The organism is Clostridium tertium (genome assembly GCF_017873245.1).
GTDB lineage: Bacteria > Bacillota > Clostridia > Clostridiales > Clostridiaceae > Clostridium > Clostridium tertium.
On record NZ_JAGGJY010000002.1, the window covers coordinates 346,029 to 403,699 of the forward strand.

The window sequence follows — 57,671 nt, forward strand, 5'->3', positions numbered from 1 at the left end:
GAAATACTTCATTTAATCTTTAAATAATGAAGTATTTCTGTTTATTATTCTATTTATTATTTTTTAATATCTTTACATGATATTTATAGATAGAAGTTTTATCTCTTCTTCTATTGATATATTTAGATCATAGTTATTATTTTTTTTATATTCTCTTAAAAGATTCATCTGAAGTTTTATATATGAAGTGATTATTTTAATCAAAATTATTGAAAAAGTAATTAACCAAATAGTAAATAAAATTTGTTTGAATTGAAAATTATTTTTACCACTTTCGGTTATGCTATTATTCAAATTTTTATTTACTGCATCTCCATCTTCATTCTTTTCGTAATCCGTTTTATCATTTATTTCTAAGGAATTTAAATTAGGCATAATTGAAATGTCGCTTATAGACTTGTTATCGGTTTGATTTTGAATGTTTTTTCCTTCTAATATTAGAGACTCTTCTATATTAATGTTCACAAAATTATATATACTAAATTTACTTTCAGGACTAAATGGAATTAATAACTTTAATATTAAAATAAACCATAAATAATATACTATTGACTTTTTCATATGATTCTTTATTAGTAGTCTTAATGCTAAAATTAAAACTACTAATAAGCTTCCAACTAAAGATGTCTCTAAAATATAATTAACTATTTTAAGATAATCCATTATTTTTCCCCCGATATAAATTTTTCATCTAATAGGCTTCTTAGATCATTTATATCTTCCTTAGTTAGGTTATCTGACTTTACAAAGTTTAATATCATTTCATTTAGTGATCCATTAAATACTTTCTTTATAAAGGAATTGCTTTCCTCTTTAATACACTCTTCTTCTGATACAAGAGGAAAATAGAAATATTCCTTTCCAAGTTTTTTAAAACTTATAGCATCTTTATTTAATAATCTACTTATAAGACTTTTTACAGTTGTGCTTTTCCAAGGCTGCTTTCCTTTAAGCTCTTCAATAATTTCACTTGATGTTGCTTCCCCTAAAGCCCATATTATTTTCATAACTTCCCATTCTGCATCAGATATTTTAGGTAACTTCCCCATAAATCTCTCTCCCATCTTTAATTACATATGTAATTCATAATCTAAGTTTACAAATGTAATCCTTAACTGTCAATATACACATGTAAATATTTTCTTAACATTATTTTATATTTGTTATTGTTATATAAATTTTAATATTATTTATCCTTTAAATATTATGCATACTTTAATCATTATGTAATTTTTTAAAACAATATAGTATTTAGACATTATATAACTTTTAAATATTTTGTTATTTTTAAATACTATAAAAAACATTTATATATTATTGGATTCTTAATCCGCAAAAAATTAATTAATATTATTTAAAGTTTTGTAAATATCTAAAAAATGAAGAAGCACCAACTAAGATTAATTTTTCTTAGTCAGCACTTCTTTAAACTCGAAATAATAATAAATCTAAATCATTCCAAAAGCTAGTACTAAAGCACCAAATACTATTGATACCATAGACATAAGCTTAATTAATATATTTATTGATGGCCCTGTAGTATCTTTAAACGGATCACCTACTGTATCTCCTACTACAGCAGCTTTATGACACTCTGACCCTTTACCACCTAACACTCCTGATTCTATATATTTTTTAGCATTATCCCATGCTCCACCTGAATTGGACATCATAATTGCAACTGCAAAACCAGTAACTGTAGAACCTGCTAATAATCCCGCAACACCATTTGGACCTAATAATAATCCAACTATAAGTGGTGTTAAAATTGCTATTATAGCTATTGTTACAAGTTCTTTCTGAGCAGATTTTGTGCAAATATCAACACAAGAAGCATAATCCGGTTCTGATTTTCCATCCATAAGCCCAGGTATTTCTTTAAATTGTCTTCTTACTTCTACAACTATTTTAGAAGCAGCTCGTCCAACCGCATCCATTGTCTTTGAAGAAAATAAAAATGTAACCATTCCTCCGATAAACAAGCCTATAAGCACTTGAGGATTTAATATAGACAAATTAAATTCAAATTTATAAGCTCCACTTTTCACCATATTTTCAATAGAATCCTTATATGCTGCTATAAATGCAAGAGCAGTAAGTGCTGCTGATCCTATAGCAAATCCTTTTCCTGTTGCTGCTGTCGTATTTCCTAGTGAATCTAATGCATCTGTCCTTCTTCTAACCTCTGGATCTTGATTTGACATTTCAGCTATTCCTCCTGCATTATCTGCAATTGGACCATAAGCATCAGTTGCTAGTGTTATTCCTAAGGTTGATAACATACCCACTGCTGAAATAGCTATCCCATATAATCCTAAGTTGAAATCATTTGATCCACCCGATAACTTGAAACTTATTAAAACTGATAAAGAAACTATTATAACTGGAATTGCAGTTGATACCATTCCTAATGACAAACCGCCTATTATAGTAGTTGCAGGTCCAGTTTTAGTCATATCAGCTAATTTTTTTGTTGGATTATAATTATCTGAAGTATAGTATTCTGTGAAAAATCCTATTAGTATTCCAGCTATAAGACCTGATAATATACTAAAATAAATTCCTATATTCTCAGTTCCTATTACAGTTTTAACTATGAAGAATGAACCTATAGCTACAATAATTGATGATATATATACCCCTCTCCTTAATGCTTTTAAAAGATTCTTTTGTGTTGCATCCTCTTTAGTCTTAACAAAGAATGTAGAAAAAATAGATGCCACTACTCCTAAAGTTGCAACTAATAAAGGAACAGCTACCCCCTTAGTAGATAAACCTGCTGCTACTGCTAAAGCGCAAGATGAAACTAATGAACCTACATAAGATTCATATAAATCTGCACCCATTCCAGCAACATCTCCAACATTATCACCTACATTATCTGCTATTACCGCTGGATTTCTTGGATCATCTTCTGGAATTCCTATTTCAACCTTTCCAACTAAGTCTGCTCCAACATCTGCTGCTTTAGTAAATATTCCTCCCCCAACTCTTGCAAACAACGCCATAGAAGATGCCCCAATACCAAATGTTAGTATATTTGTTGTAATTTTAACTACACGTTCTGCTTCAATCAAATCTCTATAATACCAATCTAAGAAGGAATACCCAAGTCCTATATAAAGTAATCCTAAAGAAACAACCACTATACCAATTACAGAGCCACTTTTAAAAGAAACCTTTAATGCTCCATTTAAGCTCTTTTTAGCTGCAGTAGTTGTCCTTGCATTTGCATTTGTTGCAACCTTCATTCCAATAAACCCACTAAGTCCTGATAAAAATCCTCCAACTACAAAAGAGAAGGGTACAAATATTGATACAAAATCAAAGAGGCTTAATACTAAAAAGATAATAAACATTAAAGCAAAAAATATTGCTACTCCTTTATATTGTCTTGTCAGATATGCATTTGCTCCCTTCCTAATCTTAATTGAAATACTTTTTACATTTTCATCGCCTTCATCTTCTTTTAATATTGAGTATGCTTGATAAGCTGCAAAGATTAAACCCAAGACAGAACCAAGTAAAACTAAGAAAATGAAATTCATTATAATTCCTCCTATTATATTAATATAAATATATTAGCTTCACTTTATTATACGTTTCAAACTTTAGGAAAATACTCTAATCTAATAGAAATTTAATATAAAGTATTGAACAATTAATTGATGTCTTTATTTAAGAATTTAAATTATGATGTTTTAGTATATAAAAATTACAAATCAAAATACAAACTAAATATAATATCTAAAATTATATTTGGAGTAATTTTAGTCACTATACCCTTTTTAGCTAATTACTAGATATATCAGTAATACTTTCTTATAGGTTAAAACAGATCTCAATAAAAAATAGGTATGATTTTCGCCTTAAAAATCATACCTATCTACTATCGTTCTATTTATTTAATGAATGCTCTATTATCATATCTATAAACTCAGAATAGCTTATTCCTTTTTCTCCTGCACTTTGAGGGAAAAGACTAGTTGCTGTCATACCTGGTAAAGTATTAACTTCTAATACATATGGAACACCCTCTTCTGTAATTATCATATCAATTCTAGCATATACAGAGCATTTTAATGCCTTGTATGTGTCAAGAGCCATCTTTTCTACTTCACTATGAATATCTTTTTCTAAGTTTATTGCATAATGTTCAGCTCCATTTGCAGAATATTTTTGCTCATAATCATAGAAATCAGTTTTAGCCTTTATAGCAAGTACTGGGAACATTTCATTTTCAAATACAGGGCAAGTTATTTCATCACCTTTTATAAATTCTTCGATCATAACTTCATTATCCCACTTTAAACCTTCTCTAACTGCATTTTCAACATCTTCTTTTTTTGTTATTTTAAATGTTGCAACACTTGATCCCCCATTAGTTGGCTTTATAAACACTGGATATCCTATTTCTTCTATTGCAGCATAATCAATTTCTTCTATTGATCTAACATTTAGCCATCTTGCAGTTCTTATTCCATTAGCTTTTAAAATCGTTTTTGTTAAATCCTTATCCATACATAATGAACTACTTAATGTATTACAACCCGAGTATGGTATTCCTAAAGTTTCTAATACAGCTTGAACTGTACCATCTTCTCCAAATTTTCCATGTAAAGCTAATAATGCAAAATCTATATCTCTTACTTTTTCTATTACATCTTCCTTCTTATCTATAATAACTGGAATAACTTCATACTTTTCCTTATTTATATGTTGCATCATAGAATTTCCACTATTTAATGATACTTCTCTTTCTGAAGATATTCCCCCCATTAAAACTCCAACTTTCATAACAAGTCCTCCATTTTACTATAAAATTTACTGATTTAAATCTTTAATTATTATATCACTATACAGTCTATGATTAAAGTAATAAAAGTAAACTTAAAATTAAAATTCCACTCTCATACTATGAAGGATTATTATCCTCATAAAATTATCCTTAAATTTAAAGTTAATATAATTTCTTTAAAAATAAAAAAGATATAGGATTTATTAATTATTACACTAACTATCCTATATCTATCTTACTAGATTTAAATTTAAATTTTACATCTTTTTTATGATTACATTTATAGATTTATTTATGTAGAAATTTTATACTTGTATTAATAAATTTATTTTTAAATATTGTTATAAAACTAACTTAAAAGCTTAAATAAGATCATCATCAGATACCTTTAGTCTTGAACCAAATGCTATTTCATAGCTACGTTCTTCTCCATCTCATCTTTAAAGTTATGTTAACTTTAAATCTATTTTTCTAATTCATTAGACTTAATTTCAAACTCAATTTATCTTCATAATCATTTTCTTACTTTTTTAATTTAAAACTCAATTTAGCTTTATGACTATTTTTACTTATTTCTTTTTAATTTCTTTTTTCTTAATTTCTTTATAATACTTACACTGCTTTGTTAAGTTACAAATTTCACATTTTGGATTTCTAGCAATACAACATCTTCTTCCATGAAAAATTAATAAATGATGCGCTAAGCTCCATTCCCTTTTAGGCAGTTCTTTTTGTAGTTGCTTTTCTACTTCTAATACATTATCAGAATCTGCAAGTCCTAATCTATTTGAAACTCTAAATACATGGGTATCTACAGCTATCGATGGCACTCCAAAAGCATTTGATAAAACTACATTAGCAGTTTTTCTACCTGCTCCAGCTAATGAAGTTATTTCTTCCATAGTGTTTGGCACTTCTCCATTAAACTTTTCTTTAAGTTGATTACACATCATTATTAGATTTTTTGCTTTACTTCTATATAATCCAATTTGTTTTATTCTTTTTTCTAGCTCTTCCACTGTAAGAGTTAAAAATGCATCTAAATCTGGATAATCCCTAAACAAAGTTTCAGTTACTTCATTTACTTTTTTATCAGTTGTTTGAGCTGATAGTATAGTAGCAACTAAAAGCTGAAATGCTGATTCATGATTTAATTCACACTTTGCATCTGGATAATCTTCCTTCAATGTTTCTAATATTGTTTTTGTTCTTTGCTTCATAAAATCACCTATTTATATATTCCTCTATATTTTTCAGGCAGCAAGTTTGCAATTGACTTCATTATATATTGCATAGATCTTTCATCAAATTCGTGCTTATCTTCATCCTTTTCTTTTCCTGGTAATGTGATAGGATCACCAATTTTAATATTTACATCTGCATAATTAAACTTTTCTCCACCCATATCACCATCTTTATTTATAGGTAAAAGGACTTCAGTTCCATACATACCAATTGGTATTATTTGAGCCTTTGTAAGCCTTGCAATTAACAGCACTCCTTTTTTTCCTTCAATCATTGATCCAGTTCTACTTCTTGTTCCCTCTGGGAAAATAACTAAGTTTTCTCCGCCTCTAACAAGCTTAACTATCTTTGTAATGGCCTCTTTATCAGCTGAGTTAGGCTTAATACCAACATTTTTAATCATAGCTGTTCCTAATCTAGTTACAGGATCATTTGAAAGTTTTACTCCTGCAACAAATGTTGGATCATACTTTTCTCTAAGTACTTTATCCAAGATTAACCCATCAGCATTACTTAAATGATTGCATATAAATATTTTAGGTCCACTTGCCTTTTCTATTTTTTCAAATCCTTCTATTTTAATATTTGCATATTTTTTAAAATATTTGTTTACAATAACTTTTGTTATCTTTACTACTAATGATTCTGGTAATACATTTATTACCTTTACTAATGTTGGTGATAACATTAATCTCCCTCACTTCCTATTGTTATATGTAATATTATATTTTATTACTATTTAAAAGTCTATCAACATAATCTTTTAAATAGGGAGAATCAGTTTTTATATCACTTATATCCCCATTATTATGCCTAATTTTAATTAAAGCATTCCTTTTCAAAACATTTTTTCCTCTCCATCCACAAGAAGTATTTAGAAATGTTTCTTTGAATTCTCTATTATTTATATTTGCTAATTCAAGTGCATTTTCCTTATTCATAAAATCAAAAGGATAAAAATCACTTATACTTGAAAAACTTATATCTTCATTATATGGACAACAGTTTTGACAACTATCACAGCCGAAAACTCTTCCCTTTAATAATTTTATATGCTTATCCTCTAAATCCTTCTTTTGAGTAAAATATGAAACGCATATATTACTATTTTTTCTATATGCATTTATAGATTTACTTGGACAACTTTTATAACACTTATCACATTCTCCACATTCTTTAAAAAGAGAAATTTCATTAAAACCTCTTTCATTATCACAGTTGATTTCTAAATCAGTTATTATTTCTCCTAAAAAAACATATGATCCATACTTTTCTGTAATAATCATATTATTTTTACCTATAAATCCAACCTTCGCTAAATAAGCTATATATCTTTCAGGTAAAAAGTTGCTATCAACAAATGAATTGGCCTTTCCACCAATACTTTCTATGTATTCACATATTTTACTTAAATATGATTTTACTACTTTATGATAATCTTTTCCTCTTGTATAAACTGAAAAACCATTATCAAAGTAATTTATATCATGAAGATAAGGGAAAGCTATTGATATAATAGTTTTCCCATCACTCATATAATTAAAAGGATTTATCCTCTTTTCAATATCTTTTTCTTCAAACTCATTTTCAAGTCCTTGTTTTCTTCTTTCATAAAAGAAATCTTTAAGTTCTGCAAACTCCCTGCATTTTATAAAGCCTAAAGTATCTAGTCCTAATGAGTTACAATAATTAATTATATCTTCTTTTATCATAACGAACCTCTATATAATTATATTATTTAACATATTCCTCAACATATTACCTTTATATAATCATATCCTCTTTTTAATATCCTACTTTTTTATATAACCATGTTATTATATATTGTTTTTTTATTTCCATCTTCATCTACTACCTCAATTATATCATTAAGATTTCTAATGATATTTCTTCCTGCACAGCCAACAACAGTAGCTTGTTCAGGTACTTCCTTTAAAACTACGGTATTTGCTCCAACTCTAGCCCCCTTTTTTAAAGTTATTGGACCTAATACCTTTGCTCCAGCCCCAATTATTACGTCATCTTCTACTGTTGGATGTCTCTTTCCTTTTTCTTTTCCAGTACCACCTAAAGTAACTCCATGATATATAGTGACATTGTCTCCTATTTCACTTGTTTCTCCAATTACTACTCCCATACCATGGTCTATAAATAGTCCTTTTCCAATTTTAGCACCTGGATGAATTTCTATTCCTGTAAAAAATCTAGCTAATTGTGATAATAATCTAGCACAAAAGAATCTTTTATGATTGTACAAAAAATGTGCTATTCTATATGCAATTAATGCATGGATGCAAGGATATAACAAAAGTACTTCTATTTTACTTCTTGCAGCTGGGTCTCTTTCTAATATATTATTTATATCATAACTTAAATTTTTAAACACAGCTATTTTCCTCCCTTTGTTAAAATTACTTATTACTAATTTTAATCGTAAATCCCCATTGATATATATTTCTCTCCACCATCAGGTGCTATTACTAAGACTTTTTTCCCCTTGCCAAGTCTTTTAGCTTCTTGAAGTGCTACAAATATAGCTGCTCCTGATGATATACCTAGTAATATTCCTTCTTTTTCCGCAAATTCTTTCGTCATCTTAAATGCATCTTCATCCGAAACTTTTATTATTTCATCAATACACTCTGGATTATATATTTCTGGTATAAATCCTGATCCAAGACCTTGTATATTATGAGCTCCTGCCCTTCCTCCACTTAATACTGGTGATTTAATGGGCTCTACTGCAATAACTTTAATCTCTTTCATCTTCTCTTTTAGCTTATTCCCAACTCCTGTTACAGTTCCACCAGTTCCTACACCTGCAATAAAAACATCTAAATTGATTAAGTCTGAACATATCTCTTCTGCTGTAGTTTCATAATGCTTTGTTGAATTTGCTAAATTTTCAAATTGTTGAGGCATAAAATAATTATCTTGCTTAGAAAGCTCTTTTGCCTTTTCTATAGCCCCATTCATTCCCTCTGCACCATCAGTTAATATTAGTTCTGCTCCATAAGCCTTTATTAAATCTCTTCTTTCCTTACTCATACTATCTGGCATTACAATTATAACTTTATATCCCTTTAATCTTCCAATCATAGCTAAAGCTATACCTGTATTTCCACTTGTTGGCTCTACAATTACTGAACCTTCTTTTAATAATCCTTCCTTTTCTGCTTTCTCAATCATTCCTAAAGCAGCCCTATCCTTAACACTTCCCCCTGGATTATATTTTTCTAATTTAACATAAACCTCTGCACTATCTTCATCATACAGGTTGTTTAATTTTAGTATAGGAGTATTCCCTACTAAATCTAATACACCATTATATATCATCATTTCCTCCTACTATTTGAGCTAAACTCAAAAAATAAACTTAGTTACTATATCAATATATAGTCTTTAATTCACGCTATTTTATTAACTATTATAAATTAAAAACTTCGTCTCTAAACAATATAGAGACGAAGTTAACTCCGTGGTTCCACTCTAATTAGATTAATAAATTAATCTCACTCATAAATGCAAATAATGCATCATCATTATAACGGATGATACCGGAAAGTTCTACTATATTTCAAACTTCAACTCCAAAGTGCACTTCATATAAATTGCAGGTAAAAAGTTCTCATCTTCCTTTTCTTTCTGTAACCTTCCTCTATACTACTCTTCTTTTTCTTAGTTTTTAATTCTGAGTATTTTAGTAAGTTTTATATTATCATTATATTCTTAAAGCTTTAATTGTCAACCCACTTTAATCTTTCTATTTTATCTTTTTCTTCCAAACTGGATATAAAATTTCATCTATTAAATCATGAGTGTTGACAGCTCCTATTAATTTATCTTCTTCATCGATTACTGGTATAGCTAATAAATCATATTTAGCTGCAATTTCTATTGCTTCATCTATATTAATATCATGTCTAATTACATTAATATTTTCATTCATTATATCTTTAACTTTAACATTAGGCTTATTTAATATTAAATCTAATTGACTTATATCTCCTAATATCCTATCACCTTCATCAGTAATATAAATCCTGTAAAGTTCATCTTCTTCAAGTTCTTCCATTTCCCTTAATATATCAATTATTTCACCAACAGTTATATCTAGATTAAATGAAATAAAGTCTGTACTCATTATACTACCAACAGCTTCATCTTCATAACTTAATAATTCCTTAACTTCATCTGCATCTTCTTTTTCTAAATTCACAAGAATCTTTTCTCTTTCATCATCATCTAGTTCGTCTAGAATATCTGCAATTTCATCATTAGGCATATTTTCTAAAAGCTCAGCTGCTTTAGTTTCACTTAAATCTTTTATAATACTACCTTTATATTCAGGTTCAATTTCTTCTAATGTATCTGCTGCTAAATCCTCATCTAATGATTCAAAGATTTGTTTTCTTGAACTTGCATCTAAGTTTTCTAAGATATCTGCTAAGTCTGCTGGATGAAGAGTTGATAGTTTTTTATATGGTACTGCTATTTGTAAGTTGTTGTCTACCATTTCAAGAGATTCAACATCATCCCACATTAAAACTCTATCTTCATAATCTTTTCTAAGCATCTTATAGATAAAGCTACCAAACTTTGCGCAATTCATTCTTCTAAATCTTGCCATAGGACCAGTTTCAACAGCTATTACCCTATATTCTCCTGCAATTTCAGCTATTCTTAAGTCATCAACTCTAACTACTTGTTTGCCATTAATATCTACTATTTTTTTATCTAGTAGATGCTCTGATAAAAGGTAAGAATATGTTCTTGGGAGTATTTCTTTGCTGCCTCTTGTAACTATTTTTATCCTATTGTCTTGTTGATAAAAATTAATACTCCTAAACTCATAGTGAAAAGTATATCCATCTCTTTTGACTTTGTAGCCAATTACCCTTGGATATCCATCTTCAGTAGTTACATAAATATCTTTAAGTTCTCCAATGCTTTCATCAAACTCGTCATATATCTTTCTCCCTAAGATATTTGTATATAGAAATACTGATAGTTTCTTCATATCTTTTCCTCCTCACTTTTAGAAGAGTAGACAATGAATCAACTATTAATAAGCTTAATTTATAATGAAGTCTATCTCCTCTAAAACTCTAATATTCAATTTTGATAAGTTACTACTCTGAGGGACACCCTCCATTTTAAATTCACCCCTTATTTATTTAGAATAAATATTATTTCATTTTATTATACATACAATCTCCAATACTATATTATATTAAAATACCCTAAAAAGGCAACCTTTTTAAGAATGTAAAATTTAAAATGAATAGTTAAAATTTACGGATATTTTGATTCTCAAAACTTAAAATTCAAATAAAAAGACTGATGCTACTTTGTCATCAGTCTAAAAAAGGAACTGCTACATAACTTTTGCAACAATTCCTTTTCTAAATTAAGTATTTATTTAAATGTAGATATAGATTTAAATAAGCAAAATAATATTAACACTTCACCAATTATTGGATAAGGATATATACTTATTCCACCTAATAGCAAAATATATTCTACTATATATAAAATTAAACTTACTAGAAGCAACCTCATACCAACTTTATTACAAAACGGCTTATCCAAATTAATTAATATAAACACCGCTAAAGAAGCTAATATAATTAAATATATTAAAATTGGTATCATTCCATTTTCTAAGGAAATAATAAACCCAAACTTATTAGTTATACTTATACTAAATTTATATGTATATACTAACACAACATATAGTAATCCTAAGATTATCATAAAAATATAATTTCTATTAAACTTTAACTTTTCATTTCTTAAAAAAATGTATAAAGCTGAAAGTATAATTAACGGAATACTAAAGTAATTAAGTAAGACATAGTATCTCAAAAAATATATTATCCTTTGTTTTTCTATTATTACTCCACCTAATAAAACTAAGCACCTTAATATTATTGGCATTAACGAAATACTTACAAATAGTCTAATTTTCTTTGGTGATAAATCTATATTCTTTTTTTCTAGATATAAAATAAATGTAATTATAAATAACAAAAGACATAAATAACTAAACTCTAACAATTATTACTCCTACCTTTTTATATTACTGCTACTTATAATTATTAAAAAAATTCTCATTTTATTCTAGTTTTATATTATTTTACGCCTAAAATTTTCAAGCCACCTTTTATACATTTTATATGGAGTGGAAATTCTGGTCCTTTTTCTCCATCAATATCTGTTCCAATATCTTCTTGAGATTCAATATATAAATTATTTGTTTTAAAATAAATAACATTATCTGAATCTAAATGTTCACCCTTCAATACTTTAACAAATAGAGGTATTAATTCTATTATAGGTATTGCTTTAAATATTATAACATCAAGCTGTCCATCTGTTGCATCTGCTCTTGTAGCTAATTTAAAATTACCAGCTGTTTGACCATTGAATACTAACATGAAGTACATCTTGCCCTCATATTCCATTTCATCAGACTTAATTTTTATATCAAGCTTTCTAAAGTTTGGTAGTTCTTCTATTCCTTTTAAATAGTATGCAAGTTTACCTATTGTATTTTTTAAATTTACATCTGTTTTTTGTGAAACGTCTGTAAATAGACCTGTACTTGCAACATTTACAAAATACTTATCGTTTATACTTCCTAAATCTACTGCTGTAACTTCAGAAGATAATATTTGTCTGCACGCTTTTGAAACATCTGAAGGCATACCTAAAAATTTTCCAAAATCATTAGCTGTTCCAACTGGTAATATTCCTATTGGAACTGAGATTCCACACTTAGTCATTGCATTAACTACATTGTCTATTGTCCCATCTCCACCAGCGATTAAAACATAATAATAGTTATTTTCCTTAAAATCATTAAAAGCATTTATAACATCCACTTCTTTATCTATTCTATATGGGACAATCGTGTATCCTGCTTCTTGGTGTATCTTTATAACCTTATCTAGCTGATCCAATATTAGGTTTTCTCCTGAGTATGGGTTATAAATAAATTTTACCTTTTTCACATTACCCCTCCTAGGTTAATTTTATATTATATTCCAATTATAAAAACTCTATAATTCCATACAATAAGTATATATAGTATATTACTATATTTTACATATAAATCAAATTAAATATTAGCCTCATTTCTTAATTTTATCTTAATAATTAAATTAATCTTTAAATATCTTATATTTAATAGAAATATATGATATAATATTGCATTGATAATAAGACATTAAAGGAACTAAAAATCTTTGTGTCTTAAAACCAGGAGTGATTTTATGAAAAAAAGTTGTATTCCAAATGTTTTTACATTTATTAATTTATCATGTGGCATAATATCTATTTTATACACTTTTGAAAAAAATTATTTATTTGCTTGCTTCTTTATAATAATAGCAGCACTTGTAGATAGATATGACGGAAGAGTAGCAAGATGGTTAAATGTTTCTAGTGAACTAGGAAAAGAATTAGACTCATTAGCTGATTTAGTTTCCTTTGGAGTTGCACCATCTATACTTACATTCTTAATGTATGATTTAGCAAAGGTAGGACCAGCTGGAATAATAGGTATTGCTGTATTATTAGCTTTCCCTATATGTGGAGCTTACAGATTAGCTAGGTATAATACTTCCACATTTGATGGAGTTTTTACTGGAATTCCTATAACTATTGCAGGAAGTTTCATGGCTGTTTTTGTATTTTTTACATTAAACCATAGATTAACTCCATGGATTCCAATTATACTTCTAATACTAGGATCTTATCTTATGGTAAGTTCATTTAAATTGAAGAAACTTTAGTCACAAAGATAGTAAAAACAAAAAAGCTATTTCAATTAATATTGGAATAGCTTTACTTTTTACTCTTCATCTTCTCTTTCTGAATTATCAAAATCTAATTCATAATCTATTTCTGTTAATATATTATCTTTATTTGTTTTTTCATCTATATACTGTTTTTTCATTTTACAATACCTTGTGTAAGAACTACTACATTCATCTAGTGTTTTTATTATTTCGTCTATTATGTCCCCTAAGTCATCTGCTCTTTCTACAGCATCCCTTACATGGCTTTTCTTAGCTTCTGATATATTATTTAATTCATTTGCTCCACCAATTAATAGCCTATAAGAGTTGACCATAGAACCAAGTAAATTAGTCAAATTATTAATTTCGTCATATTGATTTTTGATTAAATCTCTGTATGGCAATTAACCACCTCACATTATACTATCTAATTATAACTTCACTTACCTATTGTAAACTCTCAGTATCTTCTAAACTTTTATTTTCTACTTCAATATTATTTTTTTCAGAATTACCTTCTACTTCATCTTTGTTTTCTCTAGTTGTTGTATTTCTTTCTTCTATAGCTATATCTTTTTCCTCAGTTTTAATTTTAATATCATTTTCCTTTATAGCTTTATAATTTTCTATTTCATTTTCTTCTATAAGTTTATTATTTTCTTTTAAATTATCATTTTCCATAGATTTAACATTAATAGACTCGTTATCTATTAACCTATTCTTTTTTATTGCTCTTACAAATTTATCTTCTATAAATCTATTATTATTTTTTTGACTCTCTTGTACAAATTCATTATCCATCATATTAAATATATCTGAATCATACTTAGAACTCTCTTCTAATTCTTTATTACCTTTACAAACCTCTTCTTTATTTATTAGTTTACAATTTAAACTTTCTATTTGCTCTCTTAATATCTCCTTTGCATCATTAACTATTTCATTAATTGTTTTTTCAATAGAATCATAGTTTAGGTTTTCACATTTTAATGATGCTAAATGCTCATTGTAAATATCTTGGATTTTCCCAATATAATAATATATAATTCCATCTATATCTGCCCTTGACAAAGGTCTTCTTATATTGGAAATAACATTTTTATAATTATTGTATAATTCTCTAAATTTATTGACATATAGATTAAGTAATTTTAAACGCTCTCTTTCACTCATATCAAGACAACCTGCTTCTCTGAGTTCTTCCATATATCTCATAAATCCTTTTACATAATTTGCAATTTGTTCTTCTATGATTTCTTCCTCTACATTTTTCAATTCACTTTCTAAAACTTCTTCGATTTCACCTCTAGAATTTCTAGATATACTATATTCTATATCAGCTAACTTTGCTCTACTATTTGGGACACTAAATTCACTTGTCTTTCTTTCTGTATCATACTCCATTGAATCTGTTTCAAAATTATATCTAAAATCTTCATTAAAAAGTACAGGTACAAAAAACTCCTTAGGTATTGATATAAACATGACGTACCCCCTTAAACATTTGTAATTTTACAGTATGGTTTAAAGTATGCTCTTGGATATTTGCATAAAGGGCAAACTAAAGGTGCTTCTTCACCTTCATGGATGTATCCACAATTCATACATACCCATAATGAGCCTTCAGGACCCCTAAACATGGTTCCATCTTCAAGCTTATCAAATAGTGCTTTAAATCTTTTAGCATGATTTTCTTCTGTTTCAGCTAATTCTTTATAAAAGTCTGCTATTTCATTAAAGCCCTCACTTCTTGCATCTTCTTCAAACTTTTTATATGAATTTTTATACTCATCTTCTTCACCTAAAATACAATCTAATAAGTTATCCTTAGTGCAACCTATCCTGTTTAAAAAACTCCCAAATACTTCTCTTGCATGAGCTAATTCATTTCCTGAAGTTTCGTCAAATATTTCCCCAACCCATTGATATCCATCTAACCTTGCTTTTTCAGCATATAATGTATACTTAGTTCTTGCTCTAGATTCTCCAGCAAAAGTCCTGTAAAGATTTTGTTCTGTTTTACTTCCCTTGAACTCCATTCTAATCTCCTAAAAATTTATACACTTATACATTATGCATTTTATTATTTAAATGTGAACTTAAGTAGAGTTTTAATGGATATATCGTATTATTAACTAATCCTACTCTAGTATGACTATCATTTATTGATACTATCAACCTTACCAATTCATCTTTTATTTCTTCATCTGTATAAGTAGATATATTTTTTAATAGGCTATCCATTTCTTCATTAAACTCTTCTTTTGATTTATAAAAAATAAATTCTTATGTTCCTTTGGTAGCTGATATTTTAAAAATTCAATATCTTTTGTCCACTTTTCATTTCTATCACTACTAGATATTATTGGTGAATTAGTAACTCTATTAAATATTTTATTTATAAATATTCCACCTATTTTTAATAAGAAAAGTATAATTAACCCCACAGTAATTAATATCTTTTTCTTTTTATTAGTTTTCATGATGCCACCTCATAAATATCTCATAAATTTATTTTTTTACTTTTTACATATAATAATAAATCTATGTTCAATACTTTCTATATATCCTTTGTATTCTATTTCTTTATTTAATTTACATAATTCCTCAAAATAATTTTTCACTGAAAATTTAAGGAATTCCCATTCAATCATGTTAGTTCAGAAAGACATTTCTTTTCTGTAGCCAATTTATTTACAATAATTACATATAATTATATATTATAGGAATTATTAGGTAAATAATTTATAAAAAATAAGATAAGCTTTTTCATCCCATCTTATAATTCTATAACTTCTTAACTCTCTTATTTCTTTTATATTTACTCCAATTTTTCATTAACTAATTCATCATCTAAAATGTCCAATAAGTTTTTGCTATTTATATTGCATTCTTTTCCTACACTGAACTAATTGATATTATTGCGAACTAAATAAATTAATTTACTCTTTGAAAATTGAATAGTACGGTATTAAATCTTATAGATAGGAAACACTATTTATGAGGTGAAAATTATGAAAAAAAAAGTAATCAGTATAGCACTATTAGTTATAATAGTTTTAATTGCTACAACAAATAATGTATATGCAAAAACACCTATTAATCCAATTAATAATGTTTATAAAGAAGGTATTTATAAGCTTAATAAAAATGATACGGGAAAATATCAATTACAATTTAAATTTCTTAATAAAGATATTGATTCAGCAATTATTGTACTAGATAAAAATGCTGACATACTTTATAAAAATATAAACTGTAACAGAAAATGTAATGCTGGTACAATAACTAATAAAGATACTATAATAATAATAACCGATGGAGAAGTAGAATTAAGCTTTACTAAAATAAATTAAATATAAAATTTATTTCAAATTAATAAAAATACCGTACTATTCAAAAAATATGCGGTATTTTTTAGTGCGCAATCCAGAAATTTGACTAAGCACTATTCTTCAAAATCCTTTATAAATTTTTTCTCAATTCCTTCACTTTTTCACTTTTAAAACCTTTAGTTATTAAAAATAAGAATTATAAATTGGCGAAGATAAATAAAATATGTGGTAAATTCATATCTTATATCTTCGCCTTTCTTATTTTAAATATAACTATTAGCTAATTGATAAAAATCTTTCTATCTTCATTGCAAACTATTTCTATTTGTTTGCCTTCTTTCGTTTTAGTTACAAGAGTAACTTTGCGTCCCCATAAATCTTGAACGTATTTAAGAGTTTCTTTAGCATATGACATTTCAAGCTCTCTTCCATCAAAGAAGTGCTCTAATGTTAAAGTTAAGTCTCTTCTATTTAAATTAGTTACTCTTATATATGGAATTGATGCAACTCCACAAGTATCTGCAAGGTAATCTCTAATTTTCCTCCAACCAATTTCATCTGGGACTTCTTCAACTACATATTCAAAACTCTTTTTAGCATATTGAAATAAGTTTAGCTCTTCACATAACTCCATTGTTAGATATCTTCTTAAAAAAGAGCTATCTCTTTCTGTTTTTCTAACTTCAAATATTTTTTCTCTACCAAATCTTTTTTCAATATCTTGAAAGACTTTGAAGCCTATATAATACGGATTTAATCCACCCACTATAGGTGCTACTACATCATTATGTCTTTTTAAGAACTCAAAATGTAGTCCATCATCTAAATCTAACTCTTTTAATATATTATAATGCCAAAAACTTGCCCAACCTTCATTCATTATTTTAGTTTCAATTTGAGGCATAAAATATTGAGTTTCTCTTTTTACTATTCTTAATATATTTTTTTCCCATTCTTCTAAAGAACTATATTTTATTATAAATCCTAAAACATCATCACATGGCTCAACTGGTATTTTAGATATATCAGGAAATGGTATTTCATCATTTTCATCTAAAATCCCTCTATTTTCTTTTTTAGAATAGTAATCAGCCATTAAACTTTCTTTAATTTCCTCACTGCTTAATTCCTTTACTCCAACTACTCTAGGTATTTGATATCTAATTGCATGTGCTGCATCTAGGATTTTTTCTACCCTTTCATAACCTATACTTGGATCATTTATATATCCCCTAATTATCTCTGCATCTAGCTTAAACATTTCCAATGCTCCCTTAGCATTAGTTCCTTCTACAAACATTCTATTATTTGCAAAAAAATCATTATGACCATATACATGAGCCATAGTTAGTATTTGTAAAAGCAATGTATTTTCTCTCATCAAATATGCAAGGCAAGGATCTGAATTTATTACCATTTCATAAGGTAATCCAGTCATATTTAATGAATACAATGTTTTATTTTTATCATATGCTTTACCATAACTCCAGTGAGGATATTTAGAAGGCATACCAACATATGCCTCATAGCCTAACATTTCATTAAAGCCTATTATCTCAAACTCTTGTGGATAAAACTTAAGTCCTAGCTCTCTTGCCTTTTCTTCTATAACTTCATTCCACTTTTCTAAAGTGCTAACATTGTACTCCATAACTATTCCTCCTTCAGCTCTTTAGATAACATTATCTTCAATGCATCCCATAAATCCTTTTTTTCCTTAACAATTACTGAAACGAAGTTTTTACAGCTTATCTCTTTATTAAATCTATAATACATTGTCGTTGAATAAGTGGATGGTAATAATTCTGCATAGCCAAACATATTACTTATTTCGCATAATTCTTTTACAGATTTCATTGCTCTTTCATTATCTTCACTCCAGTTATCTCCATCACTAGCATATATAGGGTAGATATTCCACATTTCTGGAGGATACTTTTCTTTAATTAAATTTAAAGCTGTATTAAGACCACTTGAAATATAAGTTCCACCTGATTCTGCTTTATGAAAAAACTCAAACTCATTTACCCTTTTAGCAACAGTAGTATGAGATATAAATTCAAAAGCTATATTATTATATTTCCTTTTTATGAATCTAGATAAAACAAAGAACAATGATCTTGCTAAATATTTTTTGCTACTATCCATAGATCCTGATACATCCATAATAAATAGCATTACTGCATTGCTTTCTTTTTTAGGTTTTTTCTTAAATTTATGATATCTAAGGTCTTCTTCTCTAAATGGAAATCTATTTATATCACTATCCAAACCGGCCTCACGTAAGGCTCTCTTTTTACCTTGCTTTCTTTCAAGCTTTGCTACAACAGTCTTTTTCTTTGCTAGTCTTGGATTTATTCCATATCTTTGATAACCACGCTTTCTACCAGAACTTTCTGTTACTATTTCAGAATATTTCTTTCTATCTAAGTTAGGTAACTCTAAATCCTCAATTATATAATCCATAAGCTCTTCCATTGTTACTTCAGTTTCATAAATATCATCTCCAGGAGAGTTACCTGCACCTTGATTACCACTTTTTCCTGAGTTCGGATTTCCATCTGAAATCTTATCTCCTCTTCTTTCTTCCCCAACTCCAGTGGCAACCCCTTTATTATTTCTTCCAAATACAAATTGATATTCTTTTATTCCTCTAATTGGAATCTTAAATTTTTTATTTTTACTTTCTCCAATTATACTTTCTTCTGAAAGAATATCCCCCAAATTTTCTTTTATAGACTTTTCAACTAATTGTCTATGTCTTCTTCTATCCTCGATTGATCTATCATGCTCTAATGGATTATCTGCATTGTCTCTAAAGATTGCCATTTTTATCAATCCTTCCACAAGTTGTTTGCAGCATATTTTAATATTACATCACAGCAATGTAAGCAATATCCATTATTTTGCATTTCTTCAACCATGGAGTTATATTTTTCGGCTTGCTCTGTATCTCTAACTCTAGATTTAGTTATTATTCTTGAAAGATCTTTAACAGATGCCATAAGTTTCTTTTCAATAGCTTCTTTTAAAGGTTCATATGATGTATAGTCTATCTTACTTCCATTTCTAACCAAGTAGAACATGTATGAAGTAACATCGGCTCTAAAGCCTTTGCATGAATTTTCTGAAACTCCAATTTGTTCTTCTATACTTCTCATAAATTCTTCATCTGGATTTAACTCTTCTCTAGTTGATATATCTTTTATTTTAGTCTTATTAACAAATGCTTCAGCATTATCTATATAATTATCAAATAAGCTTTCTGCTTGTTCTCTAAATGAGTGGATGAATGCCTTTGTAATTTCTTTTTCAAGAATCTTATTATATTCTTTTCTAATTGTATCTTGTATAAAGCCAAGATATTTCTTCTTATCTTCGGCTGCAATATCCATTTCCTTAACTGATTTTATAATACTTTCCATTATACTTAATGGGTTTATACAATTATATTCTGAACTTGAAAGGGCATTATCAATTGCCTTAATTATAAATCTAGTACTTATACCCTTCATTCCTTCATATGAGCCTGCTTCTTCTCTTAATTCATTTATATCAATTCTCTTAGTACTTCCCTTTTCAACTATTTCTTCTCCATTATAGATCTTAAGCTTTGTTATAGGATCTACCTTTGCAGATGGAGCTAGTCTTGAAAGGATAGCAAACATAGCTGCAACTTCTATTGTATGAGGAGCTATATGTGCATTAAAGTTACTCTTTCTTAAAATCTTTTCATATATTTTTACTTCTTCATCAAGTTCTAAGCAATATGGAACTTCTATTTTTACAATTCTATCTAAGATAGCTTCGTTTGTATGATCTGATTTAAACTTGTTCCATTCAGCTTCATTTGAGTGAGCTATTATAAGTCCATCAAAGTAAATCATAGATCCCTTACCTGGTGATGGGATAGACTTTTCTTGAGTTGCAGTAATTATTGTATGAAGATATTCAACATCATTTTTGAATACTTCTATAAATTCAACTAATCCTCTATTACCAACATTAAATGCGCCATTTAATGAGAAAATTCTAGGGTCATCTTCTGGATACATATCCATTTTTGAAATATCAATTGATCCAGTTAAAATAGAAGTATCTTGGTTATTTGGGTCTACTGGTGGAACAACACCAATTCCTTTTCTTGATCTAATAGAGAATCCTTTTGTTTCAACTGGGAACTTTTCATATTCTCCATTTAATTCATTCATAAGTCTATACTTACAAACTGGACATAAATCTCCTTCTATCTTTCCCCCTAATAACTCTTCAAATTTTGGTCTTAAATGCTTGGGTATTAAATGTAGCGGTTCTTCATGCATCGGGCAACCTTTTAAGGAATATATAGGAGCACATTCAACAAGTGCCTTTTTCAAAGCTTCAACTAATGATGATTTACCTGCCCCAACTGGACCAACTAAATATAGTACTTGTCTAGCTTCTTCTCCATTCATTGATGCAGAATGCAAATAATTTACTAGCTTCATAATTACCTTGTCAATTCCAAAAAAATCATCTTTAAAAAATCCATACTTTCTTATAGAGTCATTTCCATATATCTTTTTCACTTTAGGGTTTTCTTCACCCTTTAGTACTTCTACACCCTTACTAACTACCATATCATAAATTCGTTTGTGTGAAAGCTTAGCTATATCTGGGTTCTCTTTTACTAATTCTAAATACTCAAGGAATGTTCCTTCAAATCTTTCTTTATTTCTGCTTTCCCTATCACTTTTTATAAATTCTTCGAAGTTCATTTACTCCCCCCCTTTTTACTAAAATATATTCATTAATATGCTTTATATATGACAAAATCTTTTATATGACACTTTTATTTAATTTTATTAATTATTTAATTTTGCACATATTAATTTTGAAAAACATATATTTTTTTCATATAATGAATAATTAATAAAAAAATGATAATAATAAAACTAATATGAATCTCATTGATAAAAGTGACTACTTTGTGCGAATATTTTCTCTATAATGTAAAATTTGTTAATTTAATATTTATCACACTTGATAAATTAATAACAATTATTAATTAGTAACTTTTATTGATAAATTGATTATAATATAGTATAATAGTAACAAATAAAAGAATATTTAAAGGGGTGTTGTACATGGAAGGAATAGCATGCATGCTAAGCAAAAAGTGTAGAAGAGAAAAATCAGAAGAAATAGTTAAAAATATGAATAACGAACAAAAAACTTATGAAGAAATTTATGAAAAAGAAAATAATAATTAAATAAATTTTATTATATAGCTCATAAATGAACACATAATTAAGAATTTAAAAAGAAAGTTTTGTATATTAGTAGTTCTATATAGCATAAAAAGTAGAGAAATTATTTTCTCTACTTTTTATTTTATAAGTTTCAGAAATTATAGTCCTTAACTACCTTTTTTAAACACTTTATTCCATTGTAAATGGCATCGTTGAATTATCTATATATTCTGAAGCCCCTCTAGAAAATGTATTCCCAATAACTGTATCATTTCCGATTCTGTATTTAAAATAGTTTACTCCATAAGATATAGACATTCTATTTGTATCAAAAAACTCCTTATCAAATTTTAGCCCTTTAGATACTGCAAATACATATTCTCTTTCTTCATTAGGATTTAAAAAAGAGCTAAAATTATACTCTCCATCTCCAGGTTTATAATTCAATAAATATTCTCTCTCAGTATTATCATAACCTTTAAATACAGGAGTAGCATTATTTGAACTAAATCCACTCTTATCCTTTGTATTATGTGAAAACTCTAAATTCACATTATTTAAACTAGCATAATACTTACTATTATTTTTTATATTAACTTTAATCTTATAAGTATATTCATCTTCTTCAAATCCTGAATATTTTATTATTAGTTCTTCGCTATTAAAAGCTTCTTCAGTAGAATCAACATATAATAGCTTGTCTCCCAAAATGAATTTAAAGCCTAAAATAAAGATAAAGCTAAAAAGAAAAATACTAATGCTTACTTTTATAAATTTTTTATTCATTTTAATCTCCTCCTAAGCTAAATCCTTATTTTTATAGATTTTTAAAGAAATATACATTGAAATTATAAATAAAACTAATGCTATAACAAATATAAGAATAAGATAAACATTCATTGACATAACCTTATAATCATAAGTTTTCAAATTAAAAATATTATAAATTAATCTTCCTATTTTTCTTGAAAAACTTATAAGTAATGTTTCTTTTCCTGTATTTATAAATTCATAAGCACTACTATTTTTAAAAGTCATGTAACCTATAAATATAGTTATTATAGGAGCAATAATTCTTCCAATTCTATAACCATATTTATATATAATAGGTATTATTATTCCAAAGCTAAGTAATATAGTTACAATAGAAACAACTATATCTTGAAGAACCATAACTCTTGCAGAATTTAATATGTTTATCCCATATAGGACATACATTAATATTAATGAAGCAAAGATTATTATTAATGTTAATATATATTTTGAATAAACTACATCTTCTCTTTTATTTGGAAGGCTTAGCATAAAACTTTCACTTTTATTCGTATAGTCATAATAAAAGCTATTCATCATAACAATAAAAGTAAACATTATTGGAAGTAAGGTTGGAAATACATATGAAAAAGCTGTTAATAAAAATAATCCTACTATAAATGTAAGTATTGCAGCTTTTAATGATCTAACTTTTAACCCTACTATTAAATCTTTCTTAATTAAATTAAACATTATTTTTCCTCCTTTACATAGTGAAACATTATATCTTCTAAAGTTGGAATACTTATATTTTCATTATTTAATCCTTTTTCATTTATAAATAAACCTTCCATATAATACTTTGTTTCCTTTGTAGAAATAAAATTTAATTTACTTTCTTCAAGTTCTTCCTTTGACCCTCTAAAGATTCTGCATTTTTCCTTTATAGACTCCATGTCTTGTGAGAAAATTAACTTTCCCTTATTAATAAAAGTTATATAATCTGCTATTCCATCTAAATCAGAGGTTATATGAGTAGAAATAATAACACTTCTATTTCCATCTTCTATTGCTTCTTGTAGTAGCTTTAATATATCTTTTCTGATTATAGGATCTAACCCAGCTGTAGGCTCGTCTAGTATTAAAAGCTTTGCATCATGAGATATAGCATTAGCTATCATAAGCTTAATAGCTTCACCTTTTGAAAGTTCTCCGATATATAGTTTTTTATGAATTCCAAATCGTCTTAAGTAAGAATCAAAAAGATTTGAATCAAACTTTGAGTATGACTTACTAACTATTTTCTTAAAATCTTTAACATTTAGATGCCCATAAAAATTTAAATTATCAAATACAAAGCCAATATTATCTTTAACATAAATTTCTTCTTTAAAAATATCTTTATCAAATATTTTTATTTCTCCTTTATCAGCTTTAATTAGTCCAAGAAGCATCTTTATTAAAGTTGTTTTTCCTGAACCATTAGGTCCAACCAATCCCATTATAAATCCTTCTTTTAACTCAAAAGAAATATTATCAAGATTAAACTTACCTCTCTCTTTACTTATATTATCTACCCTAATCATACTATTCTCCTTCATATAACAAATCTATCATCTTATAAATATCTTTCTTATCTAGCTTTATAGCTCTTGCTATTTGCATAATATCCTCTAACTTTTCCTCTATTTCCTTAAGCTTTTCTTCATAAACAAGCTCCTTGTTAAAATAAGATACATAGCAACCCTTTCCCCCAACAGTTTCAATAAAGCCTTGATTTTCTAGTTCTTCATAAGCTCTTTTCGTTGTAATAACACTTATATTTAAATCCTTAGCTAAAGACCTTATGGATGGCAATTTTTCATTAGGCTCCAATGTTCCATTAATAATTTCTTCTTTAATAGAATTAACTATCTGCTCATATATTGGAAGCTTAGATGAATTACTAATTAATATTTTCATTTTTCACCTCACACAACTGTATAGTCTGTATATGTATACTATATACAGTATACACATCAAAAGTCAAACTAATTTTTCATCTTTTACCAAATGTATTTATATAATGCATATATAAATACTATAAATAATTTTAAATTACTAATTTGCACTTATATATTATAAATAAGCATACTTTCTATAATAAAAAATAAAGGGAGTCGCGAAACGCGACGCCCTTCAAAAGTCTTATAGAAAATCTCCATTTCATAATCCAACGTAGTTGAATTATTTCCTTAATTCTTTCACTCTTTAATTTCTTCATTCCATAATTCAGCTTGTCTGAATTATTTCCTTAATTATGCATTATCAATTATCCATTCTCAAATTTCCATTGACTTTACTTTTTCTCCATTCTTATGTTCTTCTCCACCATCCCCATAGCTCTATAAAATCCTATAGCACCTTCATTAAAGCTCCAAACTCCAAGTTCTAGACTTTCTGCTCCATTGCTCTTTACTAAATCATATGAATAATCAAATAACATTCTTCCTAAGCCTTGCCCTCTATTACTTTCCTTTATGCAAATTTCATCTATATACGCGAAGAACTTGTCATTTAATAAATCCATGCTTTTAATTTCTATATATCTTATCATTGCATAACCAACTATCTTTTTATCTTTAGCTATTACTATGATTTCAATATTTTCATCATTTAATAACTCTTTAAAATATGATTTATATATAGTCTTATTTACTTCTTTATATATATCTGGTCTATTTTTGACATGAAATATGTGTAATTCTTTTGAAATATTACTTATATATTTATAATCATCTAATTTAGCATGTCTTATTTCTACCCCAAGTCCATCACCTCATAATATTTGTATTAAAAATATTGAAGTATTGTTACCTTATTAACTCTATAATTTAAAGTAACATTTTGAAGTATTTTACTTATAATGATTATAAAATAATATATTAGGAGTTTATCAATGAATTTTAATGATGATGATTCAATTCTTTACTCAGATGATTCTAGATTAAGACCACCTCCACTTGGAAATCTAGTCCCTGGGTTCCCAACACCTGGCCCTACCCCTAGTCCTGGTGGAAATTTTTCTTTTCCTGGATCTCAAGGTGCTCCACCTATGGGAAGCAATTTAAATATAGGCCCACCACCAAATTTTACTCCATCTAAGAACAGTTCAGGTGTGCAAAAATTAAGCTCTACTGGTGGCCCTCAAACTAAAGCAGTAAGTCCAGGCTCTATTAGTTTTTGTTTGTTCAAATTTACTTATATATGGGAAACTAGTGGTAGAAACTATTGGGCATTTTTATTAAATGTAGATCGTAGATCAGTTTCTGGTTTAAGATGGTTTAGAAATACTTGGGTATTCTTTGGTGTAGATTTAAGAAGAATAGATTCATTTATATGCTACAGAAGTGACTCTAAATGTGACTCTGACTCAGAAAATGATTTAACTTCAGCAAATGATTCAGTCCAAGAAACTTTGATAAACAATAGAAAAAAATACTCAGTTGATGGTATAAAAAATATTTATACCAGAGTATTAACTTCTGTTGAAATTCCTGAAATAAAAAATGATTATATAATTAATTATCTAGGTGAAGTTGATGGTAATGAATTAACTACAAGAATTCCTTGCAAACAAACAAGAGTAACTAATTATAGAATAGTTCTTGAATTAACATACCCAGATGAATTTAATAAACAATTAATAGATAAAATTAATTCATGTGCTATTGATGCATCTACTGTTGCTTCAAGATATTTAGATGAATTTAGAGATAGTAAAAACTTTTTAACTCCTTTAGAAGTATTTAACTCATCTGCTAAACAAATAGGTAAATCAATAAAAGTCTTCTCTTCAGAATTTACTAATAAATTAAAGAAGCTTAAATTACCTAGAGAAATAACAAAGGAAGTAGAGTATACAATTCTTCAAGAAAAAATAGAAGAACCATGGAGAATACTATAGATAATTGATAATTAATAATGGATAACTAAGAGTGACCAATTGACAATTTAAATTGAAGAATAGCTAAAAGGACTGGAGTATAGCAATATTTGTAATACTCCAGTCCTTGTTTTTAGTTAAACCTAAATTTGTTAAATTGTTTCTTTTCTTTCATTATATATAGTTATTCCAAGGGTTAATGCTAATCCTCCCCATAAAACAACAGCTCCTAATGAAAAGAAGGTTAATGCTACTCCTGTCATTATGTAATGCCCCCTTTTTAATTACTCTGATATATTTCTATTTTTCCATTGTTTTTTGCTTATTATAAGTGCAAGAATTATTCCAAAGCCAATAATACTCCATCCATATGCAAATAATGCTGAAAGATCATATCCTCCATAAGGCGTTTTGATTTCTGTAATTATACTTTGTGCTAACATAAAAATTAATATAGTTGGTGTTACAAACTTAACGCAAATATTCCACCACTTACCTATTTTAAAATATGATATTTCATTTGTATGCTCTCTAACTATATCAGGATTAACTATCCATCCAATTAATACAACTTCCAATAATCCAACTACTACAATTCCATAATTATTTATAAAGTTATCTATTATATCTAAAAGGTAAAGGCCAGCTCCTGTAGAATATAATATTCCAATTGAAAATCCTATTAAGCAAATTATTGCAACAACTTTATTTCTTGCCCAACCAAACTTATCTATAAATGGTGCTGAAACAGCTTCTATTAATGATACAGATGATGTTAAACCTGCAAATAACAAACATAAAAAGAATAATACACCTAAAAGTGTTCCTACTGATCCCATTTCTGTAAATACCGCTGGGAATACTACAAAAGCAAGTCCAACTCCACTTGATACAACTTCACTCATCGGTATCCCTTTTGCACTTGCCATAAATCCTAATATAGAAAATACAGCTATAGCTGATAAAAATTCAAAACCACAATTTGCAAATGCAGTCATAAATGCACTATTATTTATATCAGTTTTCTTAGGTAGATAACTGGAATAAGTCATCATTATTCCCATGGCTAAGCTAAGGGAAAAGAATACTTGTCCATAAGCAGCTACCCATACCTTTGGATCCATAACCTTTGACCAATCTGGTGTAAACAGTGTATTTAGTCCTTCTGCTGCTCCTTCTAAATTAACAGCTCTAATCGCTATTATAATCATTATAATTACAAGTGCCGGAAGAAGAATTTTATTAGCTTTTTCTATTCCAGCCTTTATACCTTTATAGCATATAAACCAACTTATAAACCAAATAATTGCTATTCCTATTAATATAGGTAAAATCATACCACCAAAATCAAATGGTGAACTAGATAATTTAATAAAGTCTGTATGGAAAAATGCATCCGTATCAATTCCCCATCCTTTATTTATGCTAAATCTTAAATAATTTACTGCCCAACTTAAAATCATAGAGTAGTATGTTAAAATTATAAATGCATTTATTGTTGGCCACCATCCAAGCCATTCCCACTTTTTCTTTACCTTTGCAATTGCAAGTGGTGTTGACCCTTTATATTTATGCCCTAGTCCATATTCCAATATTAATAATGGAATACCTGCTGTAAATATAGCAAAAAAATACGGTATTAAAAATGCCCCACCACCGTTTGTATATGCTATATATGGAAAACGCCAAATATTACCTAGTCCTACTGCTGAACCTACTGCTGCAATAATAAATCCTAATTTTGATCCCCACTGTTCTCTATTTTCTTCCATAAAATCGCCCCCTAAAAAAAGTCATTACTTACATAACTTATTAATATTTAAATATATAATATATTAAAATATTAATAAAATCAATATATTTTTAACAAAATATTATACTATTTTAACTAATTATAATAAATAATGAATTTATACAAATAAATATTATCATTTTGTTAAAATACCCTTATAAAAACATATAAAAAATAAGCATCTCATAATTTGAAACGCTTATTTTTCTATATTTAATTCTCTATAATAAACTCTTTATGTAGTTTCCATGTATTATCTACCCATTTAAATATGCTTATATTATCGAAGTAACAATTAAATTCAAATGGATATTTATTTACATATTCCCATACTTCTATATATATCGATGGAACCTTTTTAGAAGTTAATGTAACATGAAAATTTTTATCTTTTCCATCCTTTTTATTAAATTCAATATAATCAAAATTATCAAGAATATTTATTAATTTATCATGAATAACTTTACCTTCATTAGACATATTTACATCCATATAAATAACTCTATTATCAAAATGATTATATTTATCCATTATAAATTCTGCCTTCTTTTCATTTTTACTAAATTTATATAAAGCATCTTCTAAATCTTTTATACTTTTATCATATTCAAAGGGTGCTTTAATAGTAAAATGTGCGGGTAGCTTTGATGACTTAGCTTTAAATTTTTGAAATATATCTTTTCTCATTTCATTATTAAAGGCTCCAGCTTCTCCCTTTACTACACAAACTATAACATATCTCATAAAAACTTCTCTCCTCTCATTAGTTTCTTTGCTTTAATAAATTCCTATTTAAATTAATAATCTTTATAATTTATTTTTTTGTATATTAAATAATAAAGATACTAGTTTACATAAATAGCTAAATTAAAAATTTTAATAGATTTTTTAAAATAATTCTACTAATATAAATAACACCTGACTAACGCTTTTTCTCTACAGGCAAACATTCAATTCTATAACCAATTTCTTTATTAGCCATTCTATAGCCTTCATTTATCATTTCTTCTATGCTCATTTCATTTCCTAATAAGGCATCTATAGTTATTTGAGATCTATCAGGAAAATATTTATCAAGTACTCTTTCATTAATATAATCTTGATCTTTTGTAGAATAATCATCTAAAATATGCATTACATTAAATCCAGATTCCTTTAAAGCTCTCCCAACTAATATACTTCTATGACATCTTATTGGATCTTGCATTGCTCCAAGTAAAGCAATTCTATACCCTTTATTACATCCGTCCTTTAATCTTTCAATCCCCTTAATAAAGTCTTCCTCATGAATAACTTTTTCAAAATCAGAATATCCTTCTTCATTATAAGAAACCTTATTTATTCTTTTTGCTGCAAGCTCCTTAGCCATATAAATATATATAAATCCAGCTTTAGTTAAAGTATATTTTATAGTTTCTTTATCAAATTGCACATTATATTTTGAATAAGGTGTTCCTCTAATATCAACAACACAATTAATATCATAATATCTTAACATTTCTATTAATTTTTCAACTGTATAATTTGAATGTCCTATTGTATATATATCCATTAAAACTGCACCTCCTGGATCTAGTGAAGAGTGAAAAGTTAATGTAAATCTATTTCAGGCAAGCTTCAGTAGATCATATTTTATACTAAATTCATATAACTTAACTAAGTATTCAATGCCTACTATACAAAACTTAAATTCAACTTTTTCACTCTTTATCCCTTAAAACTTTTTTGATTATAATTATAAATGATAAATATAAGTTGGCGAAGATAAATAGAATATGCGGAATAAGCATATAGCGGGCAATTAGAAGGACTTGGTGAAGGAAGAACTACTAGGCCTTAGTGTTGTTGGTTTGTTTGAGAGCATCGAGTTAACCAAAACTCTTGGCATAGCAGTTTTTCCGAGCCTAGTACTTCTTTGCTAAGCTATTTGGCTTATGGAGCATATCTATTTATCGTAGCCTTTTATATTAGCAATTTATAACTAACTATCAGCTAAATAGTTTTAGTAGTTCTTCCTCTGTTATTGTATTTAACGTTTCTCCACTCAACGTATCTCCATCTATTATTTTGCTAATTAATTCTTTCTTTTCTTCTTGAAGCTTTATAATCTTTTCTTCAATGGTATCTTTAGATATAAGCTTTATTACTTCAACTATATTTTTTTGACCAATTCTATGAGCTCTATCTGTTGCTTGATCTTGAACTGCTGGATTCCACCAAGGGTCAAAGTGGACTACAACACTAGCTGAAGTTAAATTCAATCCAACTCCACCAGCTTTTAAGGAAATTAAGAATATATTTTTATCTCTATTATTAAATTCATCAACTAAACTTATTCTTTCTTTTGCTTTAATACTTCCATCTAAATATAAATAGCTAATATTATCTTCTTCTAGTTTATATCCTATCTTCTTTAATACAGATGTAAATTGTGAAAAGATAATTATTTTTTTATTTGAATCTATAGTTTCTTTTATTATTTCCTTAACTGCTTTTATTTTTGCACTTTCTTCTTTAAAATCATCTATTAATAAAGATGGATCTAAACAAAGCTGACGTAATTTTGTAAGATAAGATAATATAACGATTTTATTGTCTTTGATTTTTTTATTTTCCTTAATCTTCTTCTTAACTTCCTTCATATATGAATTATAAATCTGTTTTTGACTAAATGTCATTGGTATTAAGTATTCTTTTTCTATTTTATCTGGTAATTCATCTAGTACATCTTCTTTTAATCTTCTTAGTATAAATGGTGAAATCAGTTCTTTAAGTTCTTTTAAACTTTCATCATCTCCACTTAAAAACTCACCTTTAAACCTTTCTTCATTATATAAATATCCAGGCATTATAAAGTCAAATATTGACCATAATTCTAGCAAATTATTTTCTATTGGTGTTCCTGTTAAAGCTAATTTACAATTTGCTTTTATTGATTTAACTAACTCTGAAATTTTAGATTTTTTATTTTTAATATTTTGCGCTTCATCAATTATACAAAAATCAAACTTTTTATCTTCATACCATTCATAATCACTTCTTAAAGTTCCATAAGTGGTTAATAAAACATCATATTCTTTATATTCATCTTTAACTTTATTTCTTTCACTAACACTTCCATGAATTACTCCTACATTTAAAGTATCTGCAAATTTTTCAAATTCACTTTTCCAATTGTACACAACAGAAGTTGGAGTTATAATTAAACTTTTTTTATTCTTATTTGAAATTAATAAAGTTATTGTTTGAATAGTTTTACCTAGCCCCATATCATCAGCTAATATTCCACCCAAGCCTAAGTTTTCTATTGACTTTAGCCAATTATATCCTTTAATTTGATAATCTCTAAGCTTTGCATTTAAATCCTTTGGAACATCATGTTTTTCTTCCTTATTATTCAAATTATCTATTAATTCATTTATTTTTTCTTCTCCAGTTATAAATGGAATTCTTTTATTTTTTATCTTATTTTCTAAATGCAATAAATTAAATTTATCCACATATATTTCTTCTTTATAAACATTATTAAATAAATTCAACTCTTCTATTGTTTTAAAAAATTCAACTACTTCCATATCATTTAAATCCAAGAAATTATTTTCTCTAGTTTTATAAAAGGAACTTCCATTTTTTATTCGTTCCATTATTTCTGCTATTTCGTTATAATCTACCCCATCTATCTTATAATCAAACTTATAATAATCATCTTTTTCTTCTATTTCACTTCTTATATTATTAGATTTTATAAGCTTTATTTCACCAAATTTATTAGATAAAGTTACAATTCCAATTTTATTTAAATGATTTATGCCTTCGCTTAGTAATATGTATTTATCCTCATCATTTCCTATAAATATAAATTTATCTTTATGCTTTATAAACTTATATCTTTCAAGTTCCATTTCTATTTTTTCTTTAGCTCTACTATCTTTTAGTCCATCTAAGCTGTTTGCATAATTTATATCAATGCTACAATATATATTTTCATTTTCTTTTTCTATATAAAATCTTGGAGTATTAACCTTATTTATTTCATATTTTACAGTTTTATCTATAATTATATCCTTTGAAATTTCACCTAATATAAATAATAACTTTGTTAAATTAGTTTCTGTATTTTTATAAATCAAATTACCTTTTTTAGCTAACTTAGCATAAACTGCCTTATAATATTTTAGTTGCTTTTCTGTAGGTAAATATATTTTCTTATCATATATCCAAACACTTTTTTTATCATCGATTGGTATTGTACTTTTCTTTTGAGGATTTACTATTAAAGCTTCGCCCTTTTTCTTTAATGTAAAAATTAAAGGCATATCTTCTTTATAAATAGTTGAATTATAGTTCATATAATCATAAGTTAAAACTATACTCTTATTGTTATCTACTAACTTCAAAAAGCTTCTAATTTCATTTTTATATAATACAAAGCTTCTACTATTTACAATTCTACTTTTATTTTCTTTAAATTTTGCCTTTAAAAAATCTATTATTAAAGTATCATTTTCATTAAACTTATTATTTTCATCAAATAAAAATTTTCCTAATGCTTCTACTGCAATTGTATTTTCTTCTCCAGATCTAAACTCCAAATAATATTCTTCATTTTTATTTACTTTAACTTGCTTTATCTTTATATCTAATTTCAATAGCTTCTTATTAATTTCACTTTTTTCTTTTTTAATATTTTCTTTATTATTTAATATTGCATAATAAAATCTATACATAGTTGCTACTAAATGACTACAAAAATAATTCTTCATTTCCTTACTATTTTCTTCAAATTGATTGCAACTACATTTAGTATCAATTATTTTATTATTGGAATCAAACTTTAAATGAGTGCTATATTCATCTTTATTTTCTAAAACTCTCCCATATATATGATAAGTATCATTTATCTTTTTACTTACAACCTTAGATACTAACCCCTTGCTAAAGAAATCTATTCCATTATTCTTTGAAATACTAGAACTTATCTTTAAAACTGAGTCCATCATAGCCTTTAAATTCATATACACCCCTCCTTTTTTAGAATACTTAATATTATATATATGTTTCAATTAATAATCTACATCATTAATGTTTTATGCCGTTAATAATTAATAGACTTATTGAAGTAATGTAGCAAAATTAAAAGCATATATTTTTTCTTTTTATATTATAAATCTTAACATAACAAAAAAGTTCTATAATGTATTAAATTATAATTTTTATTTTAATACATGCTAGAACTCTTTAAATATATTAACTTTATACTATCATATTTATTTAATTTTATCTGTATTTGCATATGTTGGCATCTTATAAATTCCATTAGGATTTTCTATAAAAAATCTTCAATTTCATCTAATTCTTTTAATGCTTCTTCTTCATTTTCATAGTTTCCCAGCTCAATAGTATTTCTACTAAAAAAGAAGTTAAACCCATAAGTTCCTTCCAGAATATCTTCTTTCATTGGCTATATTGTGCAAGCAATAATAAATAATTTTATTCCATTATTATTTCTAACTTTTCAATCATCTTATAATATTCCAATATCAAAAATAACTTTTTTAGTTACTTTCAATTTTAGATTTCAATTATTAATTGATTTTCTCTCTGCTGGATTTATAGATAAAATAGGCTATAGGCTTTCTGTAATAATAGCTCATATTTGTGCTGGACTAGGACTAATATCATTAACTATTCTTCCAGAAATCTTCAGCGATCCTTTTATTGGACTACTAATTTCGGTTATGATTTATGCTATTGGTGGTGGATTAATTGAAGTTTTAATAAGTCCTATAGTAGAAGCATGTCCAACAGATAATAAAGAAGCTGCAATGAGCCTATTGCATTCTTTTTATTGCTGGGGACACGTTTCTGTAGTTTTAATATCAACAATATTTTTTAGTGTATTTGGAATTTTAAATTGGAAGTACCTTGCAATATTCTGGTCCCTAATACCAATATTTAATATTTTTCTTTTTATAAAAATTCCTATTTTGCATTTAATAGAAGAGGGTGAAAATAGTTTAACAGTTAAAGAATTACTTTCAAATAAAATATTTTGGCTAATGATACTTTTAATGATATGTGCTGGAGCAAGTGAACAGTCTGTTAGTCAATGGGCATCTACTTTTGCAGAAAAAACCCTTAATGGTAATAAAGCTCTTGGTGATTTAGCAGGTCCAATGTTTTTTGCAATAATGATGGGTATATCTAGAACAATATATGGCAAATTAGGCGAGAAAATAAATCTAAAACTATCAATGATATTTTGTAGTTTGCCTTGCTTTATAAGCTATATTATTATTTCCCTATCACCTTGGCCATTATTATCTCTTATAGGCTGTGGTATTTGTGGATTTTCAGTTGGTATTTTATGGCCAGGAACCTTTAGTATATCTTCATCAATACTAAAGAAGGGTGGAACTGCACTGTTTGCTTTTTTAGCACTTGCAGGAGATGTAGGATGCTCACTTGGCCCAACAATTGTAGGTAGATTATCTAGTATTTTTAATGATAATATAAAGATTGGAATTTTATTCTCAAGCATATTTCCTATATTATTGATTATTGGAATAATTCTGTCTGGAATTAATAAAAAATAAAATTTAATAATATATAAAAATAAGGGAGAAGTCCAAAAGCTTCCCCCTTATTTTTATTAAAGTAATTATTTTCATTCTATTTTTAATTATTTATATTATGTATGTTTTATTTTTTACTATTAAATCACTATTAAATATGTAAAGGTAGTTTTATAACGAACTTAGTTACTTCTTTATTACTTGTTACACTAATATGTCCATTATTTTTATCAACTATTTCTTTTACTATATGTAATCCAAATCCATTATCTCCATTTTTATTTTTCTTTGTAGAAAATCCTTCTTCAAAAATTCTATCAATTATATTCTTATCAATCTCCGGTCCATTATTTTGAAGGCTTATTATAACATGATTATAAGAGTAATAACTATTAATCATTAATAACCCTCTTCCTTTTAATGCTTCTATAGAATTTCTTACTATATTAGAAATAATTTTATGAAGTTCTAACTCACTTATATTAGTATCTTTTAATTCAGCCTTTTCATCTATTAGAACATCTACTTCTTTTAAATCAGTTGAGTTAACTACTTGAGCTATAATAGAATCCTCAGTGCTTAAAACTTTCACTTGAGTTGAAATATCATTTCCCTCTATTATCCCTTTTAATAACTCACCTAATTTTTCATAATTATTCATTAGATATGCTCCATACAAATATGAAATCTGTGAACCATAATCATGCTTTATTTTTTTTAGTTCATTAATCTTACTTTCTAATTCTTCATTTAATATATATACTTGCTTGGAATTTTTATCTATATTTATAAAATGCCAAGCAATAAAAATAATAAATCCACCTAATAATACAAAAATTATTTCTTTGAATACTGGATTGTCTTTATCACTAATAATACGTGAAAATGACATTATAAAATCAAACACTACAGTTCCTATTATTAAAGTAATTATAGACGAAACTCTTGATTTAATTATCAAATTTATCTTATGAATAAACTTCATATTCTTTAATACAAAATATGAAATAATAAATTGAGGAAAGTACAAAATTATTATAATTGCATATATATTATCATAAGTTGAAATATTATTAAATATTGTAAATATTACAAAGGATAAATTAGCACTTATTCCAATTATTGAATATATTATGCTAAACCCAATAGTAGCTCCTAATTTATCATCTTTAAACATTAAGTTTGTTAATAATAATTGTCCAATATGTATTACTATTATTCCTAAACTTGAATTTCCTAATAAATAAGTACTAAATATTACAAAAAATGATGTTATTGCTATTAAAATAATTAATTGTAATTTACTTTTTTTATATTGTTTATTCACACAATAATTTGATGCAATAATAAACATAACACTTTGAATAATACTAATTATGATATCGATCAATCCAGTAAGCATATTTTGTCCCCTATCTTAGTTTTTTAATTGAATCTGGCATTTCTTCTACACCTACACTCATTACAGATGTAGGACCAACATTTATTAAAACTGCTGACAATAATAACATTAATGATCCTAGACACTTTTTCATTTTCATTTACCTTTCCCTCCTACATATTTATATTTATTAAACATTAATATAGCTTGTACTAAAATAGTCCAAACTATTATTTGTGAAATCCACTTAACTTTAAACATAATAAGTGATAATAGAGCAAGCAATACTACATTTGTAATTCCAATTTTTCTATTTTTTCTAATAAGGTCTTCCCTTGTAATAGGCATTTTGTCATTTATAATTGGTGCCTTATTATAAATAGAAAATATACTAATAAAATTTAATATACTTGAACTAGTTAAATTTAATTTATTGTTTTCGAATAAAATTATTATAATTACTATTAAAATCAATGTTGCAGTAAAACATTTTAATTGTGTATCTTCATGATAACCGCCAATAAAAGGCTTAGTAATTGACATTATAAAAAGAATCAATAAACTTTCTTTAAAATATCCTAAAATTGAAAATATTATGATTAAAAGTATTATTTTTATTAGTTCATATACTATAACTTTTAGAGAATATTTTATTTGTTCAACTTGATCTTCATTATAATTATTATATTCACTTAAACTGTCAACAAATCTATATATTAATTTTTCTATCATATAACTCATTCCTTATTAATTTACCATACTAAAGGTACGCAGTACAATATTTCTACATATTATTTTTAAATTTTTATTTTTATTTCTATTTATCATATAATTTAGATTTATTAATTGAATATAATTCACATTTAATTAATAAAGCAAACTTTATATATTCTAAATATCTTTCTATATCCAAAATATAATTTTCATAACTTCTATCTATTATTATACATGATAATAGATAGATCTAATATACAATTGTATAGTTTATGTGCATATTTCCATAATATTTTTCTACTTTAATACAATCAAAAAACTTCTAAGTTTTTCAATGCTTAAAAGACTTCTATACAATCATTTATTTATTATATTCAAAACCTCATCCCCATACTTTTCAAATTTCTTTTCTCCCATCCCTCTAATTCTTAGCAATTCCTCTTTATCTTTTGGAACTTTGTTAGCAAGTTCAATAAGAGTTGAATCTGAAAATATAATATATGGTTTTATTCCTAGAATATTAGCTTTTTCTTTTCTCCACAATTTTAGCTTATTAAATAAGTCTTTATTTTCAATCTTTTCCTCAATATCTTCACTTAGCTTACAAATAACTTTTTCTTGGGATTTTAATACTCGAATTGATTTAGGATTTAATTTTAGCATTGAATATGTCCCCTCTTTTAAATTAACATATCCTAGGTCTAATAAAGTTTTAATTAAATCTCTTATGAATTTACTGCTATATTCCTTCATGATTCCATATGTAGTTAACTTATCTAAATTATTTTGAATTATCTTAGGCCCTTTAAATCCTCTTAAGATATCAACTAATACTGAAATTCCATATTGCTCTCTCGTTCTATATACACATGATAAAATCATTTGAGCTTCTATTGTAAAATCTCTAAGTTCTTCATTATTTAAACAGTTGCTACAGTTATTACAATAAGGTTTTGCATCTTTATCACCAAAGTAATTTAAAATAAAGCTTCTATAACATTTATCAGATTCACAAAAATCAACCATACTTTGTAGTTTTTTTATTTCAATTTCTTTTCTCGTATTACCTACTGTAGTGTATATTAAATATTCTAATGTTCTTATATCTTCCCTATTATATAGAAGGTGACATTCTGTTTTTTCTCCATCTCTGCCTCCTCTACCTATTTCTTGATAATAATTTTCAAGATTCTTACATAGAGTAAAATGTATTATATATCTTACATTGGACTTATCTATTCCCATACCAAAGGCATTTGTTGCAATCATTACATTGAAATTATCTTTTAAAAACTCTTCTTGATAATAATTTTTTTCATCATCTTTTAATCCACCATGATACTTTACTACTTCTATTCCTCTTTCTTTTAAGTAATAGTATAAAGCATCAACTTCTTTTCTAGTTGCACAATAAACTATTCCTGAAACCTCTTCATGATTTCTTATATAATCTTTTACAAACTCAGCTTTATCTTCTTCCTTATGTACGCATATTGATAAATTTTCCCTATTAAAACTTCCTAAATATGAATATGGATTAATAAGTTCTAAAAGGTTCAAAATATCTTTTCTTACCTCTGTAGTTGCCGTAGCAGTAAATGCAGTAACTACAGGCCTAACATTTAGGCTTTTTATAAAAGGAGCTATATATCTATAACTTTTTCTAAAATCATGTCCCCACATAGAAACACAATGTGCTTCATCTACTGCAACTTGACTTATCCAAAGCTTTCTTAACATCTTATTGAAGTATTCACTTTCTAATCTTTCTGGTGCTATATATAAAAGTTTAACTTCTCCATCATAGCATCTTTTTAATATTTCTTTTATTTCATCTAAACTTTGAGTACTATTTATATATTCTGCCTTTATTCCTATATCATTAATTGAATCAACTTGATCCTTCATTAGAGATATTAAAGGAGATATAACTAAAGTAATTCCATTAAAAATTAAAGCAGGAATTTGATAGCAAATTGATTTTCCTCCACCAGTTGGCATAATGCAAAGGCTATCCCTTCCCCTTAGAATATTTGATATTATTTCACTTTGCCCTTCTCTAAAGGAGTTATATCCAAAGTATTTTTCTAAAACTTCCATTGCTTTATTCATAATGTTAATCACTCCTTTCTCCTTAAAATTCTACCATATTTTTTAACTATTAAAACACTATTTGTTAATGAAGAATGAAAAAATGAAAGAATTGTGGATGTTTTTCCTATACAAAACTTAAATTGAAGTTAAGCAAAGCATTTTACATTCAAAAATCCTTAGAATTTTTCCCTTAACTCTTTCACTCTTCATTCTTCGCTATTTCTGCCGTAATATAACAATAGCGAAGATAAATAGACTGTGAAATAAGCATATATCTAATACTTCTTTACATATCTATTTATCTTCGCCTTAGTTGTAAATTACGAAGCAATTTATTAGTGAAAAATTAGGAGTGAAAGAGTAAAAAGCTTAGGATATTTTGCTACGCAAAATTTAATCTATAAGTGCAAAGCACCTTTTATTTTAAAAAATCCTGTAAGGATTTTCTCCTTAACTTTTTCCCTATTAACTATTTCACTCTTCACTATTTTGCTTCGCAAAATATAACGTTAACCTTTACATAAATCTTAATTTAACATTTTAATTACATTTTCATTTTGTTCCTTATTTAAATTAAGTTTTTTTGTTATATTTAACAATTTTCCAAATAACTCATTTTCATTTATTGTCCCTCTTAAATAATTCGTAATTGAATTACTTATTTCTAAAGCTATTTGAAGAACTTCTATTCTATCTTCAGAATTAAGTTTGTTTTGTTCTATAGCTCTACATAATATATAGCCATATACTGAACATAACTCAACATAATCTATTATTTCTTCTGATGATATTTTATTTATCATGCATTCAATTTGTACTGGTGAATACTCTTTATAAATATCATTATTTATATTAAAATGTAATGATGCATTTATAAATTCATCCTTCAGGTCACTTGTTACTTTTTCATCTAAGTAATTTAAAACTAGTCTATATATTATAACATCCATTACGACTGTCCCCCTAAATAATTCCTCTACTTATAATTTATCATAATATTGCAAATTTTTAAATTGTATTCTAAAAATAAAAAATATATTTTCTATTTAATATGAAAATTAGAATTTAATAGTTGTTCCAAAATTAATTTTAATGCAATTATTAACAAAGGCTTGTCTAAATGAACCTTTTTGACTTAATCATAAGTTATAAGTTTTACTTATTATCATTAACTCTTTTTTCATAACTGATTGTAATTTTAATAATATTATATTTCCCCATACAATAAAAAAGATACCTATGTAAATTGAGGTATCTTTTCCATTTAAGTAAATTATATAAATGTTAAACCTTTATTTTAATCCTATATTAAATAATTTCTTTTACAGCTTTTATTATTTCATCACTTGTTAAGCCATATTTCTTCATTAATTCGTCAGGAGTTCCTGATTCACCAAATGTATCTTTTATTCCTACTGTTTTAACTACTGTAGGATGATTGCTTGTTACAACTTGAGAAACTGTTGCTCCAAGTCCACCTATTATTGAATGTTCTTCAGCTGTAACTATTCCTTTTGTTTCTTTTGCTGCCTTTATTATTAACTCTTTATCTATTGGCTTAATAGTAGAAATATTAATAACTCTAGCATTTATTCCTTCTTCTTTTAATTTATCAGATGCTTCTATTGCTTTTTGAACCATCATTCCAGTAGCAATTATAGCTACGTCATTTCCCTCTCTAAGCTCTACACCTTTTCCAATTTCAAATTTATAGTTATCGTCAAATATATCTTCTGTATTACATCTACCAAATCTTAAATATACTGGTCCTACAAAATTTGCTGCTGCTTTTGTAGCTTGCATAGCTTCTCTATGATCTGCTGGTACTATTACAGTCATATTTGGAAGTGCACTCATAAGTGCAATATCTTCAACAGATTGATGTGAACCACCATCTTCTCCAACTGTTATACCTGCATGAGTTGCAGCTATCTTAACATTCATTTTTGGATAGCATATTGAGTTTCTTATTACTTCAAATGCTCTACCTGTAGCAAATACTGCAAAAGTACTAGCAAATGGTATATTTCCTACATTAGCAAAACCTGCTGCCATTCCCATTAAGTTTTGCTCTGCTATACCTGCATTAAAAAATCTATCTTTAAACATATTTTTAAAATCACATGTTTTTGTTGACTTAGAAAGATCTGCATCAAGAACTACAACTTTTTCATTTTCTTTTCCTAATTCTACTAGAGCCATTCCATATGATTCTCTTGTTGCCTTACCCATTATAAATACCTCCTACTTCATGATTTCAGTAATAGCTTGTTCTGTTTGTTCTTTGTTAGGCGCTTGTCCATGCCATCCTGCTTGGTTTTCCATAAAGCTAACACCCTTACCTTTTACTGTTTTAGCTATTATTACAGTTGGCTTGCCCTTTGTTTCTTCTGCATTTTTAAAAGCTTTATCTAATTCTTCATAGTCATGTCCATCACATTCAATTACGTTAAATCCAAAACCTCTAAACTTTTCATCTAAAGGACTAATTCCCATAACTTCTTCGTTTTTACCATCTATTTGTAATCCATTAAAATCAACTATTGCAACTAAGTTGTCTAATTTATAATGAGCAGCTGCCATTGAAGCTTCCCAAACTAAACCTTCTTGAAGTTCTCCATCTCCTAATACTGCATAAACTCTAGCATTATTATTTTGAGCTTTTAATCCTAAAGCCATTCCTACAGCATTAGATATTCCTTGTCCAAGTGATCCTGTTGAAACATCAACTCCTGGAACATGCTTAGAATCTGGATGTCCTTGAAGTAATCCACCTGTTTTTCTTAAAGTTTTTAATTCTTCCTTAGGGAAAAATCCTTTTTCAGCTAACACTGAATAAAGTGCTGGAGCTGCATGTCCTTTACTTAATACAAATCTATCTCTTTGCTCCCACTTAGGATTGCTTACATCTATATTCATCTTTTCATAATATAAATATGTTAATATATCTGCACAAGATAATGATCCACCTGGATGTCCAGATTTTGATTCACAAAGCATTTCTATTATATTTTTTCTAACATTCTTAGAGATAGAAATTAAATTTTCTTTATTCATATTTTACACCACCTAATCTATTTTACTGTTTTTCTTTCCACTAAATACGGTTTTAAATTAATAATATTTTCCTTACTATTATTACTTGCAACATCCATTAATAAATTAAAAGCTTCCCTTCCCATATTATAAATTGGTTGTGCAATTGTAGTTAACTCTGGTTCTATATAAGAACATATTCCTATATTATCATAACCTAATATTCCTATATCTTCTGGTACTTTTAAGCCTTTTCTAATGAGGCACTTAATTCCACCAATAGCCATAATATCACTACTATAAAATATTACATCAATATTATTATTTTTCACCATGAGTCTTTCAGTTGCATTTATTCCCCCTTGTAATGAAATTTCATCCTCTTCTAATAAAAGTTCATTAAAAATATTATACTCCTCAGATATTTTTTCAAAGTATCTAAGTCTTGAATTTGAGCTTACTTCATTTTGAGTTGCTCCTACAAAAGCTATATTCTTATATCCTTTTCCTATTAAATAATCCAAACCTATTTTTATTCCCTCTTCGTTATCGCAAAAGACACCATTTACATTTTCTTCTTCATCAATGTGCCTATCAACAACAACAAATGGTACTTCATTAGATTTTAGCATATTTATAGAATTACTTTTCTTACCACTTGCTACGATTATTACTCCGTCAACTAGTTTGCTTATCAATAATCTTATATATTCTTCTTCTTTTCTACTACTATTGAATGTATTACATAAGATTATACTATATCCATGTTTTTCTGCTTCTATTTCAATAGCTTTTGCCATCTCTGCAAAGAATGGATTTTCTATATCTGGAATAACAAAACCTATGGTATAACTTTTTTTCGTACTTAAACTTCTTGCTAATGAATTTGGTATATAGTTAAGTTCTTTTGCTGCTTCTAAAACTCTATTTCTTGTTTCTTCTGACACATTTATATCTTTATTATTTAATACCATCGATGCTGTGGTCCTAGATACATTTGCATATTTTGCGATATCTAGAAGAGTTACCTTGCTCATAAATTCCACTCCTTATTGCAGTCTTACATATAAGATTATATCATAATTTACTAATATTTATTTGACAAATTTACTAATAATTTTGATTACTAACAATTTTTAAATCAGCTGCAATTTCTTTATCTACAGCTTCCCCATTATATATTTTTAATGCTAATTCAACTCCTAATGCACCAATTAAATCTGGTTGCTGTGCAACAGTTGCAATCATTTCGCCTTTTTCAACTGCATCTAAGGCATCTTCGTTTCCATCAAAACCAATAACCATTGCCTTAACATTACTTGTTCCAATAGCCTTAGCCGCTCCAAGAGCCATTTCATCATTATGAGCAAATACTACTTGAACATCTGAGTTTCCTTGTAGTATATTTTCCATTACTGATAAACCCTTTTGTCTATCAAAATCTGCTGCTTGACTTGAAACAAACTTAACATTTGTTTTATCATCTAAGATACTATGAAAACCTGCTCCTCTATCTCTAGTTGCTGATGCTCCTGGAATACCTTGAAGTTCAACTACATTTATATTAGCTTCACTTCCAAGCTTTTCTAAAACAAATTCTGCTGCCATAGCTCCCCCCTTTATATTATCTGAAGCTATATGACTTGTAACTTCTCCACCATTTGATTGTCTATCTAAAGTAATTACTGGTATATTTGCTTCATTTGCAACTTCTACTGATTTAACAACAGCATCGCTATCTGTTGGATTTATTAATAAAGCTACTACACCAAGTTGTATTAAATCTTCTACATTAGATCTTTCTTTAGCTGGGTCATTTTGTGAATCTAATACTATTAATTCAAATCCTAGCTTTTCTGCTTCTTTTTCTGCTCCTTCTTTCATACTGACAAAGAAAGGATTATTTAAAGTGGATAAAACTATTCCAACTTTTTTGTCACTCTTTCTATTTGAGCATCCAATAAAGAAACTCATTGAAATTATAGCTACTAGAGAAAATGCTAATATCTTTTTTATACCTTTCATGTTATCTCCTCCTATTTCAATTATGCTTTCTTTCTGCTCTTTTTATCTAATAATACTGCTATTAAGATAACTAATCCTTTTACTATTGATTGATAAAATGGTGATACGTTCATTAAGTTTAATCCATTGTTTAATACTCCTATAATAAGAGCACCTATTAATGTTCCTGTTATTTTACCTTCTCCACCTGCTAGTGATGTACCTCCAATAACAACTGCTGCTATTGCATCTAATTCAAAACTTGTTCCTGCATTTGGTGAAGCTGATGCTATTCTACTAGTTATAATTACCCCTGCTATTGATGATGCAAAACCTGAAACTACATACACTAAAGTCTTAATTTTATCTGTATTTATACCTGATAGTCTAGCTGAATCTTCATTTCCACCTAGTGCATAAAGATATCTACCAAATCTTGTTTGTGATAAAACATAAATTGCTATTATAGAAACGATTACAGTGATTATAACTGGAATTGGCATAAATCCTATTTTTCCATTACCTATATTAACAAATTTTTCTGGTAACTTAGAAATTGGAGTTCCATTTGTAAATACTAAAGTAGCACCTCTAAATATTGTCATTGTTGCAAGTGTTGCTATAAATGCTTGTAACTTACCTTTTGATATTAAAAGTCCATTTACTAAACCAATTGCTATACCAACTAATGCTGCAACTATTATTGCTAATGTAACACTTCCTGTTGATTTAATTATTGATGCTGATAATGCTCCACTAATTGCTAAAGTTGAACCAACTGATAAGTCTATTCCACCAGTTAAGATAACAAAAGTCATACCTACTGCAATTATTGCATTAACTGAAACTTGTGTAAAAACATTAGTAATATTTGATAGTGATAAAAATGATGGTGTAACAAATGTAATTATCGCACATAGTAACACTAGCCCTATAAGAGATTTATATTTAGATGCAGTTTCTTTTATATTAATATTCATAATTGTATCCTCCCAACTATTTATTCATTCCAACAGCTAATTTCATTATGCTTTCTTGTGAAGCTTCTTCTCTTTTTAATTCTCCTGATATTCTTCCTTCACTCATAACAAGTATTCTATCGCTTATTCCTAAAACTTCTGGTAAATCTGAAGATATCATTATTATTGCCTTTCCAGATGCTTTAAGTTCATTTAGTAATTCGTATATTTCCTTCTTTGCTCCTACATCTATCCCCCTTGTAGGTTCATCTATTATTAGTACTTCTGGAGATAGCATAAGCCATTTTGCAAGTATAACCTTTTGTTGATTACCTCCACTTAAATTTTTTATTAATTGATCTCTATTTGGTGTTTTTATCTTAATTTTATCTATATAATAATCAACATCTTTTATTGCTTTATTTTTATCTATAGACATCATTTTACTTTCATATTTTTTTAAATTAGATAAGATCATATTTTCAGCTACAGATAAACTTAAAACACATCCTTCTTTTTTTCTATCCTCTGATAGATAACAAATTCCATTATCTATTGCTTCTTGAATATTCTTTATATTAACTTCTTTTCCTTTTATTTTTATAGATCCTGAAGTCTTCTTATATTCTCCAAATATTGTTTTTGCAACTTCTGTTCTTCCTGACCCCATAAGACCAGCTATTCCTAAGATTTCTCCCTCTTTTACATTGAAGCTTATATCCTTTATTCCAACATTCGCGTTAAGATTCATAACTTCTAAAATGTCTTTTCCACTCTTTACCTCTCTGTAAGGGAATTGATCTTCTATTTTTCTTCCAACCATCATTGAAATTAATTTATCATTATCAATATCTTTTATTAAGGCATTTCCTGCATATTTTCCATCCCTAAGAACTTCAACTCTATCACATATAGCAAATATTTCTTCCATCCTATGTGATATATAAATTATTGCAATACCTTTTTTCTTTAAACTATCTATTACCTTAAATAAACTCTTAGTTTCTACTTCTGTTAAAGCTGTAGTTGGCTCATCCATTATTATTACTCTTGCATTCTTAGTTAAAGCCTTTGCTATTTCTACCATTTGTTTTTCTCCAACATTAAGGCTAGAAACAAGAGTATTAGGATTTATATTTGCACCTATTTGATCTAAGAATAATTTACTTCTTTCCACAAGTTCCTTTTTATTTATTTTTCCTGTGAACTTATGAAATTTTTCATTTCCTAAAAATATATTTTCTGCAACTGTTAAATTATTTAAAACGCTCATTTCTTGATGGATAATAGTAACTCCATATTCTTCTGCTGATTTTATTCCTTTTATATGTGCCTCTACTCCATCTATAAATACCTTACCTTCATCCTTTTGATAAACTCCACTTAATATCTTCATTAGTGTAGACTTACCAGCTCCATTTTCGCCCATTAAAGCTGTAACTTCTCCTCCATAAGCTGTTATATCAACATTATCTAAGGCCTTAACCCCTGGGAATATCTTAGATACCCCTTCCATTCTTAGCATTGGTATTCTTTTACTCATATAAATACCCTCCTTAACTAAAATACAACTCCTGATTTTAAAATTATATTTGCATAAGGTGTTTGTTCACCTGTTCTAACTACTGCCATACATTCCTTTAAGTTTCTTTTTAGTTCTTCATGAGATACAAATGTTATTTTCACATCTCCTATAATATCTTTTATTTCTTCAAAAAGCTTTGGACTTATATCTTCTGTTTCCTTAGCTAATATTACTTCTTCTATTTGTAGTTCTTCTAATGTTGCTTTTAAAGTTTGTATAAATGTTGGTATTCCGTTTATTAATGCTAAATCTATTCTTTCAGTTACACTCGGGATTGGTAATCCACAATCTCCTATTGCTAACATATCTGTGTGTCCCATTTTTGATATTACCGAACTTAAATTACTATTTAATAATGATGTCTTTCTCATTTGTATTACTCCTCTCCATAAACCTCTTCTACTTCTTTTAAATATGGTATTGAAGGTTGTGCTCCTTTTCTTTGAACTGCTATTGATGAAACTTTATTTCCAAATGTCACTGCTTTTATAAGATTTTCTTTATTAAGGCTTTTAACATCTATTTTTGAACTTAATCCTCCTATAAAGCTATCTCCAGCAGCTGTTGTATCAATTGCATTTACTTTAAATGCAGGAACTACTTCACTAAAATCTTCTCCTATTACTGCTGCTCCTCTTGAGCCTAAAGTTATAATTACAAATTTAACTCCCTTATTTAAGAAAACTTCTGCTGCTTTTTTTGCATCTTCTAAATTTTCTACTTTTATACCAGTTAAAACTTCTGCTTCTGTTTCATTTGGAACTATAATATCTGTTACCTTTAAAAGCTTTTCATCTATTTTTTTAGCTGGTGCAGGATTTAATATTGTTACTTTTCCAAACTCCTTAGCTTTTTTAAATGCTTTTAAAGTAATTTCTTCTGGTGTTTCAAATTGAGATATCAATATATCACTTTCTTTTAATGCCTTTTCTGATTTATCAATTTCTTCTTCATTTATTGTCATATTTGATCCTGGAACAACTATTATTGAATTATTACCATTTTCATTTACCATTATAATTGCCATTCCAGTTGCTTCTTTTTCATCTTCATATATAAAACTTACATCTATATTATCTTCTTTTAATTTATTTTTAAGTATTAAGCCATTATCATCTTTACCTATCTTAGATATCATTGTTACTTCTGAGCCACTTCTCTTAGCAGCTACTGCTTGATTTGCTCCCTTTCCACCTGATATCTTTTCAAAAGATTTTGATAAAATAGTTTCTCCTACTTGTGGTATATCCTTAACCTTTAAAACTAAATCCATATTCATGCTTCCAAGTACACATATCTTATTCATAAATCTCTCTCCTAACAATTATTTTTAGTAAATCGGTTTACTAAATCGGTTAACTATATAATAAACTATCTGTAAACGTTTTTCAAGTAGTTTTTAAAAAAATATTCTAAAAATTTTCACATATTCTCCTTTACTTTCTGTTATAATAATGATATACTTGGTTTACTAATTAAAATTAGTAACTTAATATCGCGGGATGGAGCAGTTGGCAGCTCGTCGGGCTCATAACCCGAAGGTCGTAGGTTCAAGTCCTGCTCCCGCAACCAAAAAAGCTTTGGATTTTTCCAAAGCTTTTTCATTATTTCTAATCATTTTTTATCTTACAAATGAATACTCAACTTTTGCTAATCTATTTAACTTATCTGCATTTATATTCTCTATTTCATCTAATAAGTACTCTTTTAACCATATTTTTTTTTCAGGTTCTAAGTTCTTTTGTACAGCTGTTTTTTCACTTACTGCTATAGTCATAATAGCAACTAAGACGGCTCTAAATATTTGCTCATTGTTGCTTGCAGATGCAACCCCTACAGAAATTAATCCACATAATATTACTTCAATACCAAGTATATTATTAAACCGCTCTTGATCACCTTCTAAATAAAATTCACTAAAGCCATCGGTTAAATAATAATCCTCATATTGAACAACTACTATGATGTTATATCTTTTCGAAAAACTTCTTAAGCTCACTCTAACCTCTATATTTTCTTTTACCTTTGATAAAGTAAAGTCATTGCTCTTTAATTTATCATCACTTTGGATTAATACTTTAAATTCCTCTAACTTTCCTTTAACAACATTTATATTGTATCTATTTATGAATCTTAATGCTATTTCCTTTCTAAAAAAAGAAAAATTAACTCCAGTTATATCTAAAACTATAGGAATACCTTTTCGTCTTGCTATTCTAATTGATTTTTCCATTGTCTCTACTATTGCTCCATTTAAATCTTCTAAATTAATTAATAGACAATCACATTTAGAAGTTACATCTGGTGCTTCTTCATTAGAATTAGCAACTATAGGGTTACCATTATAGCATAAAATTCCTTGTGCTAAATCCTTTGCTGAAACTGAATTAGAGATACAGTGTATAAGAGGGTGCTTTTTTTTCTGCAAGCTCAAGCTCTCGTCTAATGCCCTTATACCAATTTGCATTTTGTATCCTCTCTTACATCCTGAACTTAAATTATAATGATGTTTCTATTATATATATTACATCTATATATTTTATTCGACTGTATTTTCATATGTTACATATTTATTTTTCTATATATTAATAGTTTAATCACATATTTTGTTATATAATTAAAATTAATAAAATTTGTAATTCAAAGGAGAAATTTATGAGTTGGATAGAAGAAATAAAAAGATATACACCTTATACTAAGCAAGAAGAATCAGATAAAGAAGCATTTTTATATGCAATAGATAGTTTTAATAATCTTTTAACTAGGGAAAACCCTCTTGCTCATATCACTAGTTCTGGTTATATAGTGAATAAAGATAAAACTAAAGTCCTTATGATTTATCATAACATATATAACTCTTGGTCTTGGACTGGTGGACACGCTGATGGAGATGAAGATTTACTTTATGTAGCTATAAAAGAAGCTAAAGAAGAAACAGGTGTTAAAAATATCAAAGCATTAGATAATAAGATTTTTTCACTAGATGTTTTACCTGTTCCTGCGCATACAAAAAGAGGTAAAGAAATAGCTTCACACTTACATTTATCAATTGCTTATTTATTAGAAGCTGATGAAAATGATGAGCTTATTATAAAAGAGGATGAAAATAGCGGTGTTAAATGGATACCAATAGATGAAGTTGGAATTTATTCAACAGAGCTAGACATGATTAAACTTTACGAAAAATTCAATCACAAAATTAAACAATTCTATTAAATAGATTGTCTACATAATAGGGTTATGACCAAAACGTGATCCCCTTTGTGTCTTATAAAATTTACCAAACCTAATAACTTTATACTATTAAAATATGAAATGTATAGATAAAAAAATGAAAGAATTAAGGTTGTTTTGCTATGCAAAACTAAAAAATATAAATGCACCGCATTTTCTATTTAAAAATCCTTTGGGAATTTTTTCCTTAATTCTTTCACTCTTTCATTTTTTCATTCTTTCATTTCTCTATAGTTTTATAGTATTTCCGCTTTTGTTCATTAAGTCTATAATTTGATACATATTTCCTATTTCTCCAACTTTAAGTTCTTCTTTTAAGTTATAGAAATCAAGGCATGCTCCACAGCTTATTATGTTTACACCCTTTTCTCTCATAGAATTTAAGCTATCTAAAACGTCTGATCCAGAGCAAGTTAGCTTTACTCCACCATTTATAAACATTAAACTTTCTGGTAATACTTCTGCTTCTGCCAAAGTATTAATGTAAACTTTCATTAAAGTTTCTCCTAATCTATCATCACCATTACCAAGTAAATTTGATGAAACTAATATGGTTGGAGCAACTGTCTTATTAACAATTTCTTCTTGATATACTTCTTGATTTATTTTAGTAAATTCACCTTTTGATAATTGAATTGTATATAATCCATTTTCTTCTTCAAAACTACTATTTAGCTTTAACCCTTTAGCTAATCTTAATATATTGTTTTTAGCAACCTCATTATCTACTATTACTAAAGTTTCCTTTGAATCTTCTAAATCAAAATATTTTTTTGTTTTTATAACAGGCATAGGACATGCTAGCCCCTTACAATCTATAATATTCATACTGCCACCTCTTTATTTTATAATCTACTATACTTTGTTTTATATTATATTTTAATTATAGCTCAAACTATATATTATTAAAATTTTAAATCCTTATTATTACCTATATGTAATCATTAATAATACATAAACCTCCATGGCTATAGCTTGCTATATCGTTCTTAGTTAACTTTTCTCCAGCTAAAACTCTTGGTAATATTACATCAAAAGTAGTACCTTTAGAGAAGATTACTCCTCCTGGTAATCCTAATATTGGTATATTCCCTTTATAAGAAATTAAAAACATTGCACCTGGAAAAATAGGCGTTCCATAAGAAACAATTTCTGCTCCAATTTCTCTTATTGCTTTAGGAGTTAAGTCATCAGCATCAACTGACATTCCTCCAGTACAAAGAATCATTTCTGCGCCATTTTCTAGCCAATAATTTATTGCTTCTTTTATTTCTTCTAAATTATCTTTTATTATTGTTTGTCCAACAATCTCACAACCATATGGATATACTCTTTTTTCTATAGCACCCTTAAATGCATCCTTTATTCTTCCATAATAAACTTCATTTCCAGTTGTAACTATTGCAACTTTTTTTGGTTTAATTGGAATAACATTTATTATCTTTTTACTTGTGACACTTTGAGCTTCAAATAACTTTTCTTTCTTAATTGCTAATGGAATAACCTTAGTTGCTGCAATTTTATCTCCCTTTTTGACAACTGTATTATTTTTAATAGTTGATAAAATAATTTCATCTATAGAGTTTAGTTCAACTAGCAAATCTAAATCTATTTTAAGCAAACCATCTATAGCCGCAAAAAACTCAATTTTTCCTTCCTTAACTTCTGAAAAAGTTAATCCACTACCTGCACATATATCCTTAAGAAATTCTGCTGCCTCATTTTCATGAACTAAATTTTCATCTTCATCCCATATATAAATATGATCTTTTCCTATTGATAAAAGCTCATCTATATCCGTTTCTTCAATTATATGTCCCTTTTTAAAGGCTACACCCTTAAATTCTCCTGGAACTATTTTAGTAATATCATGACATAAAGTACATCCTATAGCTTTTCTTACATCTATAACCTTCATATGTTCACCTCTTCTATCATATAACACAATCTTTTATTTTATTAATTATCATTTCTACTCCATATTCAATGGTTTCTAAAGCAAAATCTAATGATGAAATTAAATACTTAGGATTCTCAGGTAAATTAACTATTAATGTCTCTCCTCTAATACCAGAAACCCCTCTTGATAGCATTACATTTTTACTCATTTGCAAATTATAATATCTTATTCCTTCTGCAATACCGCTTACTTCTTTCATAATTACATTTTGGGTTGCCTCTGGAACAATATCTGTAGGACGGCATGCAATTCCTCCCGTTGTCAGTATTAAATTCACTTTTAATTCATCACTCATATACTTCATTTCATTTTCTAAATCTACTTGATTACTTTTTAAAATCTTATATTTTAATATTTGATATCCTCTATTTTCTAAATATCTTTTTATTATTCTCCCTCTATAATCATCCTCTTCTTTATATCCTTTATCATTAACAGTTATTATTCCAGCTGTTATCATTAAATCAATACCTTCCTTGTATAATTCTTATACTTTAATTAGCAATTATTTTTATACACAATTATAATTAATAAAGGTTTTATATACCTTTTTTATATTTAATCATTAATAAAGCTTCTAGCACACCTCCTCCTATGTTTCTAGCTTTATCTGAAATTGTAGTATAATTATCTATTTCTTTAAGTCTTGGATCTATATCTCCTATTTTTAATCCTATTTCAACCATTGTGCCATCTTTTATAAGACCTCGAAGTAACCCATCTATAGGCGCCAATACTTTATGACTATCTATTAAAGCTAAAACTTCATCCTTTTTAACTATGTCACCTATAGATTTTAAATTTTTTATAATTCCATTTGCTTCACTATATATTACTCTTTCTTTTGAATATCCAGCTATTTCTCCTGGGACACCAGTATTAGGCATTGCATATCCATCAAATATCAATCTTCCTAAATTATGTCCTCTCATTGTTTCTATAACAACGTCAACATCAACACCTGCTTCAAAGCCTGGTCCTAGTGCTATTGTAATTGGTGCCATATTTTTATTTGTTCCTAAATTTTTTTTAGCTAATATAGCATCTACTACTGCAAATGGTTTAATTTTATTAATAAAATCTCCCTTAGCATCAACCACTATTGGAATATATTTATTTTTAAATGCATTATTTATATCATTCAAATTATATGCACGAATTGCTTTTATTCCTTCTACCATAGCTTCTCCATTATATATAGCATCACTAAATGCCACATTTCTTCTAATTGCTGTTGGCTTTTCTATTTCTAAAACTAATACATTAAATCCACTTCTATATAACTTTTGTATTGTTCCAGATGCTATGTCTCCACCACCTCTTACTATTACAGTCCTTAAATCCATAGTTTTCACCATCTTTCTTATGATTTATATTAAAATAAATATATGATTTCAACTTTATCATTTCACTTAAGCTAAATATAATTAATATTTACTATTATCTAAGCTATAAACTATAAACCATTATTAATTAGATAATTTTGTTATAAATTTTATTTTTTAAGCTTCCATATATTATTTTATCTAATAGCTTGTCCTTTTCATTTCTTTTAATAATTTCTTTAATAAGTAACTTTAAATTATTTTCATCGATCTTTTCTATCTTATTTAGAAATAATATTCTTTTCCCCTTAGAGTATTTAAATAAACCATCATTATTAAATATTACTTTTAGAAAATGATTTATATTTATAATTTCTCCTGGAAAACTATTAGTAAGGCTATTAAATTCACATACCCTATGTACATTATCATCATTTATTTCTAACCCTAATGATTCAACAGTCATAACTCCTATAGTTAAATTCGTTTCTTTACAAATTACTGGTTCAGTATCATTCCATCCCTTAATTGGTTTTCTTTTAGAGCCATCAGATTCTAATAATATATATTTAAAATCCTTTGTTAACGTTTTTATAAAATTTTTTTCTATACCTATAAGTTTATTTTCTTTACTTATAGATTTTCCATATGCATATACTCCATTTTTCATATTAACTTTCATAGAATTGTATTCATTTTCACCAATAGCTAAATAATCAACTTCATCTTTTGTTGGGCTAAAAATTTTAGTTGTAGTTGAAACTAAAACCTTATTATCAGTTTTAAGCTCATTGGCTAATAAATACATTAAAGTTGTTTTTCCACCACATCCAACTATAGATATTATAGAGTTATTTTTTATACCTATAATTTCCTTTAAACTCAATTAAATTTATCTCCCATTCTAATTAATTTTTATTTACATAATTTATTCTTCCAATATAATTATATAATAAATAGTATATCTGTTAAATATTTGAACATATTTTTATTAATTTTTAGATTTTATAGAGTTTTATCTATAAATGATGTATAAATATGCCTTAATATTGATAATTTTCAATATATTACTTAAAATTTTTATAATAAAAATAAGTGAAGACTTTAATCTTCACTTATTTTTTATCTATATTACTGTGATTATGTTTTTATTACTTCCCTTTTTAACGACCTTACCTATTATTTCTGCTTTTATTTTACTTCTGCTATTTATATTTTCTAATAACTCATCAGCTTTACTTTCTTCAACTGAAATTAATAATCCTCCTGATGTTTGTGGATCAAAAAGTGCAAGTTTCATTTGTTCAGAAATTTCAGGACTAAAATCTACCCATTCTTCAAAATATTTTTCATTAGAATATGCTCCACTAGGAAGACAATATTCTTTTATTAAATCTATTACTTTATTCATTATAGGTACTTTTTTACTATCTATTTCTATTTCAACTTCACTTCCATTTGCCATTTCATATGCATGTCCAATAAATCCAAAACCTGTAATATCAGTACAAGAATTAACCCCTACTTTTTGCATTTCTTCTGAAGCAATTTTATTAAGAGTTGACATTACATTTGCTGCTTCTTCAAATTCCTCATCTGTAATAAATTCTATCTTTAAAGCTGTAGTTAAAACTCCACACCCAATAGGCTTTGTTAATATAAGAACATCACCCTCTTTAGCTCCTGAATTCATTACTACTTTCTTTGGATCTACTATTCCTGTAACTGAAACTCCATATTTTATTTCTTCATCTGTAATTGTGTGTCCACCAGCTATTGTTGCTCCTGCTTCTCTTATCTTATCAGCCCCACCTTTTAATATCTCTGCTAATATTTCTGGTCCTATAGTGGCTGAAAAACAAGCTAAATTCAATGCAGTTAATGGCTTTCCACCCATTGCATAAACATCACTTAAGGCATTCGTTGCAGCTATTTGTCCAAATGTATATGGATCATTTGCAACTGGAGTAAAAAAATCTACTGTTTGAACTAATGCCAAATCATCTGATATTTTATAAACACCAGCATCATCTGATTTATCAAATCCTACAATTAAATTTGGATCTCTATCTTCTGCTTTGGCTTCTATATGACTTAAAACCTTTGCTAATCCTTCTGGAGTAAACTTACCAGCACATCCACATCTTGTTGATAATTGTGTAAGTTTTTTATTATTTAATTCCATATAAACACCTCTTATATATTCATCTATTTTAATCCATATAATTTACTTAATAATTAAATTATACCACTAAATTTTTATAAAAAAAGTAGACATGTATAAGTTTACTATTCTATCCTATTTATAATGTTTTAGAAACTTACATATGTCTACTTAAGTTATAAAGTTTAAAGAGTATATAATATTCTCTCTATCTTGCTTATTCTAATTTATTTTATTTTACATTTCCTTTGAATTTTCCTATTTTCCTCTTTCTTCTTCAGTTATATTTCTTATTGACTCTAATTCCGTACACTCAGTCTCGCAATTTCCTCCTCTATGCTCAAGTCCATTTCCAAAATTAAAAGTTAAGAACATAAGCTCTACATCTTCTTCTCTAAGTATTCTTAGTATTTCCATATTTATTTCTTCTTTTAACTTTTCATATAGAGTATAATTTAATTCATTTGTATAGAAATAAACAAAAACTCCAAATCCATAAGTAGATAATTCATTAAAACTTACAATAATTAAATCCTTATCTATTTTTTCATGACTTTTTAATAATTCCTCAATCCTATTAACACAATTTTTAATTTTTTCAACCTCAGTATCAAACTTAATAGTAAATTTAAAGTGTATTCTTCTTAACTTTCTTTGTGTCCAGTTTATAATATTTTCGTTTGCAAGCTTTGAATTTGGTACAGTTGCAACGGCCATAGAGAAAGTTCTTATTCTTGTACTTCTAAATGTTATGTCTTCAACTATCCCTTCAACTTGCGATGTTTGTATCCAGTCACCTATTGCAAAGGGCCTATCTAATACTATTATAACTCCACCAAATAAATTAGAAAAAGTATCTTGTGCCATTAGTGCAAAGGCCACACCACTAATTCCAAGCCCAGTTATAAATCCTGTAAAACCAAATTCTCTAGCTATACAGCTTATTCCTATTACTATAATAACTAATCGTATTATTATAGATACAAAAGGAAATACTATTGTGTTTCCACCATCATTTCTATGCATTCTAGTATATAAGAAAGAATTTTCTAGAGTTAAATTATAAAAGAAATAACAAATCACTATAACTATAAATATCTTTTTTAATCTATCACTTGTAACTGCATTAACATTTAACCCATCAAAGTCTATGATTTTTAACGATGCATAAAAAGAAAATAACATTATATATAACTTAATTGGTTTTTCCAACGCTCTTACTAGACTATCATCTGCAAAGGTTTTAGTTCTTTTTACTATCCTAATTATATAATCAAAAATCTTAGTTACTATATATTTATTTATACATAAGGCTAGAATTATAACTATCCCTGCAATGATATATTTACTTATACTTACTTTTAATAATTCTGCAAAAATATCTTCTATTTCTTTCATAGTTCCTCCTAAAAGGATTTCTATAAAATGTTAACTATAAATTTAAATAACATTTTCATTTTTTATATCAAATATTATTTTTACCTATATTCTTTATTTTTATCCATTTTATGAACTTAATACTTCTTGTAGTACTTTATAAAATACATTGCTTTCTTTATCATAATACTTAATATATTTACAATAAGATGCATTACTTAACTAGTTATATTACTAAAAAATATAGTTTTTTCAACAATTTAAAAAGAGAAAGGAATTATCCTTTCTCTTTTTTCTTAGATTTATTTAATATAAATCTGTATATCCAGTCTGTGATTCTAAAAATTTATTATCTTAATTCAAAGGAATCACAATCTAT

Annotated in this window: 59 protein-coding genes, 1 tRNA gene and 1 other annotated feature (1 of these 61 only partly in view); of the genes, 7 read left to right on the forward strand and 53 right to left on the reverse strand. The window is 27.1% G+C overall.

Going from position 1 to position 57,671, the window contains the following annotated elements; translation table 11 throughout:
* Nucleotides 1–72: 72 nt before the first annotated feature.
* From J2Z25_RS04525 to J2Z25_RS04580, 12 genes are all read right to left on the reverse strand, one after another.
* Nucleotides 73–663: a M56 family metallopeptidase gene (locus tag J2Z25_RS04525; RefSeq protein ID WP_209738695.1), complete on the reverse strand. Its 591-nt coding sequence runs from the start codon at nt 661–663 to the stop codon at nt 73–75.
* Complete coding sequence (locus J2Z25_RS04530) at nt 663–1,049, reverse strand: BlaI/MecI/CopY family transcriptional regulator (RefSeq protein ID WP_008680227.1); 387 nt, start codon at nt 1,047–1,049, stop codon at nt 663–665. The genes J2Z25_RS04525 and J2Z25_RS04530 overlap by 1 nt, the downstream gene beginning before the upstream one ends.
* A gap of 399 nt (nt 1,050–1,448) precedes the next feature.
* Nucleotides 1,449–3,548, reverse strand: coding sequence for a sodium-translocating pyrophosphatase (locus tag J2Z25_RS04535; RefSeq protein ID WP_209738698.1), 2,100 nt, complete (start codon nt 3,546–3,548; stop codon nt 1,449–1,451).
* A 349-nt stretch (nt 3,549–3,897) separates the two neighbouring features.
* Nucleotides 3,898–4,797, reverse strand: a complete 900-nt coding sequence (locus J2Z25_RS04540) for a D-alanine--D-alanine ligase (protein ID WP_008680230.1) — start codon at nt 4,795–4,797, stop codon at nt 3,898–3,900.
* Nucleotides 4,798–5,367: 570 nt separating this feature from the next.
* Nucleotides 5,368–6,018 (reverse strand): endonuclease III, encoded by a 651-nt coding sequence (gene nth, locus J2Z25_RS04545; protein ID WP_209738700.1) that lies wholly within the window; start codon nt 6,016–6,018, stop codon nt 5,368–5,370.
* Nucleotides 6,019–6,026: 8 nt separating this feature from the next.
* Complete coding sequence (locus J2Z25_RS04550; RefSeq protein ID WP_209738702.1) at nt 6,027–6,731, reverse strand: lysophospholipid acyltransferase family protein; 705 nt, start codon at nt 6,729–6,731, stop codon at nt 6,027–6,029.
* A gap of 34 nt (nt 6,732–6,765) precedes the next feature.
* Nucleotides 6,766–7,755, reverse strand: a complete 990-nt coding sequence (gene queG, locus J2Z25_RS04555; RefSeq protein ID WP_008680237.1) for a tRNA epoxyqueuosine(34) reductase QueG — start codon at nt 7,753–7,755, stop codon at nt 6,766–6,768.
* A gap of 89 nt (nt 7,756–7,844) precedes the next feature.
* Nucleotides 7,845–8,429, reverse strand: coding sequence for a serine O-acetyltransferase EpsC (gene epsC / locus J2Z25_RS04560; protein WP_209738705.1), 585 nt, complete (start codon nt 8,427–8,429; stop codon nt 7,845–7,847).
* 41 nt (nt 8,430–8,470) lie between these two features.
* Nucleotides 8,471–9,379 carry a cysteine synthase A gene (cysK, locus tag J2Z25_RS04565; protein WP_209738707.1) on the reverse strand — a complete coding sequence of 303 codons (909 nt, stop codon included), beginning with the start codon at nt 9,377–9,379 and terminating at the stop codon, nt 8,471–8,473.
* 121 nt (nt 9,380–9,500) lie between these two features.
* Nucleotides 9,501–9,732: a binding site (T-box leader), on the reverse strand.
* A 74-nt stretch (nt 9,733–9,806) separates the two neighbouring features.
* A complete protein-coding gene (locus J2Z25_RS04570) occupies nt 9,807–11,063 on the reverse strand; it encodes a magnesium transporter MgtE N-terminal domain-containing protein (RefSeq protein ID WP_008680243.1) in 1,257 nt (418 codons plus the stop codon).
* A 398-nt stretch (nt 11,064–11,461) separates the two neighbouring features.
* Complete coding sequence (locus tag J2Z25_RS04575) at nt 11,462–12,103, reverse strand: hypothetical protein (RefSeq protein WP_097033122.1); 642 nt, start codon at nt 12,101–12,103, stop codon at nt 11,462–11,464.
* Nucleotides 12,104–12,177: 74 nt separating this feature from the next.
* A complete protein-coding gene (locus tag J2Z25_RS04580) occupies nt 12,178–13,059 on the reverse strand; it encodes a YegS/Rv2252/BmrU family lipid kinase (RefSeq protein ID WP_209738714.1) in 882 nt (293 codons plus the stop codon).
* A gap of 261 nt (nt 13,060–13,320) precedes the next feature.
* Here J2Z25_RS04580 and pssA point away from each other — a divergent pair, with 261 nt between their 5' ends.
* Nucleotides 13,321–13,842, forward strand: coding sequence for a CDP-diacylglycerol--serine O-phosphatidyltransferase (pssA, locus tag J2Z25_RS04585; RefSeq protein ID WP_008680251.1), 522 nt, complete (start codon nt 13,321–13,323; stop codon nt 13,840–13,842).
* A 59-nt stretch (nt 13,843–13,901) separates the two neighbouring features.
* Here pssA and J2Z25_RS04590 read toward each other — a convergent pair whose 3' ends face one another.
* From J2Z25_RS04590 to J2Z25_RS04610, 5 genes are read right to left on the reverse strand one after another with little or no spacing between them, the layout of a single operon-like run.
* The gene (locus J2Z25_RS04590) at nt 13,902–14,252 is read right to left on the reverse strand and encodes a hypothetical protein (RefSeq protein WP_097033123.1); all 351 of its coding nucleotides are present in this window, start codon (nt 14,250–14,252) and stop codon (nt 13,902–13,904) included.
* A gap of 43 nt (nt 14,253–14,295) precedes the next feature.
* Nucleotides 14,296–15,333 carry a hypothetical protein gene (locus tag J2Z25_RS04595; protein WP_209738716.1) on the reverse strand — a complete coding sequence of 346 codons (1,038 nt, stop codon included), beginning with the start codon at nt 15,331–15,333 and terminating at the stop codon, nt 14,296–14,298.
* A gap of 11 nt (nt 15,334–15,344) precedes the next feature.
* Nucleotides 15,345–15,887, reverse strand: a complete 543-nt coding sequence (locus tag J2Z25_RS04600; RefSeq protein ID WP_209738719.1) for a rubrerythrin family protein — start codon at nt 15,885–15,887, stop codon at nt 15,345–15,347.
* 25 nt (nt 15,888–15,912) lie between these two features.
* A complete protein-coding gene (locus J2Z25_RS04605) occupies nt 15,913–16,092 on the reverse strand; it encodes a hypothetical protein (RefSeq protein WP_209738722.1) in 180 nt (59 codons plus the stop codon).
* On the reverse strand, nt 16,077–16,331 hold the full coding sequence (locus tag J2Z25_RS04610; RefSeq protein ID WP_209738724.1) for a hypothetical protein: 255 nt from the start codon (nt 16,329–16,331) through the stop codon (nt 16,077–16,079). The genes J2Z25_RS04605 and J2Z25_RS04610 overlap by 16 nt, the downstream gene beginning before the upstream one ends.
* Before the next feature lie 531 nt (nt 16,332–16,862).
* Here J2Z25_RS04610 and J2Z25_RS04615 point away from each other — a divergent pair.
* On the forward strand, nt 16,863–17,204 hold the full coding sequence (locus J2Z25_RS04615; RefSeq protein ID WP_209738726.1) for a hypothetical protein: 342 nt from the start codon (nt 16,863–16,865) through the stop codon (nt 17,202–17,204).
* Between the two features lie 259 nt (nt 17,205–17,463).
* Here J2Z25_RS04615 and J2Z25_RS04620 read toward each other — a convergent pair whose 3' ends face one another.
* From J2Z25_RS04620 to J2Z25_RS04630, 3 genes are read right to left on the reverse strand one after another with little or no spacing between them, the layout of a single operon-like run.
* Nucleotides 17,464–18,834 carry a SpoVR family protein gene (locus J2Z25_RS04620; RefSeq protein ID WP_209738729.1) on the reverse strand — a complete coding sequence of 457 codons (1,371 nt, stop codon included), beginning with the start codon at nt 18,832–18,834 and terminating at the stop codon, nt 17,464–17,466.
* A gap of 2 nt (nt 18,835–18,836) precedes the next feature.
* Entirely contained in the window at nt 18,837–20,012 is a 1,176-nt protein-coding gene (yhbH, locus tag J2Z25_RS04625) for a sporulation protein YhbH (protein ID WP_209738731.1), read from the reverse strand.
* Nucleotides 20,013–20,017: 5 nt separating this feature from the next.
* Nucleotides 20,018–21,940 (reverse strand): PrkA family serine protein kinase, encoded by a 1,923-nt coding sequence (locus tag J2Z25_RS04630; RefSeq protein WP_209738733.1) that lies wholly within the window; start codon nt 21,938–21,940, stop codon nt 20,018–20,020.
* Between the two features lie 369 nt (nt 21,941–22,309).
* On the opposite strand from J2Z25_RS04630, the gene J2Z25_RS18760 reads away from it, so the two are divergent.
* Nucleotides 22,310–22,435, forward strand: coding sequence for a hypothetical protein (locus J2Z25_RS18760; protein WP_008680269.1), 126 nt, complete (start codon nt 22,310–22,312; stop codon nt 22,433–22,435).
* A 168-nt stretch (nt 22,436–22,603) separates the two neighbouring features.
* Here J2Z25_RS18760 and J2Z25_RS04635 read toward each other — a convergent pair whose 3' ends face one another.
* The 5 genes from J2Z25_RS04635 to J2Z25_RS04655 form a co-directional block, all read right to left on the reverse strand.
* Nucleotides 22,604–23,200 carry a hypothetical protein gene (locus J2Z25_RS04635; RefSeq protein WP_209738735.1) on the reverse strand — a complete coding sequence of 199 codons (597 nt, stop codon included), beginning with the start codon at nt 23,198–23,200 and terminating at the stop codon, nt 22,604–22,606.
* Nucleotides 23,201–23,212: 12 nt separating this feature from the next.
* Nucleotides 23,213–23,920: an ABC-2 transporter permease gene (locus J2Z25_RS04640; protein ID WP_209738737.1), complete on the reverse strand. Its 708-nt coding sequence runs from the start codon at nt 23,918–23,920 to the stop codon at nt 23,213–23,215.
* Entirely contained in the window at nt 23,920–24,753 is an 834-nt protein-coding gene (locus J2Z25_RS04645; RefSeq protein WP_209738739.1) for an ABC transporter ATP-binding protein, read from the reverse strand. The genes J2Z25_RS04640 and J2Z25_RS04645 overlap by 1 nt, the downstream gene beginning before the upstream one ends.
* 1 nt (nt 24,754) lies before the next feature.
* Nucleotides 24,755–25,129, reverse strand: coding sequence for a GntR family transcriptional regulator (locus J2Z25_RS04650; protein WP_097033131.1), 375 nt, complete (start codon nt 25,127–25,129; stop codon nt 24,755–24,757).
* Nucleotides 25,130–25,505: 376 nt separating this feature from the next.
* Nucleotides 25,506–25,964, reverse strand: coding sequence for a GNAT family N-acetyltransferase (locus J2Z25_RS04655; protein WP_195624204.1), 459 nt, complete (start codon nt 25,962–25,964; stop codon nt 25,506–25,508).
* Between the two features lie 141 nt (nt 25,965–26,105).
* Here J2Z25_RS04655 and J2Z25_RS04660 point away from each other — a divergent pair, with 141 nt between their 5' ends.
* Nucleotides 26,106–27,113 carry a hypothetical protein gene (locus J2Z25_RS04660; RefSeq protein WP_209738741.1) on the forward strand — a complete coding sequence of 336 codons (1,008 nt, stop codon included), beginning with the start codon at nt 26,106–26,108 and terminating at the stop codon, nt 27,111–27,113.
* A gap of 131 nt (nt 27,114–27,244) precedes the next feature.
* Here the strand turns inward: J2Z25_RS04660 and J2Z25_RS04665 are convergent, their stop codons facing one another.
* The 6 genes from J2Z25_RS04665 to J2Z25_RS18765 all read right to left on the reverse strand — a co-directional run bounded on the left by J2Z25_RS04665 (nt 27,245) and on the right by J2Z25_RS18765 (nt 34,342).
* Nucleotides 27,245–27,355, reverse strand: a complete 111-nt coding sequence (locus J2Z25_RS04665) for a MetS family NSS transporter small subunit (RefSeq protein ID WP_141396853.1) — start codon at nt 27,353–27,355, stop codon at nt 27,245–27,247.
* Between the two features lie 21 nt (nt 27,356–27,376).
* Nucleotides 27,377–28,864, reverse strand: coding sequence for a sodium-dependent transporter (locus J2Z25_RS04670; protein WP_209738743.1), 1,488 nt, complete (start codon nt 28,862–28,864; stop codon nt 27,377–27,379).
* A gap of 233 nt (nt 28,865–29,097) precedes the next feature.
* On the reverse strand, nt 29,098–29,628 hold the full coding sequence (locus J2Z25_RS04675; RefSeq protein ID WP_209738745.1) for a 2'-5' RNA ligase family protein: 531 nt from the start codon (nt 29,626–29,628) through the stop codon (nt 29,098–29,100).
* Nucleotides 29,629–29,806: 178 nt separating this feature from the next.
* Nucleotides 29,807–30,436, reverse strand: coding sequence for a DUF488 domain-containing protein (locus J2Z25_RS04680; RefSeq protein WP_008680290.1), 630 nt, complete (start codon nt 30,434–30,436; stop codon nt 29,807–29,809).
* Nucleotides 30,437–30,872: 436 nt separating this feature from the next.
* Complete coding sequence (locus tag J2Z25_RS04685; protein WP_209738747.1) at nt 30,873–33,899, reverse strand: DEAD/DEAH box helicase; 3,027 nt, start codon at nt 33,897–33,899, stop codon at nt 30,873–30,875.
* A gap of 311 nt (nt 33,900–34,210) precedes the next feature.
* Nucleotides 34,211–34,342: a hypothetical protein gene (locus J2Z25_RS18765; RefSeq protein ID WP_280915672.1), complete on the reverse strand. Its 132-nt coding sequence runs from the start codon at nt 34,340–34,342 to the stop codon at nt 34,211–34,213.
* 10 nt (nt 34,343–34,352) lie between these two features.
* Here J2Z25_RS18765 and J2Z25_RS04690 point away from each other — a divergent pair, with 10 nt between their 5' ends.
* Complete coding sequence (locus J2Z25_RS04690; protein WP_342451339.1) at nt 34,353–35,480, forward strand: MFS transporter; 1,128 nt, start codon at nt 34,353–34,355, stop codon at nt 35,478–35,480.
* Between the two features lie 130 nt (nt 35,481–35,610).
* Here J2Z25_RS04690 and J2Z25_RS04695 read toward each other — a convergent pair whose 3' ends face one another.
* The 13 genes from J2Z25_RS04695 to rbsK all read right to left on the reverse strand — a co-directional run bounded on the left by J2Z25_RS04695 (nt 35,611) and on the right by rbsK (nt 48,538).
* Nucleotides 35,611–36,861, reverse strand: coding sequence for a sensor histidine kinase (locus J2Z25_RS04695; RefSeq protein ID WP_008680295.1), 1,251 nt, complete (start codon nt 36,859–36,861; stop codon nt 35,611–35,613).
* Between the two features lie 10 nt (nt 36,862–36,871).
* Nucleotides 36,872–37,000, reverse strand: coding sequence for a hypothetical protein (locus tag J2Z25_RS18770; protein WP_280915676.1), 129 nt, complete (start codon nt 36,998–37,000; stop codon nt 36,872–36,874).
* Nucleotides 36,997–37,572, reverse strand: coding sequence for an accessory gene regulator B family protein (locus tag J2Z25_RS04700; RefSeq protein ID WP_209738749.1), 576 nt, complete (start codon nt 37,570–37,572; stop codon nt 36,997–36,999). The genes J2Z25_RS18770 and J2Z25_RS04700 overlap by 4 nt, the downstream gene beginning before the upstream one ends.
* 339 nt (nt 37,573–37,911) lie before the next feature.
* Nucleotides 37,912–39,675, reverse strand: a complete 1,764-nt coding sequence (gene recQ, locus J2Z25_RS04705) for a DNA helicase RecQ (RefSeq protein WP_373205450.1) — start codon at nt 39,673–39,675, stop codon at nt 37,912–37,914.
* Between the two features lie 500 nt (nt 39,676–40,175).
* A complete protein-coding gene (locus J2Z25_RS04710) occupies nt 40,176–40,598 on the reverse strand; it encodes a hypothetical protein (RefSeq protein WP_209738751.1) in 423 nt (140 codons plus the stop codon).
* Between the two features lie 358 nt (nt 40,599–40,956).
* Nucleotides 40,957–41,880 carry a transketolase family protein gene (locus J2Z25_RS04715; protein WP_035285407.1) on the reverse strand — a complete coding sequence of 308 codons (924 nt, stop codon included), beginning with the start codon at nt 41,878–41,880 and terminating at the stop codon, nt 40,957–40,959.
* 12 nt (nt 41,881–41,892) lie between these two features.
* A complete protein-coding gene (locus tag J2Z25_RS04720) occupies nt 41,893–42,705 on the reverse strand; it encodes a transketolase (RefSeq protein WP_142690766.1) in 813 nt (270 codons plus the stop codon).
* A 17-nt stretch (nt 42,706–42,722) separates the two neighbouring features.
* Nucleotides 42,723–43,721 carry a LacI family DNA-binding transcriptional regulator gene (locus J2Z25_RS04725; RefSeq protein ID WP_209738753.1) on the reverse strand — a complete coding sequence of 333 codons (999 nt, stop codon included), beginning with the start codon at nt 43,719–43,721 and terminating at the stop codon, nt 42,723–42,725.
* Nucleotides 43,722–43,794: 73 nt separating this feature from the next.
* Nucleotides 43,795–44,709, reverse strand: coding sequence for a ribose ABC transporter substrate-binding protein RbsB (rbsB, locus tag J2Z25_RS04730; RefSeq protein WP_209738755.1), 915 nt, complete (start codon nt 44,707–44,709; stop codon nt 43,795–43,797).
* A gap of 20 nt (nt 44,710–44,729) precedes the next feature.
* On the reverse strand, nt 44,730–45,668 hold the full coding sequence (locus tag J2Z25_RS04735) for an ABC transporter permease (protein WP_008680310.1): 939 nt from the start codon (nt 45,666–45,668) through the stop codon (nt 44,730–44,732).
* A gap of 16 nt (nt 45,669–45,684) precedes the next feature.
* A complete protein-coding gene (locus J2Z25_RS04740) occupies nt 45,685–47,190 on the reverse strand; it encodes a sugar ABC transporter ATP-binding protein (protein ID WP_209738757.1) in 1,506 nt (501 codons plus the stop codon).
* A 17-nt stretch (nt 47,191–47,207) separates the two neighbouring features.
* Nucleotides 47,208–47,603, reverse strand: a complete 396-nt coding sequence (gene rbsD, locus J2Z25_RS04745; RefSeq protein WP_209738759.1) for a D-ribose pyranase — start codon at nt 47,601–47,603, stop codon at nt 47,208–47,210.
* Between the two features lie 5 nt (nt 47,604–47,608).
* Nucleotides 47,609–48,538 carry a ribokinase gene (gene rbsK / locus J2Z25_RS04750; protein ID WP_209738761.1) on the reverse strand — a complete coding sequence of 310 codons (930 nt, stop codon included), beginning with the start codon at nt 48,536–48,538 and terminating at the stop codon, nt 47,609–47,611.
* Between the two features lie 190 nt (nt 48,539–48,728).
* Between rbsK and J2Z25_RS04755 the strand changes: the two genes are divergently transcribed.
* Nucleotides 48,729–48,804: transfer RNA gene (locus J2Z25_RS04755), tRNA-Met, on the forward strand.
* A 49-nt stretch (nt 48,805–48,853) separates the two neighbouring features.
* On the opposite strand, the gene J2Z25_RS04760 is transcribed toward J2Z25_RS04755, so the two are convergent.
* On the reverse strand, nt 48,854–49,699 hold the full coding sequence (locus J2Z25_RS04760) for a hydroxyethylthiazole kinase (RefSeq protein ID WP_209738763.1): 846 nt from the start codon (nt 49,697–49,699) through the stop codon (nt 48,854–48,856).
* Between the two features lie 188 nt (nt 49,700–49,887).
* On the opposite strand from J2Z25_RS04760, the gene J2Z25_RS04765 reads away from it, so the two are divergent.
* Nucleotides 49,888–50,448: an NUDIX hydrolase gene (locus tag J2Z25_RS04765; protein WP_209738765.1), complete on the forward strand. Its 561-nt coding sequence runs from the start codon at nt 49,888–49,890 to the stop codon at nt 50,446–50,448.
* Between the two features lie 246 nt (nt 50,449–50,694).
* Here the strand turns inward: J2Z25_RS04765 and yedF are convergent, their stop codons facing one another.
* From yedF to J2Z25_RS04805, 8 genes are all read right to left on the reverse strand, one after another.
* Nucleotides 50,695–51,294, reverse strand: a complete 600-nt coding sequence (gene yedF, locus J2Z25_RS04770) for a sulfurtransferase-like selenium metabolism protein YedF (RefSeq protein WP_209738767.1) — start codon at nt 51,292–51,294, stop codon at nt 50,695–50,697.
* A 103-nt stretch (nt 51,295–51,397) separates the two neighbouring features.
* A complete protein-coding gene (locus J2Z25_RS04775; protein WP_209738769.1) occupies nt 51,398–52,384 on the reverse strand; it encodes a molybdopterin-binding protein in 987 nt (328 codons plus the stop codon).
* A gap of 16 nt (nt 52,385–52,400) precedes the next feature.
* Nucleotides 52,401–52,886, reverse strand: a complete 486-nt coding sequence (locus J2Z25_RS04780; RefSeq protein WP_209738771.1) for a molybdopterin-binding protein — start codon at nt 52,884–52,886, stop codon at nt 52,401–52,403.
* Nucleotides 52,887–52,965: 79 nt separating this feature from the next.
* Nucleotides 52,966–53,784 (reverse strand): selenium-dependent molybdenum cofactor biosynthesis protein YqeB, encoded by an 819-nt coding sequence (yqeB, locus tag J2Z25_RS04785; RefSeq protein WP_425340177.1) that lies wholly within the window; start codon nt 53,782–53,784, stop codon nt 52,966–52,968.
* A 115-nt stretch (nt 53,785–53,899) separates the two neighbouring features.
* Nucleotides 53,900–54,637: a selenium cofactor biosynthesis protein YqeC gene (gene yqeC, locus J2Z25_RS04790; RefSeq protein WP_209738775.1), complete on the reverse strand. Its 738-nt coding sequence runs from the start codon at nt 54,635–54,637 to the stop codon at nt 53,900–53,902.
* 240 nt (nt 54,638–54,877) lie between these two features.
* Entirely contained in the window at nt 54,878–55,936 is a 1,059-nt protein-coding gene (selD, locus tag J2Z25_RS04795; protein WP_209738777.1) for a selenide, water dikinase SelD, read from the reverse strand.
* Between the two features lie 237 nt (nt 55,937–56,173).
* Complete coding sequence (locus J2Z25_RS04800; protein WP_008680334.1) at nt 56,174–57,313, reverse strand: mechanosensitive ion channel family protein; 1,140 nt, start codon at nt 57,311–57,313, stop codon at nt 56,174–56,176.
* Nucleotides 57,314–57,641: 328 nt separating this feature from the next.
* Nucleotides 57,642–57,671, reverse strand: the end of a protein-coding gene (locus J2Z25_RS04805) for a DUF1540 domain-containing protein (protein WP_209738779.1). It continues 129 nt past the right edge of the window; the window shows 30 of its 159 coding nt (coding positions 130–159); its start codon lies beyond the right edge, outside the window; the stop codon is at nt 57,642–57,644.

Coding starts and splice junctions, on each gene's coding strand:
- J2Z25_RS04525 (WP_209738695.1), bottom strand. CDS start 663: ATGGATTATCTTAAAATAGTTAATTATATTTTAGAGACATCTTTAGTT.
- J2Z25_RS04530 (WP_008680227.1), bottom strand. CDS start 1,049: ATGGGGAAGTTACCTAAAATATCTGATGCAGAATGGGAAGTTATGAAA.
- J2Z25_RS04535 (WP_209738698.1), bottom strand. CDS start 3,548: ATGAATTTCATTTTCTTAGTTTTACTTGGTTCTGTCTTGGGTTTAATC.
- J2Z25_RS04540 (WP_008680230.1), bottom strand. CDS start 4,797: ATGAAAGTTGGAGTTTTAATGGGGGGAATATCTTCAGAAAGAGAAGTA.
- nth (WP_209738700.1), bottom strand. CDS start 6,018: ATGAAGCAAAGAACAAAAACAATATTAGAAACATTGAAGGAAGATTAT.
- J2Z25_RS04550 (WP_209738702.1), bottom strand. CDS start 6,731: ATGTTATCACCAACATTAGTAAAGGTAATAAATGTATTACCAGAATCA.
- queG (WP_008680237.1), bottom strand. CDS start 7,755: ATGATAAAAGAAGATATAATTAATTATTGTAACTCATTAGGACTAGAT.
- cysK (WP_209738707.1), bottom strand. CDS start 9,379: ATGATATATAATGGTGTATTAGATTTAGTAGGGAATACTCCTATACTA.
- J2Z25_RS04570 (WP_008680243.1), bottom strand. CDS start 11,063: ATGAAGAAACTATCAGTATTTCTATATACAAATATCTTAGGGAGAAAG.
- pssA (WP_008680251.1), top strand. CDS start 13,321: ATGAAAAAAAGTTGTATTCCAAATGTTTTTACATTTATTAATTTATCA.
- J2Z25_RS04595 (WP_209738716.1), bottom strand. CDS start 15,333: ATGTTTATATCAATACCTAAGGAGTTTTTTGTACCTGTACTTTTTAAT.
- J2Z25_RS04600 (WP_209738719.1), bottom strand. CDS start 15,887: ATGGAGTTCAAGGGAAGTAAAACAGAACAAAATCTTTACAGGACTTTT.
- J2Z25_RS04605 (WP_209738722.1), bottom strand. CDS start 16,092: ATGGATAGCCTATTAAAAAATATATCTACTTATACAGATGAAGAAATA.
- J2Z25_RS04610 (WP_209738724.1), bottom strand. CDS start 16,331: ATGAAAACTAATAAAAAGAAAAAGATATTAATTACTGTGGGGTTAATT.
- J2Z25_RS04615 (WP_209738726.1), top strand. CDS start 16,863: ATGAAAAAAAAAGTAATCAGTATAGCACTATTAGTTATAATAGTTTTA.
- J2Z25_RS04620 (WP_209738729.1), bottom strand. CDS start 18,834: ATGGAGTACAATGTTAGCACTTTAGAAAAGTGGAATGAAGTTATAGAA.
- yhbH (WP_209738731.1), bottom strand. CDS start 20,012: ATGGCAATCTTTAGAGACAATGCAGATAATCCATTAGAGCATGATAGA.
- J2Z25_RS04630 (WP_209738733.1), bottom strand. CDS start 21,940: ATGAACTTCGAAGAATTTATAAAAAGTGATAGGGAAAGCAGAAATAAA.
- J2Z25_RS18760 (WP_008680269.1), top strand. CDS start 22,310: ATGGAAGGAATAGCATGCATGCTAAGCAAAAAGTGTAGAAGAGAAAAA.
- J2Z25_RS04635 (WP_209738735.1), bottom strand. CDS start 23,200: ATGAATAAAAAATTTATAAAAGTAAGCATTAGTATTTTTCTTTTTAGC.
- J2Z25_RS04640 (WP_209738737.1), bottom strand. CDS start 23,920: ATGTTTAATTTAATTAAGAAAGATTTAATAGTAGGGTTAAAAGTTAGA.
- J2Z25_RS04645 (WP_209738739.1), bottom strand. CDS start 24,753: ATGATTAGGGTAGATAATATAAGTAAAGAGAGAGGTAAGTTTAATCTT.
- J2Z25_RS04650 (WP_097033131.1), bottom strand. CDS start 25,129: ATGAAAATATTAATTAGTAATTCATCTAAGCTTCCAATATATGAGCAG.
- J2Z25_RS04660 (WP_209738741.1), top strand. CDS start 26,106: ATGAATTTTAATGATGATGATTCAATTCTTTACTCAGATGATTCTAGA.
- J2Z25_RS04665 (WP_141396853.1), bottom strand. CDS start 27,355: ATGACAGGAGTAGCATTAACCTTCTTTTCATTAGGAGCTGTTGTTTTA.
- J2Z25_RS04670 (WP_209738743.1), bottom strand. CDS start 28,864: ATGGAAGAAAATAGAGAACAGTGGGGATCAAAATTAGGATTTATTATT.
- J2Z25_RS04675 (WP_209738745.1), bottom strand. CDS start 29,628: ATGAGATATGTTATAGTTTGTGTAGTAAAGGGAGAAGCTGGAGCCTTT.
- J2Z25_RS04680 (WP_008680290.1), bottom strand. CDS start 30,436: ATGGATATATATACAATAGGACATTCAAATTATACAGTTGAAAAATTA.
- J2Z25_RS04685 (WP_209738747.1), bottom strand. CDS start 33,899: ATGAATTTAAAGGCTATGATGGACTCAGTTTTAAAGATAAGTTCTAGT.
- J2Z25_RS18765 (WP_280915672.1), bottom strand. CDS start 34,342: ATGAAAGAAGATATTCTGGAAGGAACTTATGGGTTTAACTTCTTTTTT.
- J2Z25_RS04695 (WP_008680295.1), bottom strand. CDS start 36,861: ATGCTTACTGGATTGATCGATATCATAATTAGTATTATTCAAAGTGTT.
- J2Z25_RS18770 (WP_280915676.1), bottom strand. CDS start 37,000: ATGAAAATGAAAAAGTGTCTAGGATCATTAATGTTATTATTGTCAGCA.
- J2Z25_RS04700 (WP_209738749.1), bottom strand. CDS start 37,572: ATGATAGAAAAATTAATATATAGATTTGTTGACAGTTTAAGTGAATAT.
- J2Z25_RS04710 (WP_209738751.1), bottom strand. CDS start 40,598: ATGGATGTTATAATATATAGACTAGTTTTAAATTACTTAGATGAAAAA.
- J2Z25_RS04715 (WP_035285407.1), bottom strand. CDS start 41,880: ATGGGTAAGGCAACAAGAGAATCATATGGAATGGCTCTAGTAGAATTA.
- J2Z25_RS04720 (WP_142690766.1), bottom strand. CDS start 42,705: ATGAATAAAGAAAATTTAATTTCTATCTCTAAGAATGTTAGAAAAAAT.
- J2Z25_RS04725 (WP_209738753.1), bottom strand. CDS start 43,721: ATGAGCAAGGTAACTCTTCTAGATATCGCAAAATATGCAAATGTATCT.
- rbsB (WP_209738755.1), bottom strand. CDS start 44,709: ATGAAAGGTATAAAAAAGATATTAGCATTTTCTCTAGTAGCTATAATT.
- J2Z25_RS04735 (WP_008680310.1), bottom strand. CDS start 45,668: ATGAATATTAATATAAAAGAAACTGCATCTAAATATAAATCTCTTATA.
- J2Z25_RS04740 (WP_209738757.1), bottom strand. CDS start 47,190: ATGAGTAAAAGAATACCAATGCTAAGAATGGAAGGGGTATCTAAGATA.
- rbsD (WP_209738759.1), bottom strand. CDS start 47,603: ATGAGAAAGACATCATTATTAAATAGTAATTTAAGTTCGGTAATATCA.
- rbsK (WP_209738761.1), bottom strand. CDS start 48,538: ATGAATAAGATATGTGTACTTGGAAGCATGAATATGGATTTAGTTTTA.
- J2Z25_RS04760 (WP_209738763.1), bottom strand. CDS start 49,699: ATGCAAATTGGTATAAGGGCATTAGACGAGAGCTTGAGCTTGCAGAAA.
- J2Z25_RS04765 (WP_209738765.1), top strand. CDS start 49,888: ATGAGTTGGATAGAAGAAATAAAAAGATATACACCTTATACTAAGCAA.
- yedF (WP_209738767.1), bottom strand. CDS start 51,294: ATGAATATTATAGATTGTAAGGGGCTAGCATGTCCTATGCCTGTTATA.
- J2Z25_RS04775 (WP_209738769.1), bottom strand. CDS start 52,384: ATGAAGGTTATAGATGTAAGAAAAGCTATAGGATGTACTTTATGTCAT.
- J2Z25_RS04780 (WP_209738771.1), bottom strand. CDS start 52,886: ATGATAACAGCTGGAATAATAACTGTTAATGATAAAGGATATAAAGAA.
- yqeB (WP_425340177.1), bottom strand. CDS start 53,784: ATGGTGAAAACTATGGATTTAAGGACTGTAATAGTAAGAGGTGGTGGA.
- selD (WP_209738777.1), bottom strand. CDS start 55,936: ATGGAATTAAATAATAAAAAACTTACACAATTATCAACAAGATGTGGA.
- J2Z25_RS04800 (WP_008680334.1), bottom strand. CDS start 57,313: ATGAAAGAAATAGAAGATATTTTTGCAGAATTATTAAAAGTAAGTATA.